Annotated in this window: 55 protein-coding genes and 9 pseudogenes (1 of these 64 only partly in view); 34 read left to right on the forward strand and 30 right to left on the reverse strand. The window is 57.8% G+C overall.

Features of this window, described 5'->3' with window-relative positions; translation table 11 throughout:
- Positions 1–347: zinc-binding dehydrogenase (locus tag CPY51_RS08915; RefSeq protein WP_146260101.1), on the forward strand; the 347-nt coding region annotated here is incomplete at its 5' end.
- A gap of 347 nt (positions 348–694) precedes the next feature.
- Here the strand turns inward: CPY51_RS08915 and CPY51_RS08920 are convergent.
- Together CPY51_RS08920 and CPY51_RS08925 are read right to left on the reverse strand one after the other, a co-directional pair.
- Positions 695–1,234, reverse strand: a complete 540-nt coding sequence (locus CPY51_RS08920) for a cytochrome b (protein WP_111159909.1) — start codon at positions 1,232–1,234, stop codon at positions 695–697.
- Complete coding sequence (locus tag CPY51_RS08925; protein ID WP_111159910.1) at positions 1,231–2,277, reverse strand: catalase family peroxidase; 1,047 nt, start codon at positions 2,275–2,277, stop codon at positions 1,231–1,233. The genes CPY51_RS08920 and CPY51_RS08925 overlap by 4 nt, the downstream gene beginning before the upstream one ends.
- 269 nt (positions 2,278–2,546) lie before the next feature.
- Here CPY51_RS08925 and CPY51_RS33780 point away from each other — a divergent pair, with 269 nt between their 5' ends.
- Positions 2,547–2,681, forward strand: a complete 135-nt coding sequence (locus tag CPY51_RS33780; RefSeq protein WP_275540465.1) for a hypothetical protein — start codon at positions 2,547–2,549, stop codon at positions 2,679–2,681.
- A gap of 68 nt (positions 2,682–2,749) precedes the next feature.
- Here the strand turns inward: CPY51_RS33780 and CPY51_RS08935 are convergent, their stop codons facing one another.
- The gene (locus CPY51_RS08935) at positions 2,750–4,090 is read right to left on the reverse strand and encodes an epoxide hydrolase family protein (RefSeq protein WP_111159911.1); all 1,341 of its coding nucleotides are present in this window, start codon (positions 4,088–4,090) and stop codon (positions 2,750–2,752) included.
- Between the two features lie 102 nt (positions 4,091–4,192).
- Between CPY51_RS08935 and CPY51_RS08940 the strand changes: the two genes are divergently transcribed.
- On the forward strand, positions 4,193–4,513 hold the full coding sequence (locus CPY51_RS08940) for an NUDIX hydrolase (protein WP_111159912.1): 321 nt from the start codon (positions 4,193–4,195) through the stop codon (positions 4,511–4,513).
- A gap of 666 nt (positions 4,514–5,179) precedes the next feature.
- On the opposite strand, the pseudogene CPY51_RS08945 reads toward CPY51_RS08940, so the two are convergent.
- Positions 5,180–5,836, reverse strand: a pseudogene (locus CPY51_RS08945) (TSUP family transporter).
- Between the two features lie 54 nt (positions 5,837–5,890).
- Here CPY51_RS08945 and CPY51_RS08950 point away from each other — a divergent pair.
- Positions 5,891–7,210 carry an aminotransferase-like domain-containing protein gene (locus CPY51_RS08950; RefSeq protein WP_111159913.1) on the forward strand — a complete coding sequence of 440 codons (1,320 nt, stop codon included), beginning with the start codon at positions 5,891–5,893 and terminating at the stop codon, positions 7,208–7,210.
- A gap of 218 nt (positions 7,211–7,428) precedes the next feature.
- On the opposite strand, the gene CPY51_RS08955 is transcribed toward CPY51_RS08950, so the two are convergent.
- The 3 genes from CPY51_RS08955 to CPY51_RS08965 all read right to left on the reverse strand — a co-directional run bounded on the left by CPY51_RS08955 (position 7,429) and on the right by CPY51_RS08965 (position 9,330).
- Positions 7,429–7,695, reverse strand: a complete 267-nt coding sequence (locus tag CPY51_RS08955; RefSeq protein WP_111159914.1) for a helix-turn-helix domain-containing protein — start codon at positions 7,693–7,695, stop codon at positions 7,429–7,431.
- A complete protein-coding gene (locus tag CPY51_RS08960; RefSeq protein WP_146260102.1) occupies positions 7,674–8,186 on the reverse strand; it encodes a hypothetical protein in 513 nt (170 codons plus the stop codon). Before CPY51_RS08960 ends, CPY51_RS08955 begins: the two co-directional genes overlap by 22 nt.
- A gap of 517 nt (positions 8,187–8,703) precedes the next feature.
- Positions 8,704–9,330: a hypothetical protein gene (locus CPY51_RS08965; RefSeq protein ID WP_111159916.1), complete on the reverse strand. Its 627-nt coding sequence runs from the start codon at positions 9,328–9,330 to the stop codon at positions 8,704–8,706.
- Positions 9,331–9,699: 369 nt separating this feature from the next.
- Between CPY51_RS08965 and CPY51_RS08970 the strand changes: the two genes are divergently transcribed.
- Entirely contained in the window at positions 9,700–9,951 is a 252-nt protein-coding gene (locus CPY51_RS08970) for a hypothetical protein (protein ID WP_111159917.1), read from the forward strand.
- 444 nt (positions 9,952–10,395) lie between these two features.
- Here the strand turns inward: CPY51_RS08970 and CPY51_RS08975 are convergent, their stop codons facing one another.
- The gene (locus CPY51_RS08975; RefSeq protein ID WP_111159918.1) at positions 10,396–10,782 is read right to left on the reverse strand and encodes a limonene-1,2-epoxide hydrolase; all 387 of its coding nucleotides are present in this window, start codon (positions 10,780–10,782) and stop codon (positions 10,396–10,398) included.
- Between the two features lie 142 nt (positions 10,783–10,924).
- Here CPY51_RS08975 and CPY51_RS08980 point away from each other — a divergent pair, with 142 nt between their 5' ends.
- From CPY51_RS08980 to CPY51_RS09000, 4 genes are all read left to right on the forward strand, one after another.
- Complete coding sequence (locus tag CPY51_RS08980) at positions 10,925–11,842, forward strand: AraC family transcriptional regulator (protein ID WP_111159919.1); 918 nt, start codon at positions 10,925–10,927, stop codon at positions 11,840–11,842.
- A 442-nt stretch (positions 11,843–12,284) separates the two neighbouring features.
- Positions 12,285–13,289: an ABC transporter substrate-binding protein gene (locus tag CPY51_RS08990; protein ID WP_111159920.1), complete on the forward strand. Its 1,005-nt coding sequence runs from the start codon at positions 12,285–12,287 to the stop codon at positions 13,287–13,289.
- A 7-nt stretch (positions 13,290–13,296) separates the two neighbouring features.
- Entirely contained in the window at positions 13,297–15,084 is a 1,788-nt protein-coding gene (locus CPY51_RS08995; RefSeq protein ID WP_111159921.1) for an adenylate/guanylate cyclase domain-containing protein, read from the forward strand.
- A gap of 55 nt (positions 15,085–15,139) precedes the next feature.
- Entirely contained in the window at positions 15,140–15,373 is a 234-nt protein-coding gene (locus CPY51_RS09000) for a hypothetical protein (protein WP_146260103.1), read from the forward strand.
- Positions 15,374–15,567: 194 nt separating this feature from the next.
- On the opposite strand, the pseudogene CPY51_RS09005 reads toward CPY51_RS09000, so the two are convergent.
- The 6 genes and pseudogenes from CPY51_RS09005 to CPY51_RS09030 all read right to left on the reverse strand — a co-directional run.
- Positions 15,568–15,873: pseudogene (locus CPY51_RS09005) on the reverse strand (hydrolase); the annotation flags it as partial.
- 58 nt (positions 15,874–15,931) lie between these two features.
- Complete coding sequence (locus CPY51_RS09010; protein WP_111159923.1) at positions 15,932–16,477, reverse strand: MOSC domain-containing protein; 546 nt, start codon at positions 16,475–16,477, stop codon at positions 15,932–15,934.
- Complete coding sequence (locus tag CPY51_RS09015; RefSeq protein WP_206607241.1) at positions 16,474–17,100, reverse strand: GNAT family N-acetyltransferase; 627 nt, start codon at positions 17,098–17,100, stop codon at positions 16,474–16,476. Before CPY51_RS09015 ends, CPY51_RS09010 begins: the two co-directional genes overlap by 4 nt.
- 60 nt (positions 17,101–17,160) lie before the next feature.
- A complete protein-coding gene (locus CPY51_RS09020) occupies positions 17,161–17,481 on the reverse strand; it encodes a hypothetical protein (protein ID WP_111159924.1) in 321 nt (106 codons plus the stop codon).
- Between the two features lie 63 nt (positions 17,482–17,544).
- Positions 17,545–18,396 carry a class I SAM-dependent methyltransferase gene (locus CPY51_RS09025; protein ID WP_111159925.1) on the reverse strand — a complete coding sequence of 284 codons (852 nt, stop codon included), beginning with the start codon at positions 18,394–18,396 and terminating at the stop codon, positions 17,545–17,547.
- Between the two features lie 619 nt (positions 18,397–19,015).
- On the reverse strand, positions 19,016–19,846 hold the full coding sequence (locus tag CPY51_RS09030; RefSeq protein ID WP_111159926.1) for a hypothetical protein: 831 nt from the start codon (positions 19,844–19,846) through the stop codon (positions 19,016–19,018).
- A 1,041-nt stretch (positions 19,847–20,887) separates the two neighbouring features.
- Here CPY51_RS09030 and CPY51_RS33295 point away from each other — a divergent pair.
- A pseudogene (locus tag CPY51_RS33295) lies at positions 20,888–21,206 on the forward strand (hypothetical protein).
- A 33-nt stretch (positions 21,207–21,239) separates the two neighbouring features.
- On the opposite strand, the gene CPY51_RS09045 reads toward CPY51_RS33295, so the two are convergent.
- Positions 21,240–21,422 carry a hypothetical protein gene (locus CPY51_RS09045; RefSeq protein ID WP_111159928.1) on the reverse strand — a complete coding sequence of 61 codons (183 nt, stop codon included), beginning with the start codon at positions 21,420–21,422 and terminating at the stop codon, positions 21,240–21,242.
- Positions 21,423–22,013: 591 nt separating this feature from the next.
- Here CPY51_RS09045 and CPY51_RS09050 point away from each other — a divergent pair.
- The 3 genes and pseudogenes from CPY51_RS09050 to CPY51_RS33300 all read left to right on the forward strand — a co-directional run.
- Entirely contained in the window at positions 22,014–22,196 is a 183-nt protein-coding gene (locus CPY51_RS09050; protein WP_111159929.1) for a hypothetical protein, read from the forward strand.
- A 279-nt stretch (positions 22,197–22,475) separates the two neighbouring features.
- Positions 22,476–23,423: a DUF72 domain-containing protein gene (locus CPY51_RS09055; protein ID WP_195909480.1), complete on the forward strand. Its 948-nt coding sequence runs from the start codon at positions 22,476–22,478 to the stop codon at positions 23,421–23,423.
- A 280-nt stretch (positions 23,424–23,703) separates the two neighbouring features.
- Positions 23,704–23,943 (forward strand): annotated as a pseudogene (locus tag CPY51_RS33300) (hypothetical protein); the annotation flags it as partial.
- 213 nt (positions 23,944–24,156) lie between these two features.
- On the opposite strand, the gene CPY51_RS32800 reads toward CPY51_RS33300, so the two are convergent.
- The 4 genes from CPY51_RS32800 to CPY51_RS09080 form a co-directional block, all read right to left on the reverse strand.
- Positions 24,157–24,483 carry a hypothetical protein gene (locus tag CPY51_RS32800; RefSeq protein WP_195909481.1) on the reverse strand — a complete coding sequence of 109 codons (327 nt, stop codon included), beginning with the start codon at positions 24,481–24,483 and terminating at the stop codon, positions 24,157–24,159.
- A gap of 80 nt (positions 24,484–24,563) precedes the next feature.
- On the reverse strand, positions 24,564–24,824 hold the full coding sequence (locus CPY51_RS09065) for a hypothetical protein (RefSeq protein WP_244598544.1): 261 nt from the start codon (positions 24,822–24,824) through the stop codon (positions 24,564–24,566).
- 788 nt (positions 24,825–25,612) lie between these two features.
- Positions 25,613–26,110, reverse strand: a complete 498-nt coding sequence (locus CPY51_RS09075; RefSeq protein ID WP_111159931.1) for a YciE/YciF ferroxidase family protein — start codon at positions 26,108–26,110, stop codon at positions 25,613–25,615.
- 59 nt (positions 26,111–26,169) lie between these two features.
- Positions 26,170–27,081: a PhnA-like protein gene (locus CPY51_RS09080; protein WP_111159932.1), complete on the reverse strand. Its 912-nt coding sequence runs from the start codon at positions 27,079–27,081 to the stop codon at positions 26,170–26,172.
- 277 nt (positions 27,082–27,358) lie between these two features.
- Here CPY51_RS09080 and CPY51_RS09085 point away from each other — a divergent pair, with 277 nt between their 5' ends.
- The 3 genes from CPY51_RS09085 (at position 27,359) to CPY51_RS09100 (ending at position 29,561) form a co-directional block, all read left to right on the forward strand.
- Entirely contained in the window at positions 27,359–28,189 is an 831-nt protein-coding gene (locus CPY51_RS09085; RefSeq protein WP_195909482.1) for a hypothetical protein, read from the forward strand.
- 291 nt (positions 28,190–28,480) lie between these two features.
- Positions 28,481–29,074 carry a response regulator gene (locus CPY51_RS09095; protein WP_111159934.1) on the forward strand — a complete coding sequence of 198 codons (594 nt, stop codon included), beginning with the start codon at positions 28,481–28,483 and terminating at the stop codon, positions 29,072–29,074.
- A complete protein-coding gene (locus CPY51_RS09100) occupies positions 29,064–29,561 on the forward strand; it encodes a sigma-70 family RNA polymerase sigma factor (RefSeq protein WP_111159935.1) in 498 nt (165 codons plus the stop codon). The genes CPY51_RS09095 and CPY51_RS09100 overlap by 11 nt, the downstream gene beginning before the upstream one ends.
- A gap of 4 nt (positions 29,562–29,565) precedes the next feature.
- Here CPY51_RS09100 and CPY51_RS09105 read toward each other — a convergent pair whose 3' ends face one another.
- The 7 genes and pseudogenes from CPY51_RS09105 to CPY51_RS09140 all read right to left on the reverse strand — a co-directional run bounded on the left by CPY51_RS09105 (position 29,566) and on the right by CPY51_RS09140 (position 38,804).
- Entirely contained in the window at positions 29,566–29,952 is a 387-nt protein-coding gene (locus tag CPY51_RS09105; protein ID WP_244598545.1) for a response regulator, read from the reverse strand.
- 591 nt (positions 29,953–30,543) lie between these two features.
- Positions 30,544–30,793, reverse strand: a pseudogene (locus CPY51_RS33305) (manganese catalase family protein); the annotation flags it as partial.
- Positions 30,794–30,829: 36 nt separating this feature from the next.
- Positions 30,830–31,213: a response regulator gene (locus tag CPY51_RS09115; RefSeq protein WP_111159937.1), complete on the reverse strand. Its 384-nt coding sequence runs from the start codon at positions 31,211–31,213 to the stop codon at positions 30,830–30,832.
- A 333-nt stretch (positions 31,214–31,546) separates the two neighbouring features.
- A complete protein-coding gene (locus CPY51_RS09120; protein WP_420820683.1) occupies positions 31,547–33,472 on the reverse strand; it encodes an AI-2E family transporter in 1,926 nt (641 codons plus the stop codon).
- 626 nt (positions 33,473–34,098) lie between these two features.
- Positions 34,099–36,938: pseudogene (locus CPY51_RS09130) on the reverse strand (winged helix-turn-helix domain-containing protein).
- A gap of 88 nt (positions 36,939–37,026) precedes the next feature.
- Positions 37,027–37,446, reverse strand: coding sequence for an Ohr family peroxiredoxin (locus tag CPY51_RS09135; RefSeq protein ID WP_195909483.1), 420 nt, complete (start codon positions 37,444–37,446; stop codon positions 37,027–37,029).
- A 50-nt stretch (positions 37,447–37,496) separates the two neighbouring features.
- The gene (locus CPY51_RS09140; RefSeq protein WP_111159940.1) at positions 37,497–38,804 is read right to left on the reverse strand and encodes an epoxide hydrolase family protein; all 1,308 of its coding nucleotides are present in this window, start codon (positions 38,802–38,804) and stop codon (positions 37,497–37,499) included.
- 314 nt (positions 38,805–39,118) lie between these two features.
- Here CPY51_RS09140 and CPY51_RS09145 point away from each other — a divergent pair, with 314 nt between their 5' ends.
- From CPY51_RS09145 to CPY51_RS33310, 3 genes are all read left to right on the forward strand, one after another.
- A complete protein-coding gene (locus CPY51_RS09145) occupies positions 39,119–39,514 on the forward strand; it encodes an Ohr family peroxiredoxin (RefSeq protein ID WP_111160019.1) in 396 nt (131 codons plus the stop codon).
- Between the two features lie 107 nt (positions 39,515–39,621).
- Positions 39,622–40,656, forward strand: a complete 1,035-nt coding sequence (locus CPY51_RS09150) for a DUF3095 family protein (protein ID WP_111159941.1) — start codon at positions 39,622–39,624, stop codon at positions 40,654–40,656.
- 363 nt (positions 40,657–41,019) lie between these two features.
- Positions 41,020–41,349: a hypothetical protein gene (locus tag CPY51_RS33310; protein ID WP_244598560.1), complete on the forward strand. Its 330-nt coding sequence runs from the start codon at positions 41,020–41,022 to the stop codon at positions 41,347–41,349.
- Positions 41,350–41,373: 24 nt separating this feature from the next.
- Here CPY51_RS33310 and CPY51_RS33315 read toward each other — a convergent pair.
- Positions 41,374–41,595, reverse strand: a pseudogene (locus tag CPY51_RS33315) (DUF982 domain-containing protein); the annotation flags it as partial.
- A gap of 193 nt (positions 41,596–41,788) precedes the next feature.
- Positions 41,789–42,139 (reverse strand): DUF982 domain-containing protein, encoded by a 351-nt coding sequence (locus CPY51_RS09160; protein ID WP_111159942.1) that lies wholly within the window; start codon positions 42,137–42,139, stop codon positions 41,789–41,791.
- A gap of 913 nt (positions 42,140–43,052) precedes the next feature.
- Here CPY51_RS09160 and CPY51_RS09165 point away from each other — a divergent pair.
- From CPY51_RS09165 to CPY51_RS09235, 14 genes are all read left to right on the forward strand, one after another.
- Complete coding sequence (locus CPY51_RS09165) at positions 43,053–43,322, forward strand: DUF982 domain-containing protein (RefSeq protein ID WP_111159943.1); 270 nt, start codon at positions 43,053–43,055, stop codon at positions 43,320–43,322.
- Positions 43,323–43,378: 56 nt separating this feature from the next.
- A complete protein-coding gene (locus CPY51_RS09170) occupies positions 43,379–43,654 on the forward strand; it encodes a hypothetical protein (protein ID WP_111159944.1) in 276 nt (91 codons plus the stop codon).
- Positions 43,655–44,554: 900 nt separating this feature from the next.
- Positions 44,555–45,502 (forward strand): glycosyltransferase family 2 protein, encoded by a 948-nt coding sequence (locus CPY51_RS09180; protein WP_111159946.1) that lies wholly within the window; start codon positions 44,555–44,557, stop codon positions 45,500–45,502.
- Positions 45,499–46,383 (forward strand): class I SAM-dependent methyltransferase, encoded by an 885-nt coding sequence (locus tag CPY51_RS09185; RefSeq protein WP_146260105.1) that lies wholly within the window; start codon positions 45,499–45,501, stop codon positions 46,381–46,383. The genes CPY51_RS09180 and CPY51_RS09185 overlap by 4 nt, the downstream gene beginning before the upstream one ends.
- A gap of 54 nt (positions 46,384–46,437) precedes the next feature.
- Entirely contained in the window at positions 46,438–46,860 is a 423-nt protein-coding gene (locus tag CPY51_RS09190; protein WP_195909484.1) for a GtrA family protein, read from the forward strand.
- Complete coding sequence (locus CPY51_RS09195) at positions 46,857–47,819, forward strand: NAD-dependent epimerase/dehydratase family protein (protein WP_111159949.1); 963 nt, start codon at positions 46,857–46,859, stop codon at positions 47,817–47,819. The genes CPY51_RS09190 and CPY51_RS09195 overlap by 4 nt, the downstream gene beginning before the upstream one ends.
- A 1-nt stretch (position 47,820) precedes the next feature.
- Complete coding sequence (locus CPY51_RS09200) at positions 47,821–49,122, forward strand: UDP-glucose dehydrogenase family protein (protein WP_111159950.1); 1,302 nt, start codon at positions 47,821–47,823, stop codon at positions 49,120–49,122.
- Entirely contained in the window at positions 49,122–49,997 is an 876-nt protein-coding gene (locus tag CPY51_RS09205; RefSeq protein WP_111159951.1) for an SDR family NAD(P)-dependent oxidoreductase, read from the forward strand. Before CPY51_RS09200 ends, CPY51_RS09205 begins: the two co-directional genes overlap by 1 nt.
- Positions 49,998–50,031: 34 nt before the next feature.
- On the forward strand, positions 50,032–51,042 hold the full coding sequence (locus CPY51_RS09210; RefSeq protein WP_111159952.1) for a Gfo/Idh/MocA family protein: 1,011 nt from the start codon (positions 50,032–50,034) through the stop codon (positions 51,040–51,042).
- Complete coding sequence (locus tag CPY51_RS09215; RefSeq protein ID WP_111159953.1) at positions 51,026–52,009, forward strand: GHMP family kinase ATP-binding protein; 984 nt, start codon at positions 51,026–51,028, stop codon at positions 52,007–52,009. The genes CPY51_RS09210 and CPY51_RS09215 overlap by 17 nt, the downstream gene beginning before the upstream one ends.
- Positions 52,006–52,713: a nucleotidyltransferase family protein gene (locus tag CPY51_RS09220; RefSeq protein WP_111159954.1), complete on the forward strand. Its 708-nt coding sequence runs from the start codon at positions 52,006–52,008 to the stop codon at positions 52,711–52,713. The genes CPY51_RS09215 and CPY51_RS09220 overlap by 4 nt, the downstream gene beginning before the upstream one ends.
- Entirely contained in the window at positions 52,710–53,309 is a 600-nt protein-coding gene (locus CPY51_RS09225; protein ID WP_111159955.1) for an SIS domain-containing protein, read from the forward strand. Before CPY51_RS09220 ends, CPY51_RS09225 begins: the two co-directional genes overlap by 4 nt.
- Complete coding sequence (locus CPY51_RS09230) at positions 53,310–53,840, forward strand: D-glycero-alpha-D-manno-heptose-1,7-bisphosphate 7-phosphatase (RefSeq protein WP_111159956.1); 531 nt, start codon at positions 53,310–53,312, stop codon at positions 53,838–53,840.
- Positions 53,837–54,553, forward strand: coding sequence for a transaldolase (locus CPY51_RS09235; RefSeq protein WP_111159957.1), 717 nt, complete (start codon positions 53,837–53,839; stop codon positions 54,551–54,553). The genes CPY51_RS09230 and CPY51_RS09235 overlap by 4 nt, the downstream gene beginning before the upstream one ends.
- A gap of 219 nt (positions 54,554–54,772) precedes the next feature.
- On the opposite strand, the gene CPY51_RS09240 is transcribed toward CPY51_RS09235, so the two are convergent.
- Together CPY51_RS09240 and CPY51_RS09245 are read right to left on the reverse strand one after the other, a co-directional pair.
- Positions 54,773–55,729 carry a hypothetical protein gene (locus CPY51_RS09240; RefSeq protein WP_146260106.1) on the reverse strand — a complete coding sequence of 319 codons (957 nt, stop codon included), beginning with the start codon at positions 55,727–55,729 and terminating at the stop codon, positions 54,773–54,775.
- Between the two features lie 230 nt (positions 55,730–55,959).
- Positions 55,960–56,175, reverse strand: a pseudogene (locus tag CPY51_RS09245) (hypothetical protein); the annotation flags it as partial.
- A 33-nt stretch (positions 56,176–56,208) separates the two neighbouring features.
- Between CPY51_RS09245 and CPY51_RS09250 the strand changes: the two are divergent.
- Positions 56,209–56,262: pseudogene (locus tag CPY51_RS09250) on the forward strand (IS5/IS1182 family transposase) (its annotated part continues 218 nt past the right edge of the window); the annotation flags it as partial.

Below are 56,262 nucleotides of genomic sequence, written 5' to 3' on the forward strand. Positions count from 1 at the left end.
GCGGCGCTGACTACACATTCGACTGCACCGGCAATACCAGGGTCATGCGCCAGGCGCTTGAGGCATCGCATCGCGGCTGGGGCAAATCCGTGGTCATCGGCGTTGCCGGCGCCGGCCAGGAAATTTCTACCCGGCCGTTCCAACTCGTCACCGGCCGCACATGGATGGGCACGGCATTCGGCGGCGCACGTGGCCGCACCGACGTGCCGAAAATCGTCGACTGGTACATGGAAGGCAAGATCCAGATCGACCCGATGATCACCCATACGATGCCGCTCGAGGACATCAACAAGGGTTTCGAGCTGATGCATTCCGGCGAGAGCATTCGAAGCGTCGTGCTTTACTAACCCCTGTCATCTCATGTCCGCCGAACCTTCTGCGGCCGCGGTCGGCGCAAACACAACGCCCTACCAGCTTCCATGTCCGCTTTAGACATCCCAATTGCAATTGGGTAGGCTCTATGACCGAGATGCGGGCGCTATGCGGAAATGAATTCCGCTGTGAGCGGCTGGCGGCCACGGAGGACGACGGGAGACTGCCTGCTCCTAGGGCACCTTACACGAAAGCGGACATCAGAAGTATCTGACGACGGGGTCCGGGATTGGCCTAGAAATACACCGGTGAACCGACGACCGAGAACCACAGCCGCAGTTTGATGGCTGGCAGTGCGATAACGCTAAAATGAACATCGCCGTTATCTGCCGGGCAGCATAGTCTCAAGAACCCCATCGCGACGGACGAGCCCATGGAAGAGCGCTGCCGCAAGATGCATTAACACGAGAGCGAAGAACGCGAAGGCGAGGTAGTAGTGTGCGCTCCAGAGAAGTGCGTGCAGGGTTTCGCTCTGCGGCAGGATCGGGGGGAGCCGTATGCCGCCATACAGCACGATCGGATAAGCGGCGGCGGACAACATCGCCCACCCGATCAAGGGCATTCCTATCATCAGTGCGTACAAACCTACGTGGGACAGATGAGCGGCAAGCTTCATCGGTTCCGGGAGGTCTGCGGGTAACGGAGGAGCGCCGGAGATGAAGCGGACCACAAGACGAACCAGGGCAAGGACAAGAATGGCAATCCCAAGCGTCTTGTGGGTCAGCAAGAGCGGCACGTATTGGCGTCCAATGGTGGAAACCATTCCGACGCCAATGAAGAGCATTGCGAGTATGGCTATCGCCATCAGCCAATGCAACAAGCGCTGGACGGTGGAGAAGCGAGTCCTGATGCTGTCCGTCATGGCTTCGCGCTCGCTTCAATTCGAGGGTAACTGCTCGCTTCTGATGTCCGTAGATCATAGGATTTGGCATAGGCTGCCGATCGGGCCGCCGGGAACGGATCGTCGGAAACCTTGATGCCATCAGGTAGAATGGTCGGGTCAAAATTGATGTCACGGCATGGTCCGTTCGCCTCCGGCTCGATTTTCTGGACAACCAGCGTTCCAGCTTCGACACTACGCCGCCCCGGTGGCCATGCCTTGGTAGGATCCGAAGTCGGATCGGATGGATCGGCCACCGTCAGCACGAGCGTCCAACGCTGAGGAGAACTCGCAACGCGTTCGGTTATGTCTTCCTCGAGGTGATTGGCGCCGAGCTTTGCGAAGTCTTCGGCCGTGATCGGCACGGGCCGCGCTTCCGGGCGCAGCGACCAACGCACCGCATGCTCGGCGCCCGATCCATCCGTGAAAGTGAACGCATTGAGACTGTTGAACGTCACCTCGGCGTAGCTGGCCGTCCAGGGAGCTTTGGTCGCCCATTCGCCGAACGCAGCGAACTCTGGATGGGCAGCGATGAAGCCCTTCATCGCTTCCGGATCCTTGCTCGTGGACGCCGTAAGCAAATCGTAGAAACCTTGCGGCGTCGAGACCGCAAAGACAGGCGGATCGATCAGAGCCATCCGCCAGACGTTGCCGTCAGGCGCCGAGATCTGCACGCCGATGCCCCGAACTCGAACTGTCGGATCGGCGGCATTCGGGTCCGGCGTTGCGAGGTTGAGGCGGCCGAGGACCGGATACCGTCCGGCGGTAAACATTGACGCGCGTGAAATCGCACTGCCATTCCCGTTCGCGTCGAACGTGCCAGTAAAGCACACTCCCTTCGCGTGGTTTCTCCGATGTCCAAGCGCGGGTCCGCCAGGAGGCGTCAACGCACTCACTAACTTCGTCGACGTAAGGCGGTTAGGGGTGAGCCATCCAGCAGTGTAAGCAAACGCGCCGACGCCGAAACCTACGACGGCCGCAATCAACACAAGGGATCCTAGGACGGAACGCTGCGAGCCTGGCATCCAAGACTATCCCTTCGTGTCAGTTCAGTGCGGTGCGGTGCGTCGATTTTAGCGCAAAATGAATTGCAGTCGGGTTCCTTCCCATTGCGCACAGGGAAGATGCCACCGTCGAGCTACCAGGTCAAATCCCTCAACGCGAGGAGTTCAGGGTCACGTTCGGTGTGCCAAAGCTTGTATCAAGATCGCAATGCATCATTCCGCAAACCATTCAGGCTTTCGCATCGGACTGGCTTCCGACAGCGCCCTTCGAACGCCTTCGAGATCGAGATTTGTTCCGTAAACCGGGGTATCGGGCTGCTGCCGCCACATCCGGACAGATTGCCGGCGTCGACGCCGTCGAAGCCGATCTCGTCGATGGTCCGGATGGAGGAGCTGTTCCCTCCGCCCAGGGGCTGCTTCGATAGTTCCGATAACCGCTAGCTTCGACATGGTCACTCCTCTCAGATTTTCCAATTCCACATCCTTGTCCAGACTACCGGAGCGGTCGGAATGCGGCCCGCAGTTCGGCCGAGAACAGTTCAGGCTCCTCCCAGGCGGCAAAATGGCCACCTTTGTCGACTTCGTGGAAATAGCTAAGATTGCGATAGGCACGCCGCGCCCAGGTTTCAGGCGCTTGGTAGCTTTCACCTGGGAACACCGTGATCGCCACCGGCAGCGCAATTTCACTCGTTTTCTCTCCGGCTGCCAAAACGGGACTGCGGCCGCCGCCGTACTCCCAGTAGAGCCGGGCTGATGAGACAGCGGTGTTCGTCAACCAATAGAGCGTGATGTCGTCGAGCACCTCGTCCGGCGACTTTTCCGGGTCGCTGTCCGTGTAGGTCCAGCGAGTGAAACCCGGATGGCCGAGCATCCACGCCGCAAGACCTGAGGGTGAATCCGTCAGCCCGTATCCAACAGTTTGTGGACGGTTGCCCATCATCGTGGCATAGGACCGGTTGCCCATCTTCGCGCCCGTGCTGAGCGCCTCGAAAGCAGCGCGCTCGTCCTCGGTGAGACCATCAGGTGCAGGACCGCCCACGGCGAGGACTGAAGCGATCTCAGGCGGGACGACGGCCGGCAGGTTGATATGGATGCCGACCAGGCCTGTGGGAGCCAGTCGCGCCATCGCGCTCGAAACGGGCGAACCCCAGTCACCGCCCTGGGCAACATAACGCTTGTAGCCGAGGCGCTTCATCAGTTCAGCCCAGATACGCGCGGTGTGGTCCGTACCCCATCCGGTCGTCGTCGGCTTGCCGGAAAAGCCGTAGCCGGGCATCGACGGGATCACCACATCGAAGGCGTCCTTCGCCGTTCCGCCGTGGGCAGTCGGATCGGTGAGCGGACTGATCACCTTCAGATTCTCGAACACCGAGCCTGGCCAACCATGCGTGATGATGGCAGGCATCGCGTCGGGATGTTTCGAGCGAACGTGAATGAAATGGATATCGAGACCGTCGATCTCAGTCATATATTGCGGGTACGCGTTCAGCTTTGCCTCAGCCCTTCTCCAGTCATACTTGGTACCCCAATACTCGACGATTGGCTTGAGCTTTAAGAGCTGAATGCCCTGCGACTGATCTTGGACGGTTTCCTTGTCCGGCCACCGCGTCATCTGAATCCGGCGGCGAAGGTCCATGAGATCTTCGTCCGGGGCGTTGGCGCGGAACGGCTGGATCGTATCTCCCGCGGCAGCAGACGCAGTACTTGGCCGCAAAACACCGGCCGTTCCCGCTGCGACCAGACCGATTGCGGCAGACGCGATCAATTTTCGTCTGCCTTGATCAACATTCTCCTGTCGATCCTCTGAAGCGGGATTTTCTATCGACGTGGTCATAGCTTTCACTCCTCTGAACTGAGTGTATGGCAGGCAGCTAGTTATTTATCACAATCGTATGACGTTAGGGTGCGCCAACATCAACAATGAAGAGCATTTGGAATGAGCGATAAAAAGCGCAAGAAAGTCTATGACGCCTTGATCGAGGGGGTACCCGAGGGTCTGAGCGGCGCTTCGCTATGTGATTTCGTCATCAAGAAATGTTCAAAAACCACAAGTAGGCCCATCGTTCGCGCCTCATTGCGCGCTCTCAGCGTCTCGGTTTTTGGAATTTTCAAGTATACTAAGGACACGAGCTTGCACCGCTATATTGTCCGCGTGCACCTGCTCGTCGTTGACCAGATAGCGAAGGATTACCCGGAAATGCGAATTCGCAGGGCAAAACGGTTTGCTATCGACGCCGCTATCAGGGAAGTCTGTTAACCGGGCCTTGGCCAAATCCTTCGACGGTTAGATCCCAGCTTGACTGAGCAACGCGGGGTCGCGTGCACGTTCCTGCGTTCGTCTCGGGTCAGGCCAAGTGACTGCGCAGAAGAAGATTGCTTTAAGAGGATGGGATACCAAGTCGGCATCTTCCGCGTTACTCTTTGCGCACCAAATAGAAGTGGCACTTGTACTCACGTCACTTTGCGTCCATTTCGATTGCATGTCATGCACTCAGATCAGCGCCCGGATTTAGATCGCCATGCCGCCCGACTTCAGAGACGAATTGCAGGCCATCTGCGACTTTTTTCTCGGAGACACCGACCAATCCTGAAGATTTCCGATCTTTTCATTGGATGATTGCGCCCGGAGACAACCGGCGTTTTGCGGATTTAAGCGCAATTCCGGCGGCCCGGTCGACATGGGCCAGAAAGCATCGAGAAGCGCTCGTGTTCGGCACGTTGACCAGCATGCTCGCTCGCGGCACATTTTCGCCGTCGATATGCCTCTGAAGTTCGAGGTGGTCAGCGCCCGCGATATTCTGGGGCCTTCCGGAAGGAGAGTCCTGATCAGGTCTTGGCAGTCGTCGCCAATGGCAGCCGCTTGAAAAGGAAGTCGCGATTTCTCACCGCAGGCCTAGTTCACGATTCCGGCCGGCGATCGTGCTCATCCGAAATACCCTAAAACGCCGTCCCATAACAATTTCACTGATGTCACCACCAGCAGTCCGTAGCAGGCGCGATAAACCTTTCGCTGATCGAGCAGTCCGTTAACCTTCCAGCCGAGCGACACGCCCGTGGGAATGGCGAGCAAGCATATCCCCATTAAAACCCAGAGACCGGCGGTCGGCTGGGTCAGCAACAGCCATGGCACCGCCTTAGTGGCGTTTCCGACAGTAAAGAACAGGCTCGTCGTTCCTGCATAAACATCCTTGCTGAGGCCGAGCGGCAGCAGATACATCGCCAGCGGCGGCCCACCCGAATGCGCCACCATCGTGGTCACGCCCGAGGCGACGCCGGCCGCGACCGCCTTTGGGCTGGAACGCGGACGCATCGTCACCTCCGCGCCTTTCAGAAGCCAGAGGCCGACGAAGACGAGAGTGGTCGCTGCCATCATGATGGCGATGGCACGGTGGTCGAGGACGCGGAACAGCAGATAACCGAGCCCGATGCCTGGCAGTAGCCCTGGCAACAGGAGCCTGAGATCCGGCATCGACCACGTCGAGCGCTTGAAGTAGCGCAGCCCGTACAGGTCCCGGATCCATCACGATCGACAACAGCGGAATACCAACGATCGAGAAGCCGCCACAAAAGCACCCTTCATGAAGCAGATCAGGAACACACCGGCAAAGGCAACGAGGATCGTAGCGATCGTCAGCTGGCCGACACGATCGCGGCGGAAATCGCTAATGGCACTTTAAAGCCCGGCGATCGCCTACCTCCACAGCGCAGTTTCGCCTATGAGCGGAAGATCGCGGTCTCAACGGCAAGTCGCGTCTACACGGAGCTTCTGCACCGCGGACTTGTCGTCGGCGAGGTTGGCAGGGGAACCTTTGTCTCTGGCGATGCGAGACGCGGGGCGGCAGCGCCTGGCGAGCCCCGCGGCATCCGGGTCGACCTTGAGTTCAATTACCCGCTCCTTCCCAATCAGACTGCGCTGATCGCAAAGAGCCTGGAAGGCCTGGAGAAACCGCTCGCACTCGACGCCGCGCTGAAACAGGGAACCAGTTTCGGCACGCCGGCGATGCGGAGCTTGGGGGCCTCGTACTTGTCGCAGGGGGATTGGTCGCCGGCGGCAGACCAACTGGTCTTTACGGGAAACGGGCGGCAGAGCATCGCTGCGGCGCTGGCCGCGCTCGTGCCTATGGGCGGCCGTTGCGGTGTGGAGGCGTTGACCTACCCATTCATCAAAGGCATCGCTACCCGGCTCGGAATTGTGCTGGTGCCGCTGGCGATGGACGAGAGCGGGGTGCGGCCAGACGCGGTGGAGAAGGCCCATCACGACGCCCATCTCTCGGCCATTTACATCCAGACGGCGGTCCAGAATCCGTTGGGCACGACGATGCCGTCGGGGCGTCGGGTCGACCTGCTCCGCGTCCTCGAAAGAATCGACCTTCCAGTTATCGAGGACCATGTCTACGGTTTCCTCGACGAGATGCCGCCATTAGCCGCGCTCGGCCCTGATCGCTCCATTGTCATCGACAGCCTTTCGAAGAAGGTGGCACCGGGGCTAACACTCGGCTTTATCCTGCCGCCTGTGCGGTTGCGCGAAAGGGTGATGGCGTCCGTGCGGTCGGGCGGCTGGACGGCATCAGGATTTGCCTTTGCGGCCGCGGAGCGGATGATCGGCGATGGCACGGTCGCCGAGCTTGCAAGTTTGAAACGCATCGACGCCCAGTCACGCCAGAAGTTGGCGGTCGACCGCCTTGAGGGTTTCGAAATCCAGGCCAACCCCAAATGCTATCATCTGTGGCTGACGCTGCCGCCGCATTGGCGCTCGCAGAGCTTCGTAGCTGCCGCAGTCAGGCGCGACATTGCCTTGACGCCATCGACGACCTTCGCGGTGATACCTGGCCATGCCCCGAACGCCGTCAGGCTCGCGCTTGCGGCACCGACGATGGATCAGCTCGACACGGGTCTGAGCACGATCGCCGCGATGTTAAATGCCGGGGAGAATGATTTCGATTCAACGGAATGAGCGAGGCGAAGCCGCTCAGCGTAAGCGAACTGCGGGCGGCAAAATAATGGTGACGTAAACGCGCGTCTCCCGCCCGACAGCGGCGAGCACTTAAGAATCGCCAATCGTCCAACCGCGGTTCGTGGCGCGATAGTGAAGCTGGCCAGCTTCGCCAGTCGGCCAGATGGCACGTGGCGGACACTACAGCCAATGGCGCATCAAAGCCCCACGCGCGGCATTCATTGCTTGGGTGCAGGGTCAACCGTAAATCGACGGCGATAGTCGCTAGGCGACATCCCCATCAGCGGCTTATACACTCTGCGAAACGACGCAGGGTCTCGTAGCCAATCTCTGGCAATAAGGTCGACGGTCCTTCCGGTAAATTCCAGCATCTCCCTTGCTCTCCCTGCGCGGAGCCTTTGACTGTATTCGGTCGGCTTCAGGCCGGTCGCCTTCTGGAACCGTCGAAGAAAGGTCCTGTCTTTTAATCCGCCGATTTCAGCCATTTGTGCAATCGATGCCTCGCAGCCAGGATCGGAATGAAGCTGTCGTGAGGAATTCCTTGGTCGCCCCAAGCAATAAACATCGAAAGTTTCGACGAAAGCACATGGCCGACGGTCGCCCGAAAGCTTTTCTCCCAGTCATCCAGATGTCCCAGCGATGAATGGGTCCAATCCATGGAGCGTATACGTCGACCCATCTCACATGCATCGCCCAAAACTCCCGCGGTCGCTATAGTTTGATTGGCATCCACTGCGGCGACATTGGGCATGTTGATCTTTCGTTCGCTCAGTAGCTTGCGGAGGTCGAACAACGGGGAAAGCGCATCCGCGTCCGACATCTCCGGACCCGAGCTGTTCGTGCATAGCCAGCAACAGCGATGACATGTGGATACGAAGCCGACCGGCGTGCCGATCGAGCGCATCGCCTCGAGCAATAATGCCGCCGTGCTCGATTCTTTCGAACTAATCACAGCAATAAACCGAGAAGCCAGCAATACGCATGCACGCTCCCGGAGTGTCGAAAACGACCTGCGAAGCAAACTTAGGTAGTCATTTTAGGTGCTGACAGTTCCAAAGGATTAACACGATTAATCTTTGAAGTAATAACCCCTGGACTTTTATTAGTACTCAAGGTAACGCGGTCATCAATCAAGATTATTGTAATTAACGTAAAGTTAAGTTCATATTAACAACATCTAAATTCTAGTAATTTCACATAGGAGAGTCGCGAAAATGACACGGTATGGAGTATTGGTTGCAGCGAGTTTCACTCTTCTGCTTACTGGGACAAGCCTGACAAGAGCCCAGTCGGCAGTAGATTGTGTGAAGGCGCCGGTCGGATCGATCGAAGCGGCGTTGTGTCAGCCAACCGCGACGATCTCGAATCCGAATAGATCTATCAGCGAGGCCGGCGCGCGAGGCAACCGCAACGCAGGTGGCAGCGGGACATCAAGCGGTAAAAATAGTGCGGCGAACGGCAGCAATTCAAGCACCGGCGCCGGCAGCAACGACTCAGCCACCGGTAGCGGTTCCGGGAGCGGCGGCAACTCCGGCGGCACTGGCGGCTCCAATGGCGGAAGCGGCGCCGGGGGTGGTACCGGCGGCTCTGGTGACGGAGGCAATACGGGCGGCGGCGATAACGGTGGTGGTGACAACGGCGGCGACGACAATGGCGGTAACGGCCATCACGGTCACGGCCATCACGGTCACGGTCATGGACATGGTCACGACGGAAACGGTCATCACGGCGGCGGCGATCACCACGGCAGCGGCGGTGGTCATCATGGTGGCGGCGACCATCAGGGTCATGGCCGCGGGCATGGTCACGGTGGAAACGGTCACCACGGCGGTGGCGACCACAACGGCCACGGCAATCATCATGGCCGCGGCGGAAACGGCAACTCGGGCGATGGCGGCCATCACGGTTGGGGTGGTAGCCACGGTGGCGACGGGGATCATAACGGCCGTGGCCACCACGACGGCGATGGTGGTGGCCACGGCTGGAACGGCGGTCAAGGCGACAAAGGCGATAGCAAGGGCGGCCACGACAACGGACACGGTCACGGCCATGGCAAGGGTGACAAGCATGGCCATGGTGACGACAACAACCGCGGCAACCAAGGCGGCGGTCATGGTCATGGCGGCGGGGGCCAGGGCGGTCGCGGTTCACCGCGCTGATTCTCACTCACTGAGATTTCGCGACAGCCTTGTGAGTTAGTGCTAGCGAAAGAATGGCCCCGCCCGCGCGGGGCCATTTGCTTTAAGACGCTCGGGAAGGCGGCGACGGAGATCGGGGTGACTCTCCGAACAGACTATAACTAGCCTCCTCGAGTGATTTCGTTCGTCGCGATCATGTCGACTAGCGGCTCGCCGTCCACGCTGAGTACGTTAACTGCTTCAGGTCGGGTGTCATCTGATGCTGGGTATCTCCGGAAAACAGCAAGGTAAGGCCCGCCTAAGGGAACAACCTGAGGCGAAGCGGGTTCCCCATCCACGTGGAGGGACTCGATGGCGAACAGCGAAGGCGATACCGACGGCTCAGACCGGAAGGCGACCCAGTACGATGGACAGGGACACCGAGGAGCTCGCAGCGGCAAGGTTCGCTCTGCCTGGGCGGTGGCAATCGCAGGAATTTTTTTGATCGGACTAAGCGCTTGGATCGTTCTGCGCCCGCACGCTGCCACCGATGCCGCACCGGGCGGATCGATGGGCAAGCGACTGACCACCACCGCACCAGCTAGCGAGACCCCAGACAAATAGACCGCCCAGTTTCACCGTTATAGGGCGCAGCTTTACGCAACTTGTCAACCGTCGGCTGCTTCCACCAACCCTGGCGTCGTATCTGCGACCTTTCAAGTCCCAGCCACTTCCTCGGGCACGACGTAGCGTTTGCGGTCGCGTGTCCGTCACGACGGCGACCGACGGCAGCCTTGATGAGGCCGCCTTGGTAATCCCTGCGAAAGCAATGTTGCAGCAGCTCACTTCCTTTCCGGATCATGGCGATACCTCTCAAGTCACGTCTCAACGATCTGACGACTTAGATGGCGGACTGAAGGTCTCCCGGAAACGGACCCCCGAGGTGCCGGCTGCGTTCGGTCTGGAGGAGCCGCCGCTTCAAGGCCCGGGTGCTAAGGCGGCGTGGGCCACTGGATCCATCTCTGCATAGACTTGCGCATTCAGCCCAATCGTTTGCAAGCCGCTGTCTCAGCCCTTAGAGAACTTCTGGACGGCGGTCACGTCGAAATAGTCCCGCCACTCGACAATCTTGTCGCCTTCGAGCTTGAAAATACCCATGATCATCACGCGCCCGATTTCACTGCCGTCGGCACGCTCGAACCGGTCGAGCCTTTCGGTGAGAACGCGGGGGCCGTCTGCGGCTATCGCGAGCATGTCGATATGGACCGTGGAGATGCCCATCGATGTCTCAAGTCCGTCGATCATCGCGATGGCCTCGTCGGTACCCGTAGTGACTGAGACGCCTTCGTTGACCCAGCGCGTCTCGGGTGTGAACCAGCGACGGACGGCTGGCCTCCCGCCGGCTTCATGAAACGTTGCGCAAAAATCCGAAACAGTTTCGATTGGGGTGGGCATGGCAGTTTCTCCTAGACAATCAAAAACCCCGATGGCGATATTAGGATTTGAACCCCGATGCTACGATGCCGAAGCTTACGCCACAATTGCCTAATCTTCCGGAATGCTTGATAGCACTGGGCAATCGGGTTAGAATGGCTCAATGAGCGAACTCGACAAAATACGCGCCATAGCAATGCGCCACGCCGGTCGCCCGAGTCTTAAACTGCCGAGACTGTTCGCTTACACCCTCGACCATACGACCGAGATCGACCCGCTGATCTACGATCCTGCGGCGTCGTTGGTGATCCAGGGCACTCAACGCATGTTCATCGGCGACAAGATGTTTGAGTACGGTCCTGGTCAAAGTATGATCGTCGCGGCCGAGATAGCTGCGTTTGGCCAGGTCTGCGAGGCGTCACAAGATAAACAGTTTGTTGCAGTCGGTATATTCCTGGACCCGGCTCTGCTGTCCGACCTCGTGCTTGAGATGGCAGCTATGCCAGAGTTGCCCATTGAATCGGGATACGGCGTCAGCACAGCGAGCGCGTCGCTTCTGGGCGCTTGGGGCAGGCTGCTGGAACTGCTCGATCGCCCAAGCGAAATTCCGGTCATGGCTCAGTCTCTGGAGCATGAACTCATGTTTCGGTTGCTGATGGGGCCGCACGGCGGCCTTCTCCGTCAGATTGCCGGGTCTGACTCGCGCCTGATGCACATTCGAAGGGCCATGGCCTGGATACGCGACCATTACACCGAGCGCCTCGATTTCAAGGCGGTCGCGGCGCTCGCGGGCATGAGCGTATCCGTTTTTTACGACCGCTTTAAAGCCGTCGCCGCCGTTAGTCCGCTTCAGTATCAGAAATATATCCGGCTCCACGAGGCCCGCCGACGCATGATCGCGAACCAAGCAGGTGCAGCCGAGGTGGGGTTCGCGGTCGGCTATGAGAGCGCCTCGCAGTTCAGCCGCGAGTACAAGCGTGTTTTCGGAGCGCCGCCGGGTCAAGACACCAAAAAGGCGAAGGCGGGATTGGGGGGCATTACTCCGCCAAGAGTGCTCGGTGCTCGGCCAGATGTTGCTTGAACCGGTGACCGTAGTCCCGACCCACGGTCGCGACGACGCTCTCTCGTAAAGCCATTGCCTCGCGCCATCGCGTTACGCGCGGGAGACCCTGAAATATCATCTGCGTCACGGTTGGGTTGATGAGGTCGAAACGACGCCCTGTATGACCGACAAGAGGGCGCGAAGTGGAAATAATGTCCGGACCGGACCGGGTCAACTCGGGACCTTCGCGGCGGTCTCAATCGCTATTCGCGGCCTAAGACATTTCCTGGGCGCAGCTCCGTGTGCCAACTGCGCTACCAATCCGCGCCAATATCGACTATACTTTGGTCCCCTGAACATTACGGCTTGTTCGTCGGCCGCTCTTCAGGAGAAGGGGGCGCGTCGAAGCGCGGGCTTAGGCAATCAGCTTAATTTCACCATCCCATCCGCCATGTGCCGCGGGTCAGCGAGGGGTGTTCGAATGAAACCGAAACGACGACATTACCTTTACCTAGCGGTCGCGCTGGTGATGAACTTACCTGTCGTCGCCGCTGCCCAGCAGACCTCGGCCAAGACGCCACGAATCGGGCTTCTTGCCTGGTGGCCCTGCGACATACCGGGCTATATGGCTGGGTCCGGTGAGTTTGGAGTGTTTATGAGCGGTCTTGGCGAACTCGGGTACAAGTTGGACAAAACCGTCGGATTCGAGTGCCGAAGCGCCGGCAAACACAACAATGGCTTGGCCGCGGCGGCGACAGAACTGGTGCGGCTCCCCGTCGACATGATCGTCACGATGTCGCATCCGGCGGGACAGGCTGCCCACCAGGCGACCAATACAATTCCGATCGTGTCGATCCTGAGCGGTGATCCGATGGCGACTGGGTTCGTTGGTAGCCTTGCAAAACCGGGCGGAAATGCCACGGGCATCAGCTACTACGCCACGGAACTCGCCGCCAAACGCCTGGAGCTTTTGATGGAAGCCATACCGGGGCTCACCACAGTCGGCGTGCTGGCAAACCCGGTTGTCGCGGATCTGAATTTCGAACGGGACACTAAGAATGCGGCCAATCGGCTCGGCGTTGCGGTGAGCATCCAGCACGTCGGCGAGCCGGACGACCTCGATGCCGCGGTCGACCGCATGGAGGCCGCCGGCGCGCAGGCTCTGTTCGTACTTCCCGACATGATGCTGGCCGACCAGTCTAAGCGAATTGCCGCCTTGGCGATCGAGCATCGCCTGCCGACCATGGCCTGGGGTCCATGGTATGTCGCAGACGGCTGCCTGATGGCCTATTCGGCGAGATACAACGAGATGCAACATCGGCTCGCCTTTTATGTCGATCGCATATTGAAAGGCACCAAACCAGGCGACCTGCCGATCGAGCAGCCGACGACGTTCGACTTGTCTGTCAATCTGAAAACAGCCAATGCCCTCGGGATCGAGCTGCCGCAGAGCGTTTTGCTGATGGCTGAAGAAGTCATCGAGTGAGGATGGTGTGCGGCGTTCGCTCCAGCTCCAAGCCGCCCCGATGCGCCGATCGCTGTTCCGCAAGTACTTCCTGGCCTTGTTCACCGCGGTCATCATCCCCGTAACTGCCAGCGGCATCAGCGACGCCTGGTTCGGCTACCGCGACCAGCGTGCCATGCTCAGCGCTCTAGTGCGGGTGGAGGCCACATCGGCGGCCGGCAATATCCAGAGTTTTCTCGACGGCATCAAGGATCAACTGGGTTGGACGGTCCAGCAGTCCTGGGCCAATGATGAGGGACAGCATAGGCTCGACGCATCTCGGGTGATGCGACGAGTTCCAGCGATCGTAAGCATCACCCTTGTTGACGATGTCGGCATCGAACGGCTGTATGTCTCCCGCATCGACTTGAACAGGAGGGAAGGCGGATCGGATCGCTCCGGCGATCCTGCTGTGGTGGGAGTTCGTTCGAATGGCACATGGTATGGGCCAGTCACCTTTCACGATGGCTCCGAACCGTTCATGACCATGGCTACGGCCGGAAACCGCAAGGCAGGTGGCGTCGTCGTCGCGGAGATCAACCTGAAGTTTGTCTGGACAGTCGTTTCGGAAATTCGCATCGGTAGCAGTGGCAGGGCGTTTGTTCTCGATCAGACCGGCCGCCTCATCGCCCATCCCGACATCAGCAAGGTGTTGCAGGGTACTGACAAGAACACGGCGGCGGCCTTCACCAGATTGCGGGACGAGATCGCCTCCGTAGGCGGAGAGGCGGCCACGGCCCGCAACGCCGACAATGAACCGGTCGTGACCGCCATGGCAGCTATTCCAGGTGTCGGTTGGACGGTGTTCGTCGAGCAGGCACAGGCAGAGGCTTTCGCACCGCTGTATGCCTCATTGTGGCGGACGGTCGGCCTGCTGCTCGCCGCCACCGTCTTCGCATCGGCGCTTGCCTTCTGGCTTGCCAGGCGCATGACCGGACCAATCCGTCGGCTGGAAGAAGGCACCGAAAAAATCGGTGCTGGACAGTTTGACCACCGGATAGACATCGCCACCGGAGACGAACTCGAACGGCTGGCGGACCGGTTCAATAAAATGGCGGAAGAACTCGCCATATCTCGGGATCGTTCAGAGCGGATCGCGCGGCTGAAGCGTTTTCTCGCACCTCAGGTCGCGGAACTCGTGGAAAAGTCCGGCGACGAGAGCGTTCTCGGCGGCCAGCGCGCGGAAGTCGTCGCTGTATTCTGCGACTTACGTGGTTTCACCGCGTTTTCGGCACACGCCGAACCCGAGGAGATCATGCAGGTCTTGGGCGCGTACTATAAGGCGCTCGGCGCGATCATCACACGCTACGAGGCCACGCTGACCAACTTCGCCGCAGATGGTTTGATGGTGCTCGTCAACGCCCCGGTACCGTGCGCAGACCCGGCGCTTCGTGCTGTTAAGATGGCGATCGACATGCAGGATGACGTTCAGCGTCTGATTGCCGAGTGGCGACTGCACGGCCACGCGATCGGCTTTGGCATTGGACTGGCGATGGGATGGGCGACGGTCGGCCGAATTGGTTATGAAGAGCGCGTTGACTACACTGCGATCGGCCATGTCGTAAACCTGGCTTCGCGATTGTGTTCATCCGCCGATGATCTGCAAATTCTCATCGACCACGCCGCGGCGCAATCCGTGCGTGGCAAAATTTCAATGATCTCTCTCGGCACGCGCCAGCTCAAAGGTTTCGACGAGCAAATACTTGCCTTTGATGTCGGAACGAGAGGGAGAAGGTCGAATGCCGTGCAGGCACCGAATGCGGGATCGAAAGGTTAGACGAGTCAATGAAGGAAGGTCCGCGAAGGCACTGTGGACGAGAACGATCGTCGGTTTGGAGTTGGGTGCCTTCGGCTGGGCGAAAGCTCCCTGGGCAAGGCAGACCCCGAGGACCAGGATCGAACTCGCCATCCATCTTGCCAACACTTTCTGGAACGGCATCTATCCGTTCGTCGACTACCCGAACGGCGGCAGCATCAACGGACAAATCAACGCTTTCAGACAGCAACTGACGAAAGCGGCCTTCATATTCGAACGCGAAGGTGCACTGCAGCACGGTCGTAGGTGAACACCAGGCCTGAAGTTCGGGGTAGGGGCTGATGCGATCTTCAAAACCGCGCACGTAGTCAATCTGCAACATGGTGCAGTTCTCCTTGCCAGATAGTTCGAAATTTTTGCCGTTCTTAAGCCGCGGGGCAGCTTCGTTGAAGGCGCTCTCCTAGGCCGAGGCCTGCGTTGATCTGCTTCTCAAAATCTGCCCCCGTCCTTCGTGAGTTCTGCGTAATGCTGCACGCTCTCCCATCCCGCCGAGTTCGTGGTCGTCGCCGGGTCGATGTTGCCGACGATCAGATGCTTCCGACCGTTCAGCCTCGCAAGCAGCTCGGCGCAGTCGCCACCTCTTGCCGACATGAATTCTCCCAGATGCCAGACCTCATCGTCAGGGCCGACGGTCTCGTTCCAGTTCCGGATCAACGCGGCGTCGTGTCCGTCCATGTTGGAGAACTGCCGCTTTTCGAGACGCAATACGCGCGGGTCGCGGAAATGGGTGTCGCCGGTGAAATGGATCATGGGCGGAACTTGGTACTCTCTACCCCGAAGCCAAGCCCTTACTTCCGACGTGTGCGGCCTAGACCACTTCGAGCGGAAGCAACGGCGACGCCGGAAGCTGGATGGCGATGTCGTCGCCAGGAACAACGAGGCCGCCCTTGAGCACGATCGCCATGATGCCGGTCTTCCGAACGACCTCGCCGTTCGGACCCTTGCCGAGAACAGCCTTGAGAAGGCCTGGCCGGAACTTGTCGATCTGCGAGCATGGATTGCGTAGTCCTGTCACCAGAAGCTCGACTTCGGCGCCGAGCATCAGGACCGTACCGCGAGGGAGAGCAATAAGGTCGATGCCGAGGGTGGTGACGTTTTCGCCAAAATCGGCCGGACCAAGGACGAAGCCCTTCTCGGCAAGCTCGTCGAAAAGCTCCGAGTGGATGAGATGAACCTGACGCAAGTTCGGCTGCGACGGGTCGGCGCGGACGCGGGAACGGTGTTTGACCGTAACCCCCAGATGGGCGTCGCCTTCGACGCCCAGTCCCGTTATCACGCGTATCGCATTTGCCGTACTCTTTGAGAACCGGTGCTCGCCATCAGCAGCCACCGCAATAACACTCGCACGGATCATGTTTCAAGCTCCAGAACATAGCCTTCCAGGAAAATAACCGGCAGCAGATCCATGTCGCCCCGAGGCTCTCGCCGATATCCGTGCCGCTCATAGAGCTTGGCGAGGCCCACCGCTCCACGCCTGATGTGGAGGCAGATCGCCGAAGCGCCGAAGGCCTTGGCCCGGCCGCGGGCTTCGTCAAGGAATGGAGCCGACAGGCCGCGGCCCAGAAACTTCTCATCGATGGCAAGGTACCTGATGTCGGCCGCGCCGCGCCGCCATGCCTCGTTGCCGTCGGCGCCCGGCGGGTAGAGTGCGATGGTTCCGACGATCTTCCCGCCGATCGTTCCGACGAGCACTACGGCCGCCGCCCTCTTCGCCCGCTGGTTCCGCAAGTCCGCCCGACGTTCTTCCGTCGTGACGACATCAGGCATGAGCCGCGAGTTCTGATAGTCGAAGGACCTCACCAGAAGTTCGCCAACGGCTTGATCGTCGGCCTCAGTACTCTCCCGGATTGCGATCTTGTCGATTGTGTTCATGGCAACTCCCATGTCGGCAAGGTACCAGCCCGCACTTCCAAGCGCCACCATCTTCAGGTCGCCGCGGATGACGACTACGACGGAAAGGCGCCTTCCGTAACGCACGATTTGAAGATGCGACTGGAGAGCTCGGTTGCACCAGTACAGAGCGTTTGCCGGCGGCTCCTAGCTCTCAGGACTGTCGCGCGTGTCCATCGCAAGGTCATGGAGAGCCTGCGTATCCTCCGGATCGTAGTCTGCCGAGAGGATGACGCAGAGAAAAGCGGCGCGGGCGATTTCTTTCTTGCTCGCCTCTGGATGCCGTTTCCGCACGGCCTCGATGAGGGCCTTCGGCTTCATACCGGGAAGCGCCGTTTGCCTTATTGTCTGAGCGATCGCTTCGGTTTCGTGGAATTTCTTCTCGCGCATTCGCGTGGCCCAGGGTTCAAGCTGCATGCGCAAGTTGGCATGCTTGGGTGCCACTTTGATGACTTCACCCGCCACCATGCCGATTTTGTGCTCGACGACATGTTCATGAATTCTTCACGAAGGTACGACTGCAGTGTACCGTTATGAAGAAGGACTGGGCACGGTTCCCAAGCTCAGGACCCACATTTCGCGATAGCAGAAATCGGGGTCGGAAATCAGGCGCTCCGGCTCTTGCCCAATTTCTTTCCATTGGTGATGATCCGCTTCCGGCAACTCGCACCGTAGGGCCAGCCCGGATAGGAATTCAAGATTGTTTCGGATGTATTCGCGCTCCACGGGCCTGAGTGGCTGACGTCGCTCCGCTAGCGTCGTGATGGCAGCGACGTCCTCTAGGCCCGCCGCTCGAAACCAGGCCGTCAGGCGGGTACCTCTCATCGCGCCGGACATCTGTATATCATCAGATAGCGCGTCGAGCAGACGCCAAATCAGTTTTGGGTCTTGCGGTTGATACTGCCAAACTGAGATATCGACCTCCTTCACGGCAACAAGTCCGCCTGGTCTTACGACGCGGCAGAACTCGTTGACTGTTTCGGCGAGGACTTTGTCACTCAGATACTGGCTGACGTTCGCACTCCAGACTGCATCGAACGTTCCTGCCTCATAGGGCAGCGCGGTGATGTCACCCGTTCGCGCGCTCACAGGACAAGCGAATTGCTGGTTTGCAATCAAGCGTTCGATTGCCTCGACATTTTCTCGTGCCAAATCCAGGGCTTCGATATGTCCCTCGACGCCCAGCAGTTCCGCCATCAATGGCAGGAACACCCCATTCCCTGCGCCTGCGTCGAGCACAGACCAACTAGGTCGGATGCCGACGGCACGAAGTGTCGCGTCATACTCGTCCTTGAGCGCCAGGTAATGAGCATCAAGGTGTCCTCCCGCACTGAGCTTGTGCCCCGCCGAGGTAATATGTTCGGAATCAAAGGCGTTGTTCATTTTCTGCCTCCAGTTCCAAGGTCCGAACAATGGCTTTCAAAGACGGAGCTGTAGAGCGCAACCTTGATATGGCGAGGGCCTTACTTGCCATATCAAGGTGTGAAGAAAACCCCGTTCACCAGAATTGTCAACGACCATCGGGGACCCAGCGCATATTCCAGCTGCTTTCCTCTGCGGTCTAGGTCCCGCCAAAATCGGGACAGTTTCAAATTAGGGGATATCCGAAACACGGGAAGGGCAAGACGCGGGCGGACATCTACCGTTTCGGTCGGAGGTAGTCCTTTCGAGTGACCCCGGAACGAATTACTTCGTGCTCCATTATATTAACGAAACATTAAGAAACCTCACTTTGAAATGGGAGAGTCGCGTAATGACACGGTATAGAGTATTGGTTGCAGCAAGTTTTGGAATTTTACTTGCAGGGACAAGTCTTACACGAGCGCAGTCTGCAGTAGAGTGCGGGAAGGTTCCCATTGGATCTATCGAGGCGGCATTATGCCAGCCAACAGCAACTATCGCAAATCCGAATTCATCTTCAAGTGATGTTGGAACTCGCGGACCTCGCAACGCGGGCGGCAACGGCGCATCGAGCGGTAACGGCGTGGCCGGGGGCACCAAATCAGCCAGCGACGCAGGAAGCAGCGGTTCCAGCTCCACCGGCAACAGCGGCGGAAGCAACTCCGGCGGTAGCGCGGGTGGCACTGGCAGCGGCACAGGTGGCTCGGGCGGCACAGGCGGTTCTGGCGACGGTGGCAACACGGGCGGCTCCGGCGATGGCGGCAATACCGGCGGTGACGGTGGCGGCGACCCTGGTAATGGCGGCGGCGATCCCGGCAACGGCGGCGGTCACGGTCATGGCCACAGCCACGGCCACGGCGGCGCCGGCGATCACAACGGCGGTGGAGATCACGACGGCCACGGTCACGGCGAGGGCGATCACGGCGGCAAGGGCGATCACCGTGGACGCGGCGATCACAATGGCCGAGGAGACCACGGCGGACGCGGTGATCATGACGGTCATAAAGGCCACGATGGACACGACGGAAAAGGTCACTCCGGTGACGGCGATCACAACGGACTCGGCGGCGAAAACGGGCAGGGCCATCTCGGCGGCGGGCGTGACGGCGGCTCCAACGAGGGCGGTCATCACGGCTAGGCCGGAAGCCACAATGGCGGCGGCGATCATGATGGCGGCGACAACGGTGGTCCCGGCCATGGCTGGAACGGTGGCCATGGTGGTCAAGGCGACGGCAACGGTCATGGTAACGGCGGCCGCGACAACGGCAAAGGCGGCGAGCATGGCCGCGTTGGCAATAACAACGGCGGCGGTCGCGACGGCGGCAAAGGCTCGGATCACGCCCATAACAATGGTGGTGACAAAGGCGACGGCGGCCAACGCGGTCACGATGGCGATAAGGGCGGTAACGACAAGTGCTCCGACCACGCTCATAACGACAACCCGGTAGCGGCGACAACAAGGGCGACAGCGCCAACACGCTCACAACAACAACACGGGCGGCTGCGACCAGGGCGATGCCGGCAAGGGTAAGGGCGATAACGGCGGCAAAGGCGACGATGGCAAGGGCAAGACCGACTACAAGGGTTCTGGCGACCAGGACGGCAAGTCGGACGACAGCAAGGGGCACGGCAACGACAACAACAACTCCGGCCAGGGTGGTCACGGCCACAATGCCGCCAGCATTGGCTGATCCGGATCGAATGACATTTCGCTGGGGCATCGCCTGCTGATAGCGAAGAATGGCCTCGCCTTGCGGCGGGGCCATTTGTTTAAAAGGCTGCCAGATTGTTGGGCGGTTTCGCCGGCTTTTTTCGTTGGCCTGCTCCGCGGATTGAAACCTCGAAAGCGCACCCTAAATCCGAGCCTTCGCGTGGATCTGAGGTGAGTGCATGACCAAGGGCACGGAAAAGGAATACCGAATTATATCGCAGGCCGTCCAAGCCTGGTATCGCTTCTACGGGGACGATTGGGATGACGAGGCGTCTTCATTTCTATGTTCCGCAGCTATCAAACTCTACAACGGAGGCTGCAGATCTACAGAGGACCTGGCGACCACTCTCATCGGCACATACGTCGGCTTGGCCGCGACGCGGGTGTACGCGCGATCGTCCGTTACGCTTCACTGATCGTCGCGTGACGGAATTCGTTCGTGGGTCTGTGCCGTGCGCCAGCTATGGCGAATAGCCCTTGAACTTCAGTGACTGCCCGAAAGGCGCATCCTCAATCTCATATTACCTGCTTGTGATGCCATATTTTCTTTCGAACTCTCTGATGTAATCGCGAAGTGGCGGAAGCCGACATTTGACGAGCTCGTTAGCACATGGCCTAAAAAGGCGCCGCACCGCCCCGACGCCGAATGGTGGCAGCCGGCCATCGAGGAACTCCGACCAGGCGACGCGCCGTCCGCAGGAAAGAGGGTGATCGGATGCGAAACAACGCGGCGACCTAGGCGTTCTCAACCATATGCAAATCATGGAGACAAAGACGGCCGGCGACAGCACCGTCACGATCCGAGCCACATTTGAAAGCCGCGAGGCAGCCGATCGTGCCGTCAAGCATCTCGTTCAGCAGGGCATTTCGAGGCCAGACATCTGCATCCAATCGGCGACCGACGAGAATACTTCGGGCTCGCAAACCATCTGGCGGAAACGGGACGCACGGGGACTGGCCACGTCCCGATACTGCATTAGGTGGCGAGATCGAAGTCTCCTTAGACATTGCTGCAAACCAGGTCGCTGCCGTGCAGCGAATATTCGGCGACATTGGCGCTATGCGGGTTTCGGGCCGCTAGGCTCAACGCCGAAGCCGGATTTCCCTTCGCATATCACCCGGCGCCCGCCGATACGCTCCCGTCGTTCTTGTCGGGGAGCGTACCCGCTCCGGGGGTCTTGCTTTCGTCGATCAGGTGGTCTTTAGCATGCGGACCGGCAATCGGAAGTTCATGCCCGCCAACGGCCTTCTTCGCGGTCTCCTCGATCGCCTGCTGCGCCTTCGTGTCGTCGTTCATGCGATTGCTCCTCAAACTGGTCATGAAAAAATCCGTGGTGGGCTCGATGGTTCCGTCCACCGCCAAGGGTCACTCGGATCTATCTGAAAACAAACGCTAAACACCGGCTTGACGCCCGTCGGTTTGTTCTCTAAACGTTCCGACGTCATGTTGTACATCGGTCGCTACCGCCCGGCACGAACACGCCGACTGACTGTCGGACTCAGTTCGGCGTTCGCCTTCATCTTATTGTGTTTTCCGAGGGTGCCATCACGAGCATTGCATTCGAGACGCCGCCGGGCGATGTCGTCCTGCACCAGGCGGTAAGCTCGACGCCGACGCAGGTCCAACCGGCAACGTCTGGATCGACGTCGAGAAGGCATGCGAAGTCGCCCGCGTCCTGACCGCGAAAGACGGGAGACAGCGAGCATTTGATCGTGGCAAGAGTAGCAGCGAGTAGACGCTTTGGCGGCGAGACCTATCTGAGCGACTTCGTCGTCACGTCCGTCGACGGCCGGCCTCCATGGTCGACGTCGCCCACGATCTTCCCACGCCTCCCGACTGGACAGAGCTGGCCGCCGAACTGGCAGGGCACGGCTACGTGGCGTGGCGATGTCGGATTTCGCCGGCAGCTACCCACTCGGCAACGCGAAAGACCTCCTCCGCTACGGCTTCTACCGATGCCCGCTTGGGGTCAAGATTCGGCTGCTTGCCGCCCTCGACGAGATGGGATCGCTCACCGTTGCCGAATCAGTCTTCATCGACTTTTCCAGGAGAGTCGCCCGGCAGCGCTAGCCAGTTCGTGCTCCTGATGCCGCGATCCCCTTCGTCCTTCATGATAGGACCTTTCGACCGGCATCGCGACGCCACCACCTTTGGCGTCAGCAGCCTGCCTGCGGCATCTTCGAGAGCCCGGTTTGCGCCAGCGCTCCAGCCGGTCCCACCACGAGTGATCTGCCTCAGGTCAGGAACCACGTTCCTGATGAGAATGCGCACACGCGCTCTCTGTGTGGCGAGCGTTCGAAAGCTTCGGAACAGAATTCCATCCGGCTTGTTGATGTAGGCAACTAAAGCATGAGGATCTTCGTGGCAGAGCGGTCACCGGAAGAACTACAGCAAAGACGCAAGCGACGTGCAGAGCGCCGACACAAGCAAAGGCTCGCAAATGTGGCTCGCGCGGAAAAAATGCATCAGCAACGCATTTCAGCGGTGATCACGCCACTTGCAGAACCGGATCGTTGCATGGCTGACTTCTACATTGGATGTTCAGGCTGGTTTTATTGGCATTGGAAAGGGAAATTTTACCCAGAAGCGATCCCAACCAATCAGTGGTTTTCAATCTACCAGGCTGAATTCGAGACGGTCGAGTTGAACGCACCCTTTTATTCCTGGCCAACGATTGCGGCGGTGAGAACTTGGCTGCGCCAGGCCGAGAGTTCTTTTGTCTACACGGTGAAGGTCTGTGAACTCATTACTCATGTCATGCGGTTTGAGGGCACCGAGACCCTGGTACGAGATTTTGGTTTCATTGCGGATCTTCTGGGATCGAGGATGGGATGTTTCTTGTATCAGTTGCCGCCTAGCGTCCACTTTGAGGAGGCAATGCTCCAACGGATATTGGGTCAGATCGACCCTCGGCATCGAAACGTCGTGGAGTTTCGGCACAAAAGTTGGTGGAGAGACGATGTCTATGCGGCATTTCGCGCTGCGGGCGCTATCTTCTGTTCCTGCAGCGGTCCGAGACTGCCTGATGATTTGATAAGGACGGCTGACGAAATCTACATCCGTTTCCACGGTACAGAGCGATGGTACCACCACGACTATTCCAAAGAGGAGCTAGAGATCTGGGCAGAGCGCATTCAAAAATGCGGTGCTAAAACCGCCTGGGTGTACTTCAATAATGATCGAGAGGGCCACGCGATAAAGAACGCAAAAATGCTGGCAGACCTGCTTGGTGGCGACAGCTATTCGGCCCAAGGACTTGCCACTGATCGCCGCTATCGAGGCTGCACCTCAGACTGAGCAGATCGAGAAGCAGGCCGCGGAAATGGAACACTGGCCCGGTGCGACGAGATCTTCGAAACAGATGACCAATTTATTCAAGCGCGGGGACTTCCCCTACGACGGTGGCTAGCGTGATAGTCGGCCGAATTTTCGAGGACATGGTCGGGGGAAAATGCGCTTTAAGACGTATGGCTCCGCTTCGGCCGAAGCGTCACCTGCATCACTGGCGTTTGCGGCTTCGATATGTGTTGCTCGAGCCGCCTCCGGATAGTTTTCGATCCGGGAGACCTGCGGCTTCATGATAGAGAGCGCCTGGTTTTCCATTAGGCGGAGCGGGCCAACGACGTACGGCGCTAACGATCACAAGGTCGGCAAGCTGGATCATGTCCACGGCGCTAGAACAGGTGATACGGCAGTCATCGATGTCGGCGGCTTTCTCGGCATCGGGGCGAAGCCAGTCGCAGTACCGCTAGCGGACCTCGAATTCATGCGGGACGAGGATGGCGACATTCACGCCGTCACGACAGAGCATCGCGACTTTGGCAATGTCACCAATAAAGCCCTATGCGCGAACGCCGATAAAATTGCATCCCCTTTGGCGCTGAAAAGTTCCCGGCGTAATCCATTGCGACGGCCGGAACCTTTGACGCACTTCGCGCTGTCGTTTCGGCAAAAAGTGACAGGGCACGACGGGAAGATGGTTATCCCTGCCGCCAGCATCTTCGATCACTGGTCTTCACGAGCGGCTCTATCAGCGGTTGTCGAACAGTGGCTCAAAGTTCTGGCAATTGTACAGACGGCAGCTTCCGTCCTTGGCGGGAACCCAGTCGCTGGTCGCAACTTCGCTAGGATTGCAATAGCCGCTATCGCTGACATATCGATCGTACAGCGTCCCAGAGGCCCTTGAGCCAGGGTGGGTCACAATCACGGCGCCTTGGCTCGCGATGATCTGACGAAGCTGGGCGCACGAGTGGCTTAGCGACGGAACGCGGGAGATTGCCCCTGCCGGTGGCGCGTTGATGGCGATCGCTGCCATGGTGATGGCAAGCATACGGCGGCCGAATAGGGTGGTAATCATACTCTCCGATCCCGATGTCATCTGGTTAGCACTGTGGAAACCGTTCAATAAGTATCAGACGGCGGTATAAGGACCCGGAGTTACATCGTGCCCATCGCCTTCATGGCCTTGTCCATATGCATCCCGCAGGACTTCATGTTGTGTGATTTCATCGAAGACTGAGCCATCGTCATTTCCTTCATGGCCATCTTCTTTTGACTTCCGTCTGTCATGGCGTCGATTTTTCCTTGGGCGCTCATCATCGAGGCTTCATCGCATTTCGACATCGCCATGCTTGCGGAAGAAGCGGGCAGGCTGGCTGCTGACAAAAGAGCAGCAGCAATGATTGCAGTCTTAAGCATTGGATTTCTCCGATCCGGTCGTTGAATAGCATAATTGCCTGCAATTAACGCCGCAGCAAGTAAACGGTTCCAGGAGATGAAATGCCGACACGCTTCGCGGAAAAAACTCCAACCTTCCTTTTCACGGCACCGTTGGTGTGTTCAGCTCGGGTGAAGGTTCTTGCGGATCGGTCATCCGCGGGAATTCCATTGCATATCGTCAATGGCCCGAGGCAGTGAAGGTAACCGCAACTGAGCATCCCGCAGTCTCCTCTCCGGGCAAGCCCGTTGCTTTGCGCAACGCCGCTTTCAACCGCTCTTGCCAACCTTCGCCCGATCCCTTCAACCAGTCGAGAACGGCGCGATCCACCGGGATCAGAGATTGACCTCGCGTTGCGTCCTATCGCTTGCGTTTTGCCCTCCAGGCATTGTGGTCGAGCACGTCCTGGACCCGATCAATGTGGACGCCGACTCGTTCTTTCGGTTTCATTTCGGTCATGTCCGATTTGATGCGTCCAAGGAGGCATTCTTTGCGAAGTAGCGAGGGAAATCTTTACCCGTTCCCAGCTCCCAGACGTGTGCCTACTTTCCAAAGCGTGAAAGACACCGACGCTGTTGAGGATAATAAACACAAGCATGAAGCACAACGCCCATGCCGATTTTGCAAGCTTCGGCCGGTCTCGTCCCTTGGGCCTTTAGCCATGTTTCCTCTAGCGCTTGCCTCTGCGGCGGCCTGAGCAACTAGCCATCGCATGATACCGGGCCAGGGCTTAACGCGCTGACCCGGTTACCCTGTCCATAGCTGGCGTTCACGCTTCGGCCTTTTGATTGACCACGGACGTCGCAATGTCGGTCAGAGCGATGTCAGTCGCCTGTTCCTCATCAAGCGTCGTCTGCAACAGCTTGGCTGCATCCTTTATCCCGAGTTCGAGAGCCCAGGTGCGGAGCGTTCCGTAGCGCGACATCTCGTAGTGCTCAACTGCCTGGGCAGCAGCCAGCAACCCGGCATCGAGCGCAGGCGAGCCTTCATATTCTTCCATGATCTCAGCCCCTTCGTCCGTGATGCCGAGAATGGCATCGCAGGTTTTCTTTTCAGGCTTTTTGCCGATGATCTTGAACACCTCTTCTAGGCGGGTGACATGAACCTTGGTTTCACCGAGATGCTTTTCAAAAGCGGCCTTGAGCTGCTGGCTCTTTGCCGCCTCGCGCATCTTCGGAAGGGTTTCGACGATCTTGTTTTCGGCGAAATAGACATCTTTCAACGTGTCGTGGAACAGTTCGTCGAGGGTCTTGATTGATTTGGCCATGATGGCGCTCCTTGGGTTGACAGTGGGTCCCGCCATCCGAACGGATGGCGAGCATAGCGTTACGCAACGTGCCGTACGGAGGTCTCCGAAAGGTAGCCGCGCTTGGTGCCGTAGATGCCGCCGAACCAGGCAGCTATTGCACCGAGCAGGAGTGCGACGAAACCAAGAATAGCGCCAGCGGACACGGCCTTTGTTGCCGTCTGCGCGGCATCGAGTGCCTGCGCTTTAGCGGCTTCCATCGTGTCGTTGTATGTCTTGATGTACTGATCGACTTGGGTACGGGCCTGATCGACCGGAATGTTTTGTGCTTTGGCAATGGCGTCGGCTGCTCGGGTTCGCGCGTCGTCGGCCTTTGCCTTGTCTCCGGTGACCGCCGCCTGAACAGCAGAAACGGCTGCGTTTTGAAGTGCCTTGGGATCGGTGCCGCCCGACGCGTCACGGATTTGTTGTTCGATGCCGCCCAGCGGGTTGGCCGAATTGGCAACGGCAGGAGCGGCGGCGGTGACCGCTGTTGCTGCCGTGCTTCCAACGCCGCTGACGATGCTCGACAAACCATTGAACGCGCCGCCGACCAGAGCGCCAACAGAGGTGGTCAACAGGTACAGAACGACCAGGGTCGTAACCGCCCAAGCCGTGAGACCATGGTAGCCGCCAGTAGAGTTGCTGGCTCTTCCAGAAAGGCGGCTGGCGATATAACCCCCGACGAACGAGGCGATCAAACCGGCCAGCACAAACCATAAGCCGCCCGCAATCGAAAACGTGCTGGGATCAGGATTGTCGTATTTGGCAGGATTGACGACTGCCGCACCAATGCCGACGCCAAGGAGGTTCAGCAGGAACTGAACGGCAAGCGCCACAGCAACGCCTGCAAAGATCGCGCCCCAGGAGACTTTATGGAGCAGTGCGGTCGCCCTCGGGTCGACCTCATAAACGGGGTCTCGCGGCAGATGAGTTGATACAGGTTGGGTCATGGCTACCTCGGCGATTCGCTGATTGTGGATGCATCCCAACTAGCAGCGGCCATCAATGTTCCCGTCAGTCCGCAAGAGGAACTATCCGAAGACCCCTTCGTTAGCTTGCCGTGGGGGAGGAATTTCCAAGGGTCGGCACCATCGCTTGCCGTCGAGAAGCAGTTGCTCGGCGAATTCGCGGTGAACGGCCCAACGCATCTTAGTAGGCGCCCTCCCTTCATCATGACGGCAGGCTTTGCCGTTCTGTGCACCCAAACCTGATCGCAGACGAGCCCTAATGGCGAATATCTACAGCGAGACTGCTTTCGATACACCGCACGGCTCAAGTTCGCTTTCGGCGTTCTTTGATTCCCGGTTGGAGGGCGAGGCAGCGATTGCACGTTTAGAGCAGGCTGGTATTGCCAAAGACAAAATTCGCTTCATGCCCGGATACGAAGACAGCGATGCCCCTATTGCCAGCAATGAACGTCACGGCTTCTTTGATGCCCTCACCGACTGGCTCTTCCCGGACGATGACCGGGCGGCATATGCGGAAGGTCCTCGTCGCGGTGGCTATCTTGTTTCGGTTTCAAACGTCGCGGACCTAGATTACAAGACTGCCCACGACATCCTTGACGATGAAGGCTCCATCGATCTGGATGAGCGAGCCGATCAATGGCGCACGGAAGGTTGGGATCCAACTGCCTTGGATACGGAAGTTTCACGAGGCAACAATGGTGTTTCCAGCGACCGTGATCTGACAAATGCGGCTTCAAACACCGGCAGAAATGACTCGGTCATAGGTTCAGAGGGCGACTTCACTCCGGTCGTCGGGCTTCGTGTCAGCAATCGCGATGTGAGCAACGGCAGCGGCAAGGTGCGGGCCTACATCGTTAAAACGCCCGTCAACGACCCTTCGACTAACGCGGAAACCGACGCGGAGGACCGCCGTTCTGGTGACCGGCCGTTGACCGGTGATGACCGCGCTTTCCAGGATGAGACGACTTCTGAGAAAGAGCGCGACCAGGAGGCGGTGGTTTCGAACGAAACTCCGGAGATCAAGAATGATCGGCCGCAATCGCCTGCACCGAAGATTTCGGAGCATGCATCGGGAATCCGGCGCGATTGATACATTCAGCTTCTACAAGGGTCGCAAGCGAAAGGGTTGCTCTGACAATATAGCTGGGCAGCGGCGATTTCACCAGTCCACAACGGCTCGTCCTTGTGCGAGTAGTTCCAGCGATCGGCCATCCCCTCACTCGCGGTTCGAGAACTCCGAGCGGGGATGGGACCCTTTGCATCGGCGTAGTCCGCCGTCGGGTCGACGTCGGTGAGGCTGTCTCCATGACATCGTAGGAGCCGGTCGTTTGCGGGAACAACGGCCCGCACTTGTTGTTCCTGAAGCAGGAGGAACCACATCATGTCACAGGGCAATCTCACCGGGCGGAAAGTCCTCGTGGTCGAGGAAGACTTGCAGGCCAAAACGATCGCGGACGCATTGGCGGACTACGGTGCGAAGGTCGTCGGACCGTTCCGGGCATCTAAGAAGAGCCTCTCTTATTGCGTACGAGGCCTGATTGACGCGGCTGTCCTCGACATCAAGGAGGGCGACGCAGGCTCGTTCACCGTCGCAGATCGCCTGGTGCTGGAGGAAATCCCGTTCATATTTCTCATAGGGTCCGACTGGAAGATTATCCCTCGCCGTTTCCAGCGCGTGCCTCGCTACTTGAAGTCGTTCGTCGAGACCGACGCGCCCGCCGCGTTGGCAGTTGAGATGCTTAGACGAGGGGCTAAGCCGCACCCAAGCACGTCGAACGTGATACGAAACCAATATCCGAGACGAGGATCCCCATCGCCGGGGATGGCTGTTTCCGTGCCTGCATTTGAGACTGGCTCGAGGGGCACGTGCTGCGCGGGCGACAGGGCTATGGCGGCCCGGGATGGTGAGCAGATGGAACGTACCCGCTGCATGAGGGTTCCCCTCAATTCAAGGGAAGACGCAAATGTTGGATGACCGCCCGAACGGGTTCACCGATGCCGAATTACTGGAGAACCTTCCGGCCCTCGAGAGCTTCGCGCGGCGGTTCTATAGGTCTGAAAATGATGTCGACGACCTCGTCCAGGAAACTCTCGCAAAGGCCATTGCCCATTCAGGCAGTTTCCAGCGGGGTACACAGCTTCGCTCCTGGTTGTTCACCATCATGCGCAACACCTTCTGTACGAAGTTCAAGATTGCCAAGCGGGAGCAGGTGGGTGGTTTAGATGATTGGGCGTTGTCGGCATCTCTTCCACCGGCGCAGGAATGGAACGTGCGGAGCCACGAAATGGAAAAAGCCATCCACGCGCTTCCGGAAGGTTACCGCGTAGTCGTCGATCTCGTACTGATCCAAGGCCTGAGTTACGAAACTGCTGCGCAGCGATGTAACGTGGCGGTGGGTACGATCAAAAGCCGGATCAGTCGCGCCCGAGACCGTCTAACGCGGTTTCTTGACGGGGAGTAGGGTATCAATTGGCGTTGGTAGACCTCTCGCCGAACAAGGCGTCTGCGATGTACCCGAGTTCCGTCGGCTTGGCGGACAGGGTGAAACCCGTAAACTTCTCAGGGATCACTGACGGATCGTAGCCTGTGGCGAATACGAATGGAACGTTGCAGCGTTCGAGTTCCTCGGCGACCGGAAACACAAGCCCGTCACCCAGATGAATGTCGAGAATTGCAGCATCGACACTTTCATTGTCGAGCAGGTCCAGCGCGGCTCTTACCGTTGCCACCGGACCGATGACGATGGCTCCCAAATCCTCGAGCTTCAGCCGCGTTTCATCCGCGAGAAAGTATTCGTCCTCGACGATCAATACCCGCTTGTTGGCGAAGAGCGCTGTGGACGGATGCTTCAAGATCCGCTCCTTCGTTATTTGGGAGGCTATACGAGTTATCGACGTCCATCGCTTTGTGCAAGCGCAAACAGCCCCCGAAAGCGATTGTTCCGGTTGCCTCAAATGAGTTGGAACATTGGCCGACTTTCTTGGTTCAGCGGGCTCACCGAGAAACATCACAATGGATGGATCTTATTTGGCAATACTTCTCGGCGCGACGACACTCATCCGCTGGATGGGCGCCGGGGTCGCAGCGGTCCTCGAGACCGACCACGAACTCCGTAGCGGCGAAATGAAAGGCGTATCGGAGCAGGTGTCGCTCGGCACAGCGCCGGGCGTGCTGTCGGCCGTCGCGATGGCAGTCAACGCGGCGGTCCATGGGAGCGGTCTGGATTCCAAGCTAGCCTATCGGCACGAGCTTTTCATTCTCGTCAGAAGCCGGGGCCATTCCCTGTTGTTCGTGGGCCCGTTGATAGGCGGCTCGAGACCGGGGTGCTGCTCAGGGGTGGCGATATCTCTCTTTTGTCAGCCATGTTCATTCTTCCTCCCAAAAGGGGTAGGTAAAGCTCCGGCCGTCGGACCGAACACTTTGTGGGGCCGGCGGGGATGCTGGCGTGACTTCTTGTAAAGCTTCTCGGCGATCGCGAACATTTCTTCGGGCGCGTAATCCGGAGTGAACGCCGGGGGAACACCGACGAGCTGCTGGATCTTGCAGCCTTCGGGCGTCGACGACTTCGAGTTCGCCCGGAGGATCGCCCGGCAGCGCCACCTCGTCATTGCTCTAGATGCCCGCGATTTCCTTGTACTCGTTCGGGCTCCAAGTGTAGAGGCGGCGATGCGAACCCTCGTCCAGAAATTTCTGCGGTTACCGAGATTGTTAGTCTTCGACTCAGGCGGCTTAGTGCCGAGGCGCCCGTTGGGCAACCGCGACTGCTAACGCCACTGCGACGGCATCGCGACTGACCGGCTTCGACAAGCAGGAAACGTCCTTGAACCGCTCCGGTATCTCGCTCTTGTCGTAACCGGTGACGAACATGAAGGGCACGCGGGCATTTTGAAGGCGGTCCGCCAATTCGAACACCCTGTCAGCACCCAGCCGGACATCGAGTACGGCGGCGTCGATCGCTGCATTCTCGACTGCCATCAGGCCGCCTTCGAGATTCGGAAACGGCCCTACCACGTCGCTTCCCTGATTTTCGAGCGTGAGCGTCAGTTCGGTGGCCTGTATATAGTTGTCCTCGACCACTAGGACGCGTCTTCCTAACAGATTGCCGAAAATCATGCCCGACCCCCTCAGTTTTGATAAGCAATCCACTCTATTGTAAGCTTCGCATATTCAAGGTCTGGTTTGAAGGGCCGAGCGGCGCCTGTTTGGGAAACCTAACGAATCCGCGATAACCGTCGCAGAAAGGGACGAGGGCGCACCGCCAGTCCGGCCTCGCCTACGCCGATGAAGCCCTCGGATCATCGAGAACCTCTGCTTGAGCTGAAAGTTTCTCGTCACTAGCCGACGTCAGCCGTAGTCGAAGCGGTGCTGGCGAATTAGGGGGTGACGGAATGCATGGAATGGACCGCGATCTGCCCGACGACTTGCCAGAGGCCCGCGGAAGACCTGTTATTCGGAAGCTGGCGCTTTAAACCGCCCGCACGATAGGGACCTTCGTCGGACAATCTTCCGTGTCACGGCCTTAAGGCCTACCGGTGTCGAAAAACTCAGACTAGAACGAACTGCCTGCGCTATCTGGGTCGCCATGAAGTCTGCGTCAATCTCCGATGGGTCAATCTGCGCGTAGTCCTGGCCGTTCGCGGTAGGAATAAGAAGGCCGACACGAAGCGCGGGCTTCAGGCGCTTGAGGCGGCGGACGATCTGGCGAGCCCGGGATTTCGAATTGCCGTTGAGAAACGTGACGATCGCTGTATCGACTCCGTCGAGGGGGAGTGCGAGCAATCCGCGACCGACGTGCTCGGAGTGGAGTGACGTCGTGACCATGGCGCCTTGAACTTCCAGCACCTGCGAGAGCATCGCGGCGGCAGCGTCGTCCAAACCGCCGCGGCCGCCGATGCACAGGATGGAACGGCCGTGACCATCGGGAAGTTCGAGTTCGGCCTCGGTCTTGGAAGGCTCCTCCGACGATGTATCCTCTTCGTTCTCCTCTTCGACCGCGATATCCGACAGGTCCTCCACAAGCGACAAGGAGCTCGTTGCGACCAGCAAGATCTGCTTCTCCGACATCACACCTCGCTGACGATCCTGTTCTCCCAAAAGAAGCGCTGGCAGACCCACCTTGTCATAATAATCGACGAGGTATTCTTCCTCGAGGAACTCCTCGGCGTTGTCGGACGCTTCGTTTGGATCCCCAGCCAACAGGCGTTGATAGAGCTTTTCGTGCGGCTCCAGCACGGGCTCGTTGCCGAGCAGGATATCGAGAAAGCCGAATTGCGGGACATATCTCCCAAGCACCACCAGGCACACCGTCAGCGGCGTCGACAGCATCAGTCCCAACGGTCCCCATAACCAGGACCAGAAGATAGCAGAAATGATGATTGCCAACGGCGACAGTCCGGTATGCGCGCCGTAGAGCCATGGTTCCAGCACGTTGTTGCTGACCAACTCGGTCGTCAGATAGAGCGCGCCGACCCAGACGACCAGGGACCAACCGGGAGCGATGGCGAGTGCCAAAAACAATGGAAGGATCATGCTTATGATTGCGCCAATGTACGGGACGAACCGCAGGACCAGCGTCAACAAGCCCCAAAGAATAGCGTTCGGGATTCCGAGCGCCCAGAGCCCGATAGTTATCGGCACGGCGTAGAGCGTGTTCACCACCAACTGCATGAGGAGGTATTTTCCAACCCGCTTGCCTGCATCCTGCAGGGCGGCGGTGGTCCGGTGGAGGTCGCCAAGGCCGACCAACCGGATGAAACGGTCGCGCAGGTCTTCCCGCTCAAGAAGCATGAAGACGACGAGTACGACCACGAGACCAGCGGTGGCGAACGGGCTGATAAGGGGCAGGAGCAGGTTGCCCAGCGTCTGAATTGGATCGGAGCGCGTCACGATCTCAACAGGCATCGGTGTCTGGTTCGACGGCGCCTGCACTTTCGGATCCTGGCTTTGATCGGCGCGGGTCTGTATCTCGGCACCGACGCGCTCGACGGCCTTGCTCAGGTGATCGAGGACGCCGTTGCCAGCACCCGCCTGGGCCAGCGAATGCACCTTTTCAACGATGTTTCTTTGATAGGTCGGTATGTTCTCGGCAAGATTGGCCACTTGCGTCGCCACGACGAAGCTGAATACGGCTATCGCGAAGAACGCCGACACGACGGCCAGGAGAACGGCGGGGATTTTTGGTACGGAGCGCTTTCGAAGGAAAGACACAATAGGTGCGAGCGTAAATGTCAGGAGAAGCGACAGCGCCAAGGGTACGAATATCTCCTGTCCTAGACGGAGAATGACCGCCACTCCGATCAAAATCAATATTGTGCGGCCCGAGAGCCTGCTGCGAAGCTCTGCGTTTGGAAGCTGGTATGGTGCGGCCGATATCGCTTTCCCTATATTCGAAATTCCTGCACTCACCGTGCACCCCCTGCCATATGCGGAGAAACAAAAATGCGAACGAACAAGATGCGATCCACATCCTGTGCAAAGCGGCGGTCAGTCGGAAGGGGCGCTTTGAGGCGTTTTTAGGGGATTGCATGTTCAGAACGGAGCAGCGAGGGTTTAGTTCCAAGCCTTGCGGTCTCAAATCCGCTGTGGCTCCGATCCTTCTTACTTTAGATCGCAGCTCGCGCGTGACTTGGGCTGCCTGCTCGACGTCGACGACAGCGTAGTACGTCGCCATCACTCCATCGGTGAAGGAAATCCAGGCCCGCAAGGAGCAACGCTGCAGACAGGAAAAGCATCAGGGTCAGCAGAACAAGGAATATGAATTCCGGAAACGTGAACGCGGGCTCCAATGAAGGAAGCTGGTTGATTACCCACCAAATTCGAGCTGGGCGGATCTCAATCCCGATTAGGTCCTGGTAGTGAACTCCTGTGCGCGTTATCGCTGCGCTTTTTATTGATAGCTCAGACACGTGTCTTGATCATGGAGGGCTGTCGAGGAACAAACATTGCTGGCTGGTTGCCCCCGATAAAATGGAAAAACGGGCTCTCGGTTAGCCGATTGCTTATGACAGGTTTTTTAGTAGTCTCTCTGCGGCCATAACATCAGTCGTGTCCAAACCCTCTCCAAATCGCTCCAATACTGGCTTCAGCAATGCCCGTGCCGCGCGCAACCTGCCGTCGCTGGTCATCAGTGCGGCCAAATCGGTCGCTGTCCGCAGTTCCCATGCATATGCGCCCATGTTGGCACTTTTTTCCAAAGATGAGATCAGGCACGCCTCGGCTTCTGCCGAGGATGTTCTCGACAACAACAAGGTTGCCTTCACCCGCAGCAACTCCGGGATATAGCAGAGGTCCCCGTTCCTTTCGACGAGTTCGATTGTCTTGTTGATCCTGGTCAGGCCTTCCTCATACTCTCCGATCACTGCTAGGCCTTTTGCAAGGGACAGCTCAAGCATCGTCGTGAATACCTCATAGGTGGATGCATGAAGTTTCTCGATGCATCGTCGCAGGGTCTCGATCCCCACCTTCACCTCTCCACGACGAATGGCCAGCTCGCCTTCGAACCCCCGAGCAACCGACACATACGGAGACAAGTTGTGTAGCCCTGCGCGCGAGACCAACCATTCAATATGTTCCTCGGCACTCTGCACGTCGTCTCGCCACAGGAAGACGGCAATGCCTCCAAGCAGTGCGATGCAGAGCGTCAGTGAATGCTCCAACTTAGCGGCATCGCCGATCGCCTGTCGCGCTTGGACGTCGGCCTGCGCCGGGTAGCCTTGTAACCACAGGTTCCGTGCAAGGATTCCGCCAGCGAGATGCTTTCCCTCGAAGCCGACGTAGCTGGCAGGAGTTCGCTGTGGCTGCGGTTCGCTCCTCGTTGCGGCTTCGAGTTCAACACGGGCGTGGCGAAGATCACCGGTAAAATGCAGCGAATTTCCGAGAAAGAAGTGTGCCAACTCGACGGTGGCGGCGTCGTCAACAGTGGCGGCGATTGCCGAACAACGCCGGGCATAGTCAAGGGCGGCGTTAAAATCTCCTATGCGAAGGCTAAACATGTGCAAAGGACCTAATATGCGCAACTGATCCAACGCGTTCCCCCGTTCCTCGGCGATTTGAAGGGCGCGACTAAGTGCGATCTGCGACGTCTCGCGGCCGCCCTGCAGATACATGCGGGAAATTCCCAGACCAGCTTGCAGGTGCATCTCCTCGACGCTTCCTTTTGAGACATCGTCGAGGGCGAAAAGAGCGCGTTCCGACCATCGCTGGCATTCCGGGAAAAGTGACATCACCTGGAAGACGGGCACAGCGGCAGCCGCAAGCCTGATGCCGAGGTCAATATCGCCACGGGTTCCGAACGCCCATTCCAGTGCCGCTCGCACGTTATTGATGCTCACGAAGTACGGCAACCGCTCAGGACCCGTGGAAAGCGCCGGCCAATCCGGTCCGAATTGTTCCAGCCAACGCTGATAATACGTTGCGTGACGCGCATTCAATCCTGCGCGATCCTCGTCCGTCTGACTTTGAAGCGCGTATGCCCGTGTCGTATCCAGCAAGCGGTAGCGCATCGTCGCCCCTGCCGGATGTGTTGCAAGCAGGGACTTGGTGACCAGATTGTCGAGTGCGTCGAAGATGGCCGAGGATGCCATGTCCGCTGTGGAAATTACCTCCAGTGCCGCGTCGAGGGTGAAGTCGCCGACAAAAACCGCCAGCCGCCGAAGCACGGTGCGCTCCATGTCTGTTAGAAGCCCAAAACTCCAGTCGAGTGTTGCCTGTAGTGTTCTTTGTCGCGGCGGGGCGTTTCGCGACCCGGCCCATCCCAATGTCAGATGCTGGTCGAGCAGCTTGGCGGTCTGGACGAGCCCGTAGCTCTCGACGCGGCGGGCGGCGAGTTCCAGGGCAAGTGCCATGCCATCGAGTTTTCGGCAGATGCTCGCGACGACGCGGGCATCCTGGTCGCTGAGATCAAGGGTTGCGCCGCTCGCCGCAGCCCGTTCGACGAACAGCCGGGTTGCCGGATATGACAGAACCGCTTCTGTCGAAAGCTCCGGATCGTCCGGCGGGCAGGGGAGGGTGTCGAGCCTGTAGACGCTTTCGGCTTCGATCCTCAACGCCTCGCGGCTGGTTGCCAGGAGAAATACCTGTGGCGCTGCCTCGATGATGGCGGCGGCGAGATCGGCGATGGCGTCGATCAGATGTTCGCAGGTATCGAGGATCAGCATGATTTGTTTGTCGCGCAGGTATGCAATCAAACTGGGACGTACATCGTTGGAGCCGACGGACAACCCAAGCATCGACGCGATCCCGGCCGCGACCAGGGCCGGATCGCTCAACATGCCATAATCGGCAAATAGGACAGCACCTTTGAATGTAGGAGCAAGGTGATGCGCGACTGCCGTGGCGACTGTGGTCTTTCCGACGCCACCGACGCCGACAATGGTGACCATTCGCGAGGCCATGAGCTTTTCGGTCAGAGCAAGAACGTCCTGTTCTCGGCCGACCATGCGATCCGGTCGGCTCGGCAGGATCGCATAGCGAAAATCGAGATCGGCGGTGCCTTGGCGAAGCCGGATCGTGAGATTGGCGCGACGAAACAATAGCCCCGTCCGGCGATGGTGGTGATGTACCGTGCTCCATCGTGACCGTCGCCCAGAGCCTTCCTCAGCCCCGTCATGTGGAAACGTAGGCTGCCTTCGTCGACGATGACATCGGGCCAGACGCGGGATATCAGGTCTTGCTTACTGACGATGACATTGGGAGCGAGGGTCAGAGCAACCAGCAGGTCCAGCGCACGCGCCCCGAGGTCGATCGGAACCCCGTCCTTCGCGAGAAGCCGCTGGCCGACGCTCAATTGAAACGGACCGAAGGATAGCTCCTCCGCCATAACGTTGCTGCCCACGGTCATGGCTCTGCCCCAGCCGTCCCCACTGACTTCTTATACTCCAATGGCCCTGCTGACGCTATTGAGGAAGGGCGCTGCCGCAGCACCCATCTCACACGATCCTGAACGCGACCTCGACGTTGCCGCGTGTAGCCCTCGAAAATGGGCATATCCGCCGCGCTTCGTCGATCAAGCGAGAGGCGACGGCTCGTTCCAGACCGGGAAGCTGAATGGCGAGCCGAACGCCGAGGATTTGTTGATCGTCGTCTAAGGACAGGTCCACCTCGGCATGGATTTTGACATTGGCAGGAAGGTTCACTCCTGTTCCTCTGGCCACCTTCGCCACGGAACTTGCGAAGCTCGCCGACCAGGCGGCAGCGATCAGCTGTTCGGGATTGGTGCCAATGCGGGCCGAACCGGGTTCTGAAAGCCTGAGGTCGAGCACACCGTCGGTGCTGCGAGCGATACCGTTCTGACGCCCGCCAGTCGTTTCAGTGATTGCCGTGTAGATCAGATGCATGGTGTTGTTCATGGACATATCCCTTGAGGGGCGAGCACCGAGCGGGCGCTCGCCTGATAAGATCAGCCGGATTTGCGCAGGCTGCGAAAGCCGATACGGACCTCGTCTGTGAAGAGCATCGGCTGCTCCCACGCCGCGAAGTGCCCGCCCTTGGGAAGCTTGTTGTAATGGACGAGGTTTGGATAAGCCTTCTCGGCCCAGGCACGCGGCGTCTGGTAGAGTTCATCCGGGAACACGCTGACCGCGACCGGCACCTTGACGCCCTTCGGAGCGAAGAATGCGAGCTTGTTCTCCCAGTAAAGCCGCGCGGCTGAGACACCGGTATTTGTCAGCCAGAACAGCGTCACGTTGTCGAGGACATCGTCTGGGCTCAGACCCTCATCCTGGCCGTCGAACGATCTTGCGATCATCTCCAGGCTCGCCCGGTCATGGTCGAGCATGTAGGTTGCAAGGGCGATGGGTGAGTCCGACAAGCCGGTGAGAGTTTGGGGGCGCGTCCCCATCAGGAATGCGTAGTAGACGTTTTTGTAGAAGAACACGAGCTGGTCGTACGAGGCCTTTTCTTCATCTGAAAGACCCGCTGGCGCAGGCGCTCCGACAAAGGACGCGTTGTTGATGTCGTTCGGGATGGCACCTGGCATGTTGGTATGGATGCCGAGCAATTCAGGCGGGGCCTGCACACCGATCATATCGGTCACGACTGCGCCCCAATCGCCGCCTTGCGCGACAAATTGCTTGTAGCCCAGCCGTCGCATCAGAGTGATCCAGGCCGTCGCTATCCGTTCTGGCCCCCAGCCGGTCGCGTCGGGCTTTCCGGAAAAGCCATATCCCGGCATCGAGGGAATGACGATATGGAATGCATCCGATGCGCTGCCCCCGTGCGCTGTTGGATCGGTGAGTGGCCCAATGATCTTCAACTGCTCGATGATCGAGCCCGGCCATCCGTGCGTTACGATCAGGGGAAGCGCATTGTCGTGCTTGGAGCGGACATGGATGAAATGGATGTCCAGGCCATCGATCTCGGTGATGAAGTTTGGCACGGCGTTGATCCGGGCTTCGGCCTTGCGCCAGTCGTATTTGTTCTGCCAGTGATCGAGCACCTGCTCGATGGTTTTGAGCGGAACGCCTTGGGAGAAATCGCTGACGGTTTCCTTTTCGGGGAGGCGGGTGTGAGCGAGGCGATCGCGAAGGTCGGCAAGATCTGCCTCGGGCACGTTGACCTGGAACGGGCGTATAGCGTCGGATTGCGTTGCGGCGTTTGAACGTGCAGGAATGAAGCTCGCGATGCCCAGGGCGGCGATGCCGGACGCTGCAGCAGCCAGAAGGCGACGGCGGTGCTCATCGATAACGTCAGTCTTGATAGCGGTCATGATCGTTCTCCTCGGAAACAGTTGATCGTCTGCACGACTGTGCTGCTTCAAGGGCTACGCCCACGACGTCGACTGCGCACGTTAGGCGTTGTTAGATGTTGATAATCGCTCGACGCTCGCCGGTATCGGCTTTGACGACCCCTGGGACAGGGCGTCTGGCGTCTTCTTCCCATTTTGATCGCTGGCGGCGTGGACCCCAGCTAATGACGACTAACAACGCATAACGTGCGGTTTGCGCCGTGGCGAAGTAGCTTTTGGTCAGCACAACGGTGCAGACAATCAATCATCAACAGCCAACGAAAAGGAATTTCGTCATGACCTCCAAGGTTCTCTTTACTGGCAAGACACACAACACCAATGGCCGCGATGGCGGAGCCCGCAGCAGCGATGGTTTCCTGGACATCAAGATGAAGCAGCCGCACCCGGCCGCCGAAAACCTGTTCGGAGCCGCCTGGTCCGCCTGCTACATGGGAGCCATCGAGGTCGCCGCCTCCCGCAGGCAGATCAAGCTGCCGGCCGGGATATCGGTCGACGCTCAAATCGATCTGAGCAATGACGATGGCAACTTCTTCCTGAGCGCCTATCTCAATGTTAGCGTCCCCGGCATCGATCCAGTGATAGCTCGCGAGCTGATCGATACTGCCCACAGCATCTGCCCATATTCGAAGGCAACGCACGGCAATATCGAGGTAACGACCAATCTCGTCTGAGCGCGACCTTTCGGGTCTGTCCGCAGCAAGCGGCCAGACCCGGCAATCATCGAGATATAGAGCCATCTGTAATCGACAATGGCGTGCAAACGTCTGGAGGCAATCCAATGTTGAAGTTCGACACGCAACGTGACGCCTATCATGACTTTGCCGACCTGCTTGACACCACCATCTACCAACCCTTGCCTGACGAGTGGCTTGTCGGAATTACGGATGTCGTCGGCTCTACCTCGGCGGTAGCTGCGGGGCGCTACAAGGATGTCAATTACGCGGGCGCCTCGGCAATCGCGGCACTGGGGAACGCGTGGAACAGTTTCGATTTCCCATTTGTTTTTCGCGGTGACGGTGCAGCGTTCGCCCTTCATCCCGACAGACTGGAAACAGCGACGGCAGCGCTCCGCCAGACTGTCGGCTACGTCCGCGACGCACTCCAATTTGACCTGCGAGCCGGTTTAGTCTCGGTGAAAGAAATCCGTTCAGGCGGCAACGATGTCAGGACTGCCCGATATTCCGCGTCCGAGACCGCCACCTATTCGATGTTTGCCGGCGGTGGGCTGAACTGGGCTGATCAGCAGATAAAAGTCGGAAAGTATGGAATTGCGGACAATGTCACGGACACCTCCGCGAACCTGAAGGGTCTGACTTGCGAGTGGGCCCCGATCCCCAGCCAGAGGGGCGAGATACTTTCCCTCCTTGTTGAACCCTGCGATCATTCGAAGTCCGCGATGTTCAAAGTGCTCGCAAAGCAAATCGTGGCGGTTTTTGATGCAGGAGAGGGACACTCCCATCCCGTACCGAGCGGCGTTGTTATCACGAAGGATGCCAAAGATTATCTTGGCGGTGCAGCATGGGCCGATGTTGTCGCAAACTCCGACTATCGCAGGTACGACGACATTCTGCGTTTGACGTTGGATTGCACGGCCGATCAGATCGGAATGGTCGAGACCCTGCTTGTCCCCGCCAGAGATCGTGGAGATATCAGGTTTGGGCTACACCGGCAGTCCCACGCGCTCATGACTTGCCTGGTACCTTCAACCGATAAAGGCTCCCATCTTCATTTCCTCGATGGAATGGGTGGCGGGTACACAAAGGCGGCGGAAATGCTGGAGGCTCAATGGCCTCAGCAGGCGCTCAGCCGATAGGCTGACATCACAAATCATGGCCGTGCAGACCATTGCTTGGCGGCAGCTTCGGCCCCGAAAGCGGCAATTTTGCCACAAGACCCCTCCCGTTGACTGAGGCCCAAAGCCAGGGCCAAAGGTGGCATCCACGGTCGCTCGCGATGGGAAAACAGAGGAAATTTCGATAAGGCTTTGAAATCATGCGAGAATCCACGTTCTCCAGCAGGTCGTTCCAATGACTTAGCCTCATTTCCCCATAAAATCCATGTTGCGGGCCATTGCCACAAGGGGCCAAGCATTGCCAATGGGTTAGACGCAGTCTCACAATGATGTCCACATTTTACGGGTCAGTCCCTGCGACCCGGACCGCAACGTGATGGCGCCGTGGAACCGAAACCCGACCAAGCAATTACTTGTTTTATGGTTGAAGATCCCACACCGAAATACAAATGGCGCAAAACCTGGCCAGCCCGCGAAGACGCTGCCAGCCATGAGACCGATTTCAGTGGTTGGGATGGCGACGTCTGTATCGGCCGTATCAAACGAGAGCCGCACGGGCTGAAGAAAGACAAATGGCATTGGAGCGGGCAAGGCCTGCGCGCGCGAGAACGGCTTCTGCCGCACGTCGGTTATGCCGACACCGCCCGCCAAGCCGCCGCCCTGGTGGAACACTACTATGAGCGCTTGATGGCCCACAACGGCGGTAGGCTCTAATTCGAATGATGGGCCTGCTTCGGATGCCGCGACCAGCAGCGCCTGGCTAACTTCCTCCGGGGACTTCTCTTCATTGAAGGCGTCTAGAAGGGTCATTTGGGCCTTGTGACGCGCTGGACCATCTTCGCGGGGCCATCGGTCCATCAGGAGCTTACCGGCGCCCGTGACCGTGTTGACAGTCCGGTATTTGCCGGCAACGAGAATTTGGACGGGGCGGAATGTTCGGCGGTCTCTGTCCATCACCATCCTTCGCTAATGCCGCGGCTCAACGGATCACTTCCGGACTCGTTCCTCGATCGTCCTCGCGATGGTGGAACCTATTCACTGCTGTACGATTGAGGAGCGGGCCGCACCCATCATGTGGGCCCAAGAAAGCCAGGCGTCGCGCTCCGCACAGATGCGGCGCCTGGTCAACGAAGCAGCCAAGCTTGGTTACCGCCTATGTCCGCATACCGCGCTTCTTCGGATGGAATTTCATATCGGTACTTTTCGCGCCGATCTCTGGCAGAACCAGTCTCATGTGGCGCGGGAGCGTGGAGGCAATGAACAGCCCGGCCTCCTCTGCGGCCAAAATGAAGGCATGACGCGCCTCATCACATGGCAGATGCCCGTTTAGTACGCTCGCGCATATGTCTAACGCGGAACGAAACGCTTCGCCACCTTTGGCAGGCCACCGGTAAAAGAGCATGTTTTGTGCGTCCGTCGTTGACCAGACGACTTGGTACTTGCCAAGCTTGCCGAGTTCCATATAAACGCCGTCGGTCCACATTTTTTCAGAGACTGAAGTCATAACTCACCCCACTGACGCAACTACTGCGAGTCAATGACGGGAGAAGCGATTCGTTCCGGCCCTCCACCAAAGGAAGTATCTAAAGCCGCGCCCGCCGAGGCTTTTTGGTCTGGAAATTGCTATGAGCTGATCTAGCTTCCAGCTCGAATGTCGGAGAGCGAAATTATGCAGAAGAGATTTCTCGTCAGCTTACCAGAATGTTGAATGCACAGGACATGCTCCGCCGCGTGTTCCAGGGTATATAGCAAGAAAACCGCCCACCTCTTGAGGATGACGGGTGTGTCGACCCGCGCACCAGTGCGGTCGGCTGGCCTATTCTGGTGGTCCGCCCTTGATTCGAACAGGGAACATCCACCGTAGAAGACCGACGCTCTGTCCAGTTGAGCAAGTTGTGGTATTCAGCACGACCGAAATCTGATGAACGCTTGGCTGCGGAGCCAAGGCTTATCGTCGCCTCCTGAAAGGTCAAAATCGCGGATGGCTTATCCCAAGCCAGCGGGAAAGCCGAAGGGCAATCATGGGCTCCAGAGATAAAAAGTTGTCATGGTTTAGGCCCTTATTTCTTCGGCGACTGCTGCAGTTGCCGGGCGAACTTCAAACGGAATGTTGGGCTGAACCTCAAACCAGATGAACGCGCCGGCTTCATTTCGAACGAGTCCGTGGGTTCCAAGGAGTTGTAAAAATTCCACTCACGTTAACGAGCATGTTTTCTTCAGAGCCGGGTCGACGACCAAGGGGTAGGCGGCCGGCTGGCCAGTTCGTGGGAATGGGCCGCTGAGGGCGATGGATGGGGTGCATTGGTTTCCTTGAATGCAAAAAGCCCGCGATGGCGGGCTGTGGGGTGTGGATGTGACCCTCTTGCGAGCGGTTGCAAAGGTGCTAAAATTACCCCGGCAACAGGGGTTTGGAAGAGATGCGCATTCGTTGGGAGCGGCCGGTCATGCTCGCTTGCAAGGCAAGCGGCGAACTGCTCGTAATCACGACGACCGAGGAGGCATTTGAGTTTTTAACCTCGAAATGGCCTATCAGCGGGGGAAAAAAGTACTTCACCGCGTTGGAGTTCTGTGACCGTGTTGCGGTCGGCACGGCAGACCGTGAACGCGCCCGGCTGGCGTTCATCGCGGCCGCCGAAGAGGCTGGATTGCCAGTCACAACGATTGGCGTCGCCGACACGGTCGAGTAGCTGTTCGGAACAAAACTGCCGTTTTCGGTGTTCTCCCTTCATAAGGAGGACTTCAAATGACCCACGATCCGAACGAACCTGATTTGCGTACGACGCCACAGCCGTATCGCCGTCCGACGCAAAACTGGCAGATTTTTGCAGCGATTATCGCAGTGCTTGTCGTCGGCGGTTTTGCGTGGTCGCAATGGGGAGGCGGGCCTGGAACCGACCACGTCACAACGTCGTCGACCACGACAGACGCGCAGCCGTTGGCGCCAGCAAGCCCGAAAACGCCAGCTCCGGCCTTAGCGCCTCCGACGGCGGCACCGGTCACGCCGGCTCCGGCAAACTAACGGCGTCATTATCTCACGGTTCAGGCATGTCAGGCCCCATGGGTCGGGTAGTCGTTTTCGCTCGCGCGGAAGGAACAGTGCGTGCCGGTCAAGGTGGGCCACCTCGCTTTCGAACCGCGGCGGTCCACATGATTCTTAGGAACGCCACGCCAGGCAGGATTGGGCGGAAGTCCGCAGCCTCCATGCCTGAAGACGGCAACGTCGCGATGATCGATCCACATTGACGGCAAGCCACTATCATAACACGGCTTGATCGCTGGCAGTGCTTCCGCGTCGGCACCATCCCAGAGGGATCCTGCGAACGTCCAGAGCGGCGGGCGGGGCGCGTCGAAACGCCACCACATTTCCGGCCGCGTGCCGGGATAATCTGCGACCCACGCCGCACCCGCTTCCCACAGCCCCGCCAAAGCGCCTCGACTTCGTCGTCGTGCATCAGCTATCGGAATTCGACGAACTCGTCATGGCGTGGATCCCCAAGGTGAATGGTGCCGCCCATGGCCCAGACAAGCCAAGCATCTGAAGACGTCTGACGGCGCTTTGATTCGCTGAATTTTCTGACTGGCATTGGCGCTGGTTTTCCGTCATCAGCAGTGCTGGAAGCGCGCGGTTGCTGAGATCCGGGAACGTCCAGCACCAGTTCGCGCAGGCTCCGGTTCGCCATGGACTCACATCCAGAAGCCTTGGTATAAGCCAAGCTTGGCGACAGCGCACTTTTTTGAGCATTTCGCTTGCAAAGCGGTCACTTGCGCGGTGCATCAATTATTCGGCAGGCATGCTACCCAAGATGTCTGTTAACTTCGTGGTCATGCAGCCTTTACCAAGCTGCGATCTCTGTATATCAGCGGGAGGACTTGAGACGTCTGTTCGATCGCAGAACAATTAAACACATCAGAGATTATTATGGTGCCACAAATTTCGCTAGTCGTGCCGGTCTATAAGGAAGAGGCGAATATTCGCCCTTTCCTGGCTCGTGCGGAAGCATTGTTCGCGAAGATGGGAAAATCCTACGAGATCATATTTTCTTTGGATCCATCGCCGGACAGAACTGAACAGGTGATACTCGAAGAGATCAATCGCAATTCGAACATCAAGCTCTTGCTCTTCTCGCGTCGCTTCGGCCAACCGGCAGCGACCATGGCTGGCATCCTTTCGTGCACTGGCGAGACTTGTGTCGTCATCGATGTCGATCTGCAAGACCAGCCCGAACTGATTGAAGAAATGTATGGGAAGCTGTCTGAGGGTTTCGAGGTCGTATACGCGACACGTCGCAACCGGCGTGGTGAGACCCTCGTCAAGAAGGTGATTTCGCATTTGGGTTACTCGGTCATCAACAAGCTTAGCGACGTTCAGATTCCCCGCAATACCGGCGATTTCCGTATCATGACCCGGAGGGTCATTGAAGAATTGCGGGGATTAAACGAGACGCACGGCTTCCTACGTGGCCTCGTCGCCTATGTCGGTTTCAAGCAGGGCTTCATAGAATATGATAGGGATGAGCGGTTCGCTGGCGTTGGCAATTACAACAGGCTGACCGGGTCGCTGAAGATCGGTCTGAATGGGTTGATTAGCTTCAGTGCGCGCCCGCTCTTCCTGATGTCGCTCACAGGTTTTGCCTTGGCTGGCCTCAGCTTTCTACTTGGCGCCTGGTATTTGGTGCAGAAGCTGATTGGCGTTGATCTGACGCCTGGCCTTTCGACCACGGTCTTGTTCGTCAGCTTCTTTTCCGGCATGCAACTTCTTGGACTCGGGCTGATCGGTGAGTATGTCGGCAGAATTTACGACGAGGTGAAGCGTCGTCCGATGTACATCCTAGATCGCAAAGTCAATTTCGAAGGAGACAAACTTTGATTCCGTTTAAGCTGCCGGTCCCACGCGGATATGAGTTTGAACCCGCGTGGAATGGAAGTAGTTTTATCGTCGGCGATAAAAGCATGCCTATTCTGGAATATAGCGAAAATTTCGAAGGCTGGTCCGATGACCTCACCCAGCTTCATGAAGAGGCCGCTGGCGAGCATCACCCAATTGACGTCGCGTCACGACGCCATGCGATAAGAGAAATTTCGGAACAGCTGGGTGATGGCAGCAAAGTCATCATGGACATCGGATGCTCCTCGGGGTTTCTCCTCAAGGAGATGGCAGTCGCCTTCCCAGCTAGCTCCTTAATAGGAGCGGATGTTGTCAAGGAACCCTTGGTCAAGCTGGCTGAACAGCTGAAAGACATCCCGCTGATACGCTTCGACCTGCTCCAATGCCCGCTTCCGGCGAATTCCGTCGATGTAATCGTCATGCTGAACGTCTTCGAGCATATTGGCGACGATGTGCTGGCGATGCGACAGGCATTTGACTTGTTAAAGCCGGGCGGAACGCTTGTCGTGGAAGTGCCGGCCGGCCCGAGATTGTTTGGTCCTTATGATGTCGAACTCAATCATTTCAGACGATATACAAGCTCGGAGCTAAGCCGAAAGCTTGCCGGCGCCGGTTTTAAGGTCGTAAAGAAGTCGCATCTGGGCTTTGTCCTTTTTCCGATGTTTGCGCTCGTCAAACTCAAGGACAAATACTTCTCAAAGCGGCGCGACAACACCGTCGTGCGACAGCAGGCCTCGGCAACGAAAAACAATCTCATTATGAAAATTCTGATGGATATAGAGGTAAAATTGCTCGGGCGCTTCTCGTTGCCGTTTGGCATACGCGTACTTATGACAGCCAATAAACCAACGTCTGATGCTTAGTCTTTTTAGCAACGATCGCGAATTCGATACCTCGTCGATCGTGGAGGTGACCAAGTGCTGACTTCAGTGATCCCAAAGGATCGGCAGAGCCTACTGCAATTCCTCCGATACCTAACCGTGGGAGGCTGTACAGCGGTTATCTATTTCGGATTGCTCGTTGTTCTCGTGCAATTTCTGCGTCTGGAGCATTTGCTAGCTGTCAGCATCTGCTACGTTTCGGCTATTTCGTTTCATTTTTTAGCCAATAAGGCTTTTACCTTTAGAAACCGCGATACCGACGTGCTGATGGAGATAGTACGCTATCTCTGCGTAGCTCTGACAAACTACATCATTACCATCATTGTTGTCTATGTTGTCGTGGATTTGGCCCAGCAATCACCCTACGTTGGTGCGGCTTTGGGTGTTGCTGTAACGCTTGGGCTGGGATACGTGATGACGAAATATTGGGTCTTTCACCATAAAAGGGAACCGCTTTGAGCAATACATTTGTCGTGACGGGTTGCGCTGGCTTCATTGGCAGCACCCTGGTGGATCGCCTGCTCGCGGATGGCCACACTGTCATCGGTGTCGATAATTTCTCGACCGGCCTGCGTCGATTCCTCGACGGTGCCCTGCAGAACCCGCGGTTTCGGCTGGTGGAACTGGATCTGCTCGACCTGGCTGCGCTCACGGCGGCATTCAACGGCGGCGAGGCGGTGTTCCATCTGGCTGCAAATGCTGACGTGCGGTTCGGGACCAGTCATCCGCGCAAGGACCTGGAGCAGAACACCATTGCGACCTACAACGTGCTCGAGGCCATGCGGGCCAACGATATCAAGAAGATTGCCTTTTCTTCAACCGGCTCGGTCTATGGCGAATCTCCAGTCGTTCCGACCCCTGAAGACGGCCCTTTCCCTGTGCAGACATCGCTGTACGGCGCCTCCAAGGCTGCAGGTGAAGGCTTGATCTCGGCCTATTGTGAAGGTTTCGGCTTCAGGGCGTGCATCTTCCGCTTCGTCTCTATTCTCGGCGAACGCTACACGCACGGCCACGTCTTCGATTTCTACGATAAGTTGAAGGCCGATCCTTCGCGCCTGCCGGTTCTTGGCAATGGCAAGCAGCGAAAATCCTATCTGTATGTGCAGGATTGCATCGACGCTATCCTGCTGGCGATGGACAAAGCCGAGGGCAAGGTCAACATCTTCAATCTGGGCGTCGATGGCTATTGCGAAGTCAATGACTCGATTGGTTGGATCTGCGAAGCCTTGGGCGTGAAGCCGGAATTGGAATATACCGGTGGAGATCGCGGCTGGATCGGCGACAATCCCTTCATTTTCCTTGATACCAAACGAATACAGGCGCTTGGCTGGAAGCCGAAATATACCATTCGCGAGGGCGTGCTAAAGACGGTCAGCTATCTTCAGGCCAACGAATGGGTCTTCACCACAAGGGTTTGAGATGAAACTGTGTGTACTGGGACTTTGGCATCTCGGCTCCGTGACTGCCGCTTGCCTGGCCTCCATCGGGCACGAGGTTATCGGTCTGGATGAAAACCAGGAGACGATAGCGGATCTGCAAAATGGCAAGGCGCCCCTCCTTGAGCCGGGCTTGAACGACCTGCTGGCCGCCGGCTTGCAGGCCAGCAATCTGTCTTTCACGACCGACAGCGCGGTTGCATTGCAGGACGCCGAAGTCGTTTGGGTGGCCTACGATACACCGGTCGATAACGACGATCGCGCAGACATAGATTTCGTGTTCTCGAGGTTAAGTGCAAGCCTTCCCTTCATGCGGCAGGGGGCGGTGGTGATCGTCTCCTCGCAAATGCCTGTCGGATCGATCAGAAAACTGGAGCAGCATGCGCTATCGCTTGATCGTAGCGATCTGCAATTCGTCTACAGTCCGGAAAATCTGCGGCTCGGGAATGCACTCAATGTTTTCCTGAAGCCAGACCGCATCGTCCTCGGCGTTCGCAACGCGGCTGTGAAGGAAAAGCTTACCACGCTCCTACAGCCGATTACCGACCGCCTGGAATGGATGTCTGTCGAATCTGCCGAGATGACCAAGCACGCGATCAACGCCTTCCTGGCGACCTCGGTGACATTTGCCAATGAGATCGCCGCCATCTGCGAGATCGTCGGCGCCGATGCTAAAGAGGTGGAGCGTGGCCTGAAAACCGAGGTCCGGATCGGCCCCAAGGCCTATCTTTCTCCCGGCGGTCCTTTTGCCGGCGGCACGCTCGCCCGTGACATTGAATATCTGGGGCAGGCGAGTGCTGCAGCTCATCTGGCAACGCCGCTTCTGTCGTCGGTAAAGATCAGCAATGACGAGCATAAAAACTGGGTCCGCCGCAAACTGCGTGGTCTATTCGACGATCTGACTGGTGTCGATGTGGCGGTATGGGGACTGACCTACAAGGTCGGCACCAGCACATTGCGCCGGTCACAATCGGTGGAATTGTGCGATTGGCTCATCTCGCAAGGCGCAACGCTGCACGTCCACGATCCGGCCGCCACCGATCTGCCGGATAATTGGGAAACCGCAGCCACGCGTCATCACAGTGCCGTCGAAGCGGCGAGGAGTGCGCAGGTACTGGTCATTGGCACAGAGTGGCCGGACTATCGCAGCGATATTGAAAAATTGCCGTCCAACGTCAGCCAGCGGATTGCTGTTATTGATGCGAACCGATTTCTGCAGGCTCAAGCACGTAGCCTCGGCCTGCGCTACATTTCGGTTGGCGGCCAAGCGCAGAGGGGCGCGTAATGTCGAAGCAACTCACCGGCCGTGTCGCGATCATTACGGGCGCCAATCAAGGCCTCGGTTTGGAAATCGCCCGTAAATATGTACAAGCCGGAGCTGATCTTATGCTCTGCGCCCGCAACAAGGATCTGCTCGACGAAGTCTGCACCGAGCTGACGGGAATGGCTGAGCCTTGTCAAAAGATTGTTGCCATCCAGGCCGATGTCTCGAAAGAGGCTGATGTACAGGCGCTGTTCAGCGCCACTATGGCTGCGTTTGGCGGGTGTCATATCCTCGTGAACAACGCCGGAATTTATGGACCCAAGGGTGAGATCGAAACGGTTGACTGGTCCGAATGGGTCCGGGCGATGGAAATCAACGTCCTTGGATCAGTTTTGATGTGCCGCGAGGTGCTGGAGCATTTCAAGGCGCAGAAATACGGAAAAATCATTCAGCTTTCTGGTGGAGGGGCAACCAATCCTCTGCCCAGAATAAGTGCTTACGCGGCCTCCAAAGCGGCAATTGTTCGCTTTGCCGAAACGCTTGCCGAGGAGGTGCGCGGGTCGGGTATCGACGTCAATTGCATTGCTCCAGGCGCGTTGAATACGCGGATGCTGCAGGAGGTCCTCGAGGCCGGGCCCGAAAAGGTAGGGCAGGCGTTTTATGACCGTTCCGTAAAGCAGAAGGAAACGGGCGGCGCCCCGATCGAGATAGGCGCGGAGCTGGCAGTCTTCCTGGCTTCGTCGGCTAGCGATGGCATTACAGGAAAGCTCATAAGCGCCGTATGGGATAATTGGGAACAATGGCCCGAGCATCGCCAAGAACTGGCTGCCAGCGATGCTTACACACTGCGGCGTATTGCCGGCCGCGACCGTGGCCTCACATGGGGCGACAAGTGATGGCGTTCGACAGAATACTGGAATTGGGTGACGCATGACGGCAGGCAACAAACCCCTTGGCGTTGCGATCATCGGCTGTGGGTTGATAGGCCAGAAGCGAGCAAAGGCCCTCGGGGCAGGCGGCCGATTGGTTGCCTGCGCCGATAAGGAATTGGTGCGCGCAGAAAGTCTCGCCAAAAGCGTGGGCGCTCAAGCGTTCGCCGACTGGCGCGAGGTCTTGTTGCTGGCGGACGTGGATCTCGTGATCGTTGCCACGTTGCACGATTCGCTTGCCGAGATCACACTTGCGTCAATCGTGGCGGGCAAGCACGTGCTCGTGGAAAAGCCGGCAGCTCGGACATCGGCCGAATTGGAACCCGTCATCGAGGCCGCGGCAAAGCATGGCGTCAAGGTGCATGTCGGCTTCAGCCATCGCTACCACCGCGCCTTGCAGAAGGCGAAAGGGATAGTCGATGCCGGCGAAGTCGGCGAGCTGATGTTCATCCGGGCCCGCTACGGACACGGGGGACGACCGGGCTATGATCGCGAGTGGCGCGCAGACCCCGAACTATCAGGGGGCGGCGAGTTGATAGACCAGGGACCTCACCTGATCGACTTGTCTCGCTGGTTTCTGGGCGAATTTTCCGAGATCCAGGGATTTGCCCACACCTATTTCTGGGACATGCCCGTCGACGACAACGGCTTCATGATCCTGAAAACGCCGAAGAAGATGGCGGCGTTCCTTCATGTGTCCTGCACCGAGTGGAAGAACACCTTCTCCATGGAAATCTATGGGAAAGTTGGCAAGCTGGAGATTTCTGGCCTCGGCGGAAGCTACGGGGTCGAGCGCCTTACGCACTACCGAATGCTGCCGGAAATGGGGCCGCCGGAAACTCTCGCGTGGGAATACCCGATGGCCGACAATTCATGGGCAGTCGAGATCGAAGAATTCTATGATGACATTAGGCTGGATAGGCCGACGTCAGCGGGACTGGTCGACGCTTCCGAAGCGCTGAAAATCATCGAAAAAATTTATCAGGAGTCTGGCTATGATCATAGCGCGTAGCCCCTTGCGCATCACGCTCGGAGGTGGAGGAACAGACCTCCCTTCCTACTACAGGGAGAATGAGGGTTTCCTCGTTTCCGCGGCGATAGACAAGTATGTCTACGTGACGGTCATGCGCCCCTTTACCGAGGGCATCTACCTGAAATACTCGCAGCTCGAGCATGTCGAAAAGATATCCGACGTAAAGCATCCAATCATCCGCGAATCCTTGCAGATGGTGGGCTTCAAGACACCCCAGGTCGAAATCACCACGCTGGCCGATATTCCGGCCGGCACCGGGCTTGGCTCCTCGGGCAGCTTCACGACGGCCCTTTTGAAGGCGCTCTATACCCATCGCAAGCGACATTTGCACCAGGAAGAGCTCGCAGAGCTTGCCTGCCATGTCGAAATCGATCGCCTCGGCGAGCCGATCGGCAAGCAGGACCAGTACATCGCCGCAGTCGGCGGGGTGACATGCTTTACGTTCCACAAGGACGATACGGTCACCGCCAAGCCGCTCGGCCTCTCGATGGATACGATGTTCGACCTTGAAGATAATCTGCTGCTGTTCTTTACGGGCTTTTCCCGCAGCGCCAGCGGTATCCTTAAGGACCAGCAGACGAAGTCGCAGCAGAATGACGTCGATATGCTGAAGAACCTGCACTACGTCAAAGACCTTGGATACCGAAGCCGCGACGCGTTGGAAACCGGCAACAGCGTTCTCTTTGGCGAACTCATGCATGAGCACTGGGAACACAAGAAGCGCAGATCCGGCGGCATGAGCAACGCGAAGATTGATGAGTGGTACGAACTTGGCATGAAGAGCGGCGCCGTTGGTGGCAAACTTGTCGGCGCAGGCGGAGGCGGGTTCTTGATGTTCATGGCCCATGATCGCAACAAGCTGCGGCACGCCATGGCACATGCCGGACTGGAAGAAGTGCGTTTTCGCTTTGATTTTGAAGGCACGAAAGTGGTTCTAACGTCATGACGCTGAGCGTTGCGATTTTGGCGGGGGGGCTTGCGACGCGATTGAGGCCGATCACGGAAACCATTCCGAAGGCATTGGTCGACGTATCAGGCGTTCCGTTCATCTGTCGCCAGCTGGACTATCTGCGCGAGCAGGGTGTGAAGAGGGTCGTGCTATGCACCGGCTATCTCGGCGAGATGATCGAGAATGTCGTCGGCGATGGCTCGGCTTTTGGCGTCGATGTCGTGTATTCGCCGGATGGTCCGACGCTTCTCGGAACAGGAGGCGCTGTCAAGCAGGCCTTGCCGCTGCTCGGCGAGGGCTTCTTTTTGCTTTATGGCGATTCCTACCTGCCGATCGACTTTTCGAGAGTCGAAGACGCATTCCTGGAAAGCGGAAAAGCCGGCCTTATGACGGTGCTGAACAACGGCGATAAATGGGACAAAAGCAATGTTCTGTTTCGAGATGGCCGCCTGGTTGAGTACAACAAGAAATCGCCGCGGCCGGAAATGAGATACATCGACTATGGCCTCGGTGTACTTAAGGCCAGCACATTTGCGAATTATAAAGCAGGCGAGATTTTCGATCTTGCGGACCTCTACCACAAACTGTCGGTCGAAGACGATCTTGCCGGCTACGAAGTTCACGAGCGCTTTTACGAAATCGGATCCCACAGCGGTCTGAAAGAAGCAGAAGCCTATTTCCATGAGAGAAAGCCATCATGACCTACTCGCTGCAGCACCTCAATGAAGCTTCCGAAATCATCGAGAAGCTGGATGTCAACGCAATTGAAGGCATGGCAGATCTGCTTGCCACGGTGAAAGCCGAAGGAGGGCGCATTTTCTTCCTCGGCGTCGGCGGCAGCGCCGGCAACGCTTCGCATGCGGTAAACGATTTTCGAAAGATCGTCGGTATCGAAAGCTATGCTCCGACGGATAATGTCTCGGAACTCACCGCCCGGACGAACGACGAAGGCTGGTCTACTGTCTTTGCTGAATGGCTGAAGATCAGCAAGCTGAACGCCAAGGATGTGCTGTTCATCCTCTCGGTCGGCGGCGGCAATCTTGAAAAGAACATCAGTCCCAACCTGGTGGAAGCCCTGAAGCTTGCAAAGTCAGTTGGTGCGAAGGTCACCGGGATCGTCGGACGCGATGGTGGGTACACAGCACAGGTGGCCGATGTCTGCGTCGTCGTACCGACCGTGAACACCGAGACGATTACGCCGCACTCTGAAGCGTTTCAGGCCGTCGTCTGGCACTTGCTCGTCTCGCATCCAAAACTGAAGGCCAACCAGACAAAGTGGGAATCGGCAGTCCGATAGATGTCCAAAGCTGTCTTTCTGGATCGTGATGGGGTCATCAATCGTGCCATTGTGCGCGACGGTAAGCCGTATCCGCCAGCCGATGTGAGCCAGACTGAGGTCTTGCCAGGCGTGGGCAGCGCTCTGCGAGACTTGAAGGCCGCCGGCTATCTGCTGATTGTCGTCACCAACCAGCCTGACGTGGCGCGGGGCACGACGGCCAGGGAGACGGTCGAGGAGATCAACGATTTCCTGAGGTCCCGTTTGCCGATCGACGAGTTTCGTACTTGCTACCACGACAGTGGCGATGGCTGCGATTGTCGTAAGCCTCTGCCCGGATCGATATTGTCCGCCGCAAAAAACTATGACGTCGACCTGAGTGCAAGCTTCATGGTCGGAGACCGTTGGCGAGATATCGAAGCCGGCCAGAATGCAGGCTGCCGGACTATCTTTATTGACTACAGCTACAACGAAAAACAACCTGAAACAGAAGTTCGCCGCGTGTCGTCGCTAAGAGAGGCCGCGGATGTTATCCTTGGAGAAAGAGCATGAAAAAAGTTGAAGACCTCAAGGTCCAGATCTTCGCTGACGGCGCCGACAAAGCTGGCATGCTGGAAATGTACGCCAAGCCCTACATCAAGGGTCTGACGACCAACCCGACCTTGATGAAAAAGGTCGGGATCACCGACTATCGTGCCTTCTGCAAGGACATCCTGACTTCGATCGCCGACAAGCCCTTGTCATTCGAAGTCTTCTCGGACGATTTCGACGAAATGGAAAAGCAGGCGCTCGAAATCGCCAGCTGGGGCGACAACGTCTATGTCAAGATCCCTGTCACGAACACCAAGCAGGAAACCTGCTACGCATTGGTCAGGAAGCTGGCCGCGAAAAAGGTGAAGCTCAATGTCACCGCGATCATGACCCTGGCACAGGTCCGCGATGTCGTTGCGGCACTTGATCCGAATGTCCCCAGTTATGTCTCAGTCTTCGCTGGCCGCATCGCAGACACTGGCCGCGACCCAATTCCGCTGATGATGGCTGCCGTCGAAATGCTGAAGATTGCGCCCGCTGCGGAACTGATCTGGGCAAGCCCGCGCGAGCTTTTGAATATTTTCCAGGCCGACGATATCGGCTGCCAGGTCATCACGGTGACCAACGACATACTGAAGAAGCTGTCTCTGGTTGGCTATGACCTCGACACGTATTCTCTGGATACGGTGAAGATGTTCTATAACGATGCGACGGCCGCGGGTTTTAAACTCTGAATATCGTTAGCGGCGTTCGTTGGCTTTCCTGAAATCTTGACGAAAATCTTATCCGGCGATTGCAAATCGACTATCGCAATCGCCGCGCTCTGCCTCGAGGAAAGAATTTAAAGACCGGCGGCTAGCTTGGCTACTAATGCCGGGGATTGACCCACCATCCGAATTTACTGCTGTTGATTGGATCCTGACCTGACAAGGAGGGAGGGAACAAAAGGCTCGCTAGAATTCCGCATGCCGCCTATGCCCTCGCATCTGGACAAGATCAAACCTGGGAGGTTCATAATGGTTTTCCGCGGTGAACGGTGCCAAGAATTTATCTTCGTCGCATAGGTCGCTTCGGACAAAAAACGCGTTGACACCAAAAATGTCGCAACCCACCAGGCTGTAATTGGCCTCGCGACCGATGCGCTCCAATGCCTTCAGGCTAGCACCAAAACGAGTCGTTCCATTCCATGAGCGTTCGGAGTCGTAGGGAACCTCATAGTCGACAGTTGGAGGGAAGTGAGCATTATATTCGATGCAAATTACCCTTGGCTTAAGGGTTTCAAGAGCTGACCATATATGCGAGGTGTTATAATCGATATCTAAAGAAACATAATCGGGAGTTTTCTCAATGGCGCCTTTTATAAGGCCGTCGACATTGTCTCGATCTACCTTCTGCTGGAGATATACAAGCCGTCCATCGCAGATGGCGGCGGCCATCACAGATCGTATGGAGGCGCCTTCGATCTCCCCGGCCTCAACCCACACGCCTGTCCAACCTAAATCGAGGAGTAGACGTGTAGTGTTTTCGACGCCGTCACCAGCGGCGATCTCAACAAATGTCCTTGTATCGGTACCGATCCGAGCGAATATTTCTGCGATGATACCGTCTTCGTTATTCTGACTGTAAACTTGTCCGTACGCCGCATTGACGCATCGCCGGTCACGGTAACGTGGATGTCGCTGTATCAACGAATCAAGCGCAAGCAGACTTGCTGCGCGGCTCTGATCGCTGATTATGACATTCTGCTCTATGAGGGTGCGAATCTCAGACCTTTGACACGATATTTCAATCTGGATATCGCTCAGGCGATCGGAGTTGCTGTCGAGGGACTTGAACATATTTTCCAAGTAATCAAAGAGCCGAAGGCAGGTATTGGACAGTGCTGAAAATGGGTTAATCATTGTAATCATGAGCCTCGTCTATTTTTTGAGATGCTCGGATAGCAGCTTTTTGTCCACGCAGAAAGTCACGACAGCAATGATTTGCCAAGATGATCGGCTTTGCCAATCGATAGCAGCCTAAGTGGTGCGCAATCTAATTTTGCCGGTAGCTGAAATTTGCCAGCGTAACCATCCTTGACAGCTTGCCACCCTGCATTCGCATGCGGCTCACTCATAGCCCATACCGTAACCGCCGATTGTTACCGCAGAGATTTCGCTTTGATACGAGCAACGAGCTGTTTGTCGTCGACGAAACTGTCGAGGAAGTCGTTCCATTCGTCGGGTGAGCGGCGAGCGTGGGAGAGCATCTGCTTCAGTTCTTCCATGCCATCGTCTGTGAGCGCAGTGACGGCCTCGTCGTCCGCGGTATAGACGCTAATGATGTTTCCGTACGACAGATTATCGTCGTTTGAGACGCAGAGCCCGCTCGGCGGAATTATTGTCAGGCAATCTCCAAGGGTACGATCCTGCTGGCGGACAAGGCCTACGACACCAACGCTATA

The organism is Arminella tubonensis (assembly GCF_003240585.1).
In the GTDB taxonomy this organism is placed as follows: Bacteria; Pseudomonadota; Alphaproteobacteria; order Rhizobiales; family Rhizobiaceae; genus Rhizobium; species Rhizobium tubonense.

Excerpts from the sequence above, each read along its gene's own strand:
- CPY51_RS08920 (WP_111159909.1), bottom strand. The coding sequence starts at position 1,234 with ATGACGGACAGCATCAGGACTCGCTTCTCCACCGTCCAGCGCTTGTTG.
- CPY51_RS08925 (WP_111159910.1), bottom strand. The coding sequence starts at position 2,277 with ATGCCAGGCTCGCAGCGTTCCGTCCTAGGATCCCTTGTGTTGATTGCG.
- CPY51_RS08935 (WP_111159911.1), bottom strand. The coding sequence starts at position 4,090 with ATGACCACGTCGATAGAAAATCCCGCTTCAGAGGATCGACAGGAGAAT.
- CPY51_RS08940 (WP_111159912.1), top strand. The coding sequence starts at position 4,193 with ATGAGCGATAAAAAGCGCAAGAAAGTCTATGACGCCTTGATCGAGGGG.
- CPY51_RS08955 (WP_111159914.1), bottom strand. The coding sequence starts at position 7,695 with ATGGCTGAAATCGGCGGATTAAAAGACAGGACCTTTCTTCGACGGTTC.
- CPY51_RS08965 (WP_111159916.1), bottom strand. The coding sequence starts at position 9,330 with ATGACCATGACCGCCGCCTTGGTTGCCGCGGTTGTTGTCGTCACCATG.
- CPY51_RS08970 (WP_111159917.1), top strand. The coding sequence starts at position 9,700 with ATGGCGAACAGCGAAGGCGATACCGACGGCTCAGACCGGAAGGCGACC.
- CPY51_RS08975 (WP_111159918.1), bottom strand. The coding sequence starts at position 10,782 with ATGCCCACCCCAATCGAAACTGTTTCGGATTTTTGCGCAACGTTTCAT.
- CPY51_RS08980 (WP_111159919.1), top strand. The coding sequence starts at position 10,925 with ATGAGCGAACTCGACAAAATACGCGCCATAGCAATGCGCCACGCCGGT.
- CPY51_RS08990 (WP_111159920.1), top strand. The coding sequence starts at position 12,285 with ATGAAACCGAAACGACGACATTACCTTTACCTAGCGGTCGCGCTGGTG.
- CPY51_RS09010 (WP_111159923.1), bottom strand. The coding sequence starts at position 16,477 with ATGATCCGTGCGAGTGTTATTGCGGTGGCTGCTGATGGCGAGCACCGG.
- CPY51_RS09020 (WP_111159924.1), bottom strand. The coding sequence starts at position 17,481 with ATGGTGGCGGGTGAAGTCATCAAAGTGGCACCCAAGCATGCCAACTTG.
- CPY51_RS09025 (WP_111159925.1), bottom strand. The coding sequence starts at position 18,396 with ATGAACAACGCCTTTGATTCCGAACATATTACCTCGGCGGGGCACAAG.
- CPY51_RS09030 (WP_111159926.1), bottom strand. The coding sequence starts at position 19,846 with ATGAGCGTGGTCGGAGCACTTGTCGTTACCGCCCTTATCGCCATCGTG.
- CPY51_RS09045 (WP_111159928.1), bottom strand. The coding sequence starts at position 21,422 with ATGAACGACGACACGAAGGCGCAGCAGGCGATCGAGGAGACCGCGAAG.
- CPY51_RS09050 (WP_111159929.1), top strand. The coding sequence starts at position 22,014 with ATGTCGGATTTCGCCGGCAGCTACCCACTCGGCAACGCGAAAGACCTC.
- CPY51_RS09055 (WP_195909480.1), top strand. The coding sequence starts at position 22,476 with ATGAGGATCTTCGTGGCAGAGCGGTCACCGGAAGAACTACAGCAAAGA.
- CPY51_RS32800 (WP_195909481.1), bottom strand. The coding sequence starts at position 24,483 with ATGATTACCACCCTATTCGGCCGCCGTATGCTTGCCATCACCATGGCA.
- CPY51_RS09065 (WP_244598544.1), bottom strand. The coding sequence starts at position 24,824 with ATGCTTAAGACTGCAATCATTGCTGCTGCTCTTTTGTCAGCAGCCAGC.
- CPY51_RS09075 (WP_111159931.1), bottom strand. The coding sequence starts at position 26,110 with ATGGCCAAATCAATCAAGACCCTCGACGAACTGTTCCACGACACGTTG.
- CPY51_RS09080 (WP_111159932.1), bottom strand. The coding sequence starts at position 27,081 with ATGACCCAACCTGTATCAACTCATCTGCCGCGAGACCCCGTTTATGAG.
- CPY51_RS09085 (WP_195909482.1), top strand. The coding sequence starts at position 27,359 with ATGGCGAATATCTACAGCGAGACTGCTTTCGATACACCGCACGGCTCA.
- CPY51_RS09095 (WP_111159934.1), top strand. The coding sequence starts at position 28,481 with ATGTCACAGGGCAATCTCACCGGGCGGAAAGTCCTCGTGGTCGAGGAA.
- CPY51_RS09100 (WP_111159935.1), top strand. The coding sequence starts at position 29,064 with ATGTTGGATGACCGCCCGAACGGGTTCACCGATGCCGAATTACTGGAG.
- CPY51_RS09115 (WP_111159937.1), bottom strand. The coding sequence starts at position 31,213 with ATGATTTTCGGCAATCTGTTAGGAAGACGCGTCCTAGTGGTCGAGGAC.
- CPY51_RS09135 (WP_195909483.1), bottom strand. The coding sequence starts at position 37,446 with ATGAACAACACCATGCATCTGATCTACACGGCAATCACTGAAACGACT.
- CPY51_RS09140 (WP_111159940.1), bottom strand. The coding sequence starts at position 38,804 with ATGACCGCTATCAAGACTGACGTTATCGATGAGCACCGCCGTCGCCTT.
- CPY51_RS09145 (WP_111160019.1), top strand. The coding sequence starts at position 39,119 with ATGACCTCCAAGGTTCTCTTTACTGGCAAGACACACAACACCAATGGC.
- CPY51_RS09150 (WP_111159941.1), top strand. The coding sequence starts at position 39,622 with ATGTTGAAGTTCGACACGCAACGTGACGCCTATCATGACTTTGCCGAC.
- CPY51_RS09160 (WP_111159942.1), bottom strand. The coding sequence starts at position 42,139 with ATGACTTCAGTCTCTGAAAAAATGTGGACCGACGGCGTTTATATGGAA.
- CPY51_RS09165 (WP_111159943.1), top strand. The coding sequence starts at position 43,053 with ATGCGCATTCGTTGGGAGCGGCCGGTCATGCTCGCTTGCAAGGCAAGC.
- CPY51_RS09170 (WP_111159944.1), top strand. The coding sequence starts at position 43,379 with ATGACCCACGATCCGAACGAACCTGATTTGCGTACGACGCCACAGCCG.
- CPY51_RS09180 (WP_111159946.1), top strand. The coding sequence starts at position 44,555 with ATGGTGCCACAAATTTCGCTAGTCGTGCCGGTCTATAAGGAAGAGGCG.
- CPY51_RS09200 (WP_111159950.1), top strand. The coding sequence starts at position 47,821 with ATGAAACTGTGTGTACTGGGACTTTGGCATCTCGGCTCCGTGACTGCC.
- CPY51_RS09205 (WP_111159951.1), top strand. The coding sequence starts at position 49,122 with ATGTCGAAGCAACTCACCGGCCGTGTCGCGATCATTACGGGCGCCAAT.
- CPY51_RS09210 (WP_111159952.1), top strand. The coding sequence starts at position 50,032 with ATGACGGCAGGCAACAAACCCCTTGGCGTTGCGATCATCGGCTGTGGG.
- CPY51_RS09215 (WP_111159953.1), top strand. The coding sequence starts at position 51,026 with ATGATCATAGCGCGTAGCCCCTTGCGCATCACGCTCGGAGGTGGAGGA.
- CPY51_RS09220 (WP_111159954.1), top strand. The coding sequence starts at position 52,006 with ATGACGCTGAGCGTTGCGATTTTGGCGGGGGGGCTTGCGACGCGATTG.
- CPY51_RS09225 (WP_111159955.1), top strand. The coding sequence starts at position 52,710 with ATGACCTACTCGCTGCAGCACCTCAATGAAGCTTCCGAAATCATCGAG.
- CPY51_RS09230 (WP_111159956.1), top strand. The coding sequence starts at position 53,310 with ATGTCCAAAGCTGTCTTTCTGGATCGTGATGGGGTCATCAATCGTGCC.
- CPY51_RS09235 (WP_111159957.1), top strand. The coding sequence starts at position 53,837 with ATGAAAAAAGTTGAAGACCTCAAGGTCCAGATCTTCGCTGACGGCGCC.
- CPY51_RS09240 (WP_146260106.1), bottom strand. The coding sequence starts at position 55,729 with ATGATTACAATGATTAACCCATTTTCAGCACTGTCCAATACCTGCCTT.